General features: G+C 61.2%; 53 protein-coding genes (1 of these 53 running past the window's edge). 32 read left to right on the top strand and 21 right to left on the bottom strand.

Annotation, left to right across the window (positions count from 1 at the left end; all coding sequences use genetic code 11):
• The 4 genes from PH552_RS22550 to PH552_RS22535 form a co-directional block, all read left to right on the top strand.
• Nucleotides 1-437: the 3' portion of a GAF domain-containing protein gene (locus PH552_RS22550; RefSeq protein WP_112340255.1), read on the top strand. It extends 61 nt beyond the left edge of the window; the window shows 437 of its 498 coding nt (coding positions 62-498); its start codon lies beyond the left edge, outside the window; it ends in the stop codon at nt 435-437.
• A 178-nt stretch (nt 438-615) separates the two neighbouring features.
• Nucleotides 616-1065 (top strand): peptide-methionine (R)-S-oxide reductase MsrB, encoded by a 450-nt coding sequence (gene msrB / locus PH552_RS22545; RefSeq protein WP_069613810.1) that lies wholly within the window; start codon nt 616-618, stop codon nt 1063-1065.
• Nucleotides 1062-1589 (top strand): peptide-methionine (S)-S-oxide reductase MsrA, encoded by a 528-nt coding sequence (msrA, locus tag PH552_RS22540; protein WP_112340256.1) that lies wholly within the window; start codon nt 1062-1064, stop codon nt 1587-1589. Before msrB ends, msrA begins: the two co-directional genes overlap by 4 nt.
• Complete coding sequence (locus PH552_RS22535) at nt 1589-2002, top strand: DUF6314 family protein (protein ID WP_112340257.1); 414 nt, start codon at nt 1589-1591, stop codon at nt 2000-2002. The genes msrA and PH552_RS22535 overlap by 1 nt, the downstream gene beginning before the upstream one ends.
• Nucleotides 2003-2008: 6 nt before the next feature.
• On the opposite strand, the gene PH552_RS22530 is transcribed toward PH552_RS22535, so the two are convergent.
• The 4 genes from PH552_RS22530 to PH552_RS22515 all read right to left on the bottom strand — a co-directional run bounded on the left by PH552_RS22530 (nt 2009) and on the right by PH552_RS22515 (nt 7113).
• On the bottom strand, nt 2009-3091 hold the full coding sequence (locus PH552_RS22530) for a 3-deoxy-7-phosphoheptulonate synthase (protein ID WP_181592278.1): 1083 nt from the start codon (nt 3089-3091) through the stop codon (nt 2009-2011).
• 381 nt (nt 3092-3472) lie between these two features.
• Entirely contained in the window at nt 3473-4534 is a 1062-nt protein-coding gene (locus PH552_RS22525) for a porin (protein ID WP_112340259.1), read from the bottom strand.
• A gap of 426 nt (nt 4535-4960) precedes the next feature.
• Nucleotides 4961-5326, bottom strand: a complete 366-nt coding sequence (locus tag PH552_RS22520; protein ID WP_245430240.1) for a hypothetical protein — start codon at nt 5324-5326, stop codon at nt 4961-4963.
• A 224-nt stretch (nt 5327-5550) separates the two neighbouring features.
• Nucleotides 5551-7113 (bottom strand): MFS transporter, encoded by a 1563-nt coding sequence (locus PH552_RS22515; RefSeq protein WP_145646016.1) that lies wholly within the window; start codon nt 7111-7113, stop codon nt 5551-5553.
• Nucleotides 7114-7293: 180 nt separating this feature from the next.
• On the opposite strand from PH552_RS22515, the gene PH552_RS22510 reads away from it, so the two are divergent.
• Together PH552_RS22510 and hisC are read left to right on the top strand one after the other, a co-directional pair.
• Nucleotides 7294-8217 carry a LysR family transcriptional regulator gene (locus tag PH552_RS22510; protein ID WP_112340260.1) on the top strand — a complete coding sequence of 308 codons (924 nt, stop codon included), beginning with the start codon at nt 7294-7296 and terminating at the stop codon, nt 8215-8217.
• Between the two features lie 171 nt (nt 8218-8388).
• Complete coding sequence (hisC, locus tag PH552_RS22505; protein ID WP_112340261.1) at nt 8389-9447, top strand: histidinol-phosphate transaminase; 1059 nt, start codon at nt 8389-8391, stop codon at nt 9445-9447.
• 146 nt (nt 9448-9593) lie between these two features.
• On the opposite strand, the gene cysN is transcribed toward hisC, so the two are convergent.
• The 3 genes from cysN to PH552_RS22490 form a co-directional block, all read right to left on the bottom strand.
• Complete coding sequence (cysN, locus tag PH552_RS22500; protein ID WP_112340262.1) at nt 9594-11096, bottom strand: sulfate adenylyltransferase subunit CysN; 1503 nt, start codon at nt 11094-11096, stop codon at nt 9594-9596.
• 1 nt (nt 11097) lies between these two features.
• Nucleotides 11098-12051 (bottom strand): sulfate adenylyltransferase subunit CysD, encoded by a 954-nt coding sequence (gene cysD, locus PH552_RS22495; protein ID WP_112340263.1) that lies wholly within the window; start codon nt 12049-12051, stop codon nt 11098-11100.
• A 128-nt stretch (nt 12052-12179) separates the two neighbouring features.
• Nucleotides 12180-12917, bottom strand: coding sequence for a phosphoadenylyl-sulfate reductase (locus PH552_RS22490; protein ID WP_112340264.1), 738 nt, complete (start codon nt 12915-12917; stop codon nt 12180-12182).
• A 490-nt stretch (nt 12918-13407) separates the two neighbouring features.
• Between PH552_RS22490 and PH552_RS22485 the strand changes: the two genes are divergently transcribed.
• On the top strand, nt 13408-13854 hold the full coding sequence (locus PH552_RS22485) for an RrF2 family transcriptional regulator (protein ID WP_112340265.1): 447 nt from the start codon (nt 13408-13410) through the stop codon (nt 13852-13854).
• 29 nt (nt 13855-13883) lie between these two features.
• On the opposite strand, the gene PH552_RS22480 is transcribed toward PH552_RS22485, so the two are convergent.
• Nucleotides 13884-15245, bottom strand: coding sequence for a chloride channel protein (locus tag PH552_RS22480; protein ID WP_113250075.1), 1362 nt, complete (start codon nt 15243-15245; stop codon nt 13884-13886).
• Nucleotides 15246-15437: 192 nt separating this feature from the next.
• Here PH552_RS22480 and PH552_RS22475 point away from each other — a divergent pair, with 192 nt between their 5' ends.
• A complete protein-coding gene (locus PH552_RS22475) occupies nt 15438-15710 on the top strand; it encodes a YlcI/YnfO family protein (protein WP_285166306.1) in 273 nt (90 codons plus the stop codon).
• A complete protein-coding gene (locus PH552_RS22470; RefSeq protein WP_113250055.1) occupies nt 15707-16006 on the top strand; it encodes a type II toxin-antitoxin system RelE/ParE family toxin in 300 nt (99 codons plus the stop codon). The genes PH552_RS22475 and PH552_RS22470 overlap by 4 nt, the downstream gene beginning before the upstream one ends.
• A gap of 12 nt (nt 16007-16018) precedes the next feature.
• Here the strand turns inward: PH552_RS22470 and betA are convergent, their stop codons facing one another.
• From betA to betI, 4 genes are all read right to left on the bottom strand, one after another.
• On the bottom strand, nt 16019-17668 hold the full coding sequence (gene betA, locus PH552_RS22465; RefSeq protein ID WP_113250054.1) for a choline dehydrogenase: 1650 nt from the start codon (nt 17666-17668) through the stop codon (nt 16019-16021).
• A gap of 167 nt (nt 17669-17835) precedes the next feature.
• Nucleotides 17836-19299 carry a betaine-aldehyde dehydrogenase gene (gene betB / locus PH552_RS22460; protein ID WP_113251070.1) on the bottom strand — a complete coding sequence of 488 codons (1464 nt, stop codon included), beginning with the start codon at nt 19297-19299 and terminating at the stop codon, nt 17836-17838.
• Entirely contained in the window at nt 19299-19940 is a 642-nt protein-coding gene (locus tag PH552_RS22455) for a glutathione S-transferase family protein (protein ID WP_112340270.1), read from the bottom strand. Before PH552_RS22455 ends, betB begins: the two co-directional genes overlap by 1 nt.
• Before the next feature lie 4 nt (nt 19941-19944).
• Entirely contained in the window at nt 19945-20532 is a 588-nt protein-coding gene (betI, locus tag PH552_RS22450) for a transcriptional regulator BetI (protein ID WP_112340271.1), read from the bottom strand.
• A gap of 154 nt (nt 20533-20686) precedes the next feature.
• On the opposite strand from betI, the gene PH552_RS22445 reads away from it, so the two are divergent.
• The 4 genes from PH552_RS22445 (at nt 20687) to PH552_RS22430 (ending at nt 24806) form a co-directional block, all read left to right on the top strand.
• Nucleotides 20687-21235, top strand: coding sequence for an HdeD family acid-resistance protein (locus PH552_RS22445; protein ID WP_112340272.1), 549 nt, complete (start codon nt 20687-20689; stop codon nt 21233-21235).
• A gap of 225 nt (nt 21236-21460) precedes the next feature.
• The gene (locus PH552_RS22440; RefSeq protein ID WP_112340273.1) at nt 21461-21712 is read left to right on the top strand and encodes a ribbon-helix-helix domain-containing protein; all 252 of its coding nucleotides are present in this window, start codon (nt 21461-21463) and stop codon (nt 21710-21712) included.
• 210 nt (nt 21713-21922) lie between these two features.
• On the top strand, nt 21923-23728 hold the full coding sequence (locus PH552_RS22435; RefSeq protein WP_112340274.1) for a GGDEF domain-containing protein: 1806 nt from the start codon (nt 21923-21925) through the stop codon (nt 23726-23728).
• A 79-nt stretch (nt 23729-23807) separates the two neighbouring features.
• A complete protein-coding gene (locus PH552_RS22430) occupies nt 23808-24806 on the top strand; it encodes an NAD(P)H-quinone oxidoreductase (RefSeq protein ID WP_113251069.1) in 999 nt (332 codons plus the stop codon).
• Here PH552_RS22430 and PH552_RS22425 read toward each other — a convergent pair.
• Entirely contained in the window at nt 24787-26211 is a 1425-nt protein-coding gene (locus tag PH552_RS22425; RefSeq protein WP_112340276.1) for an MFS transporter, read from the bottom strand. The two genes, PH552_RS22430 and PH552_RS22425, sit on opposite strands and share 20 nt — an antisense overlap.
• 99 nt (nt 26212-26310) lie before the next feature.
• Between PH552_RS22425 and PH552_RS22420 the strand changes: the two genes are divergently transcribed.
• Nucleotides 26311-26937: a helix-turn-helix transcriptional regulator gene (locus PH552_RS22420; protein WP_112340277.1), complete on the top strand. Its 627-nt coding sequence runs from the start codon at nt 26311-26313 to the stop codon at nt 26935-26937.
• Between the two features lie 99 nt (nt 26938-27036).
• Nucleotides 27037-28044 carry an asparaginase gene (locus PH552_RS22415; protein ID WP_112340278.1) on the top strand — a complete coding sequence of 336 codons (1008 nt, stop codon included), beginning with the start codon at nt 27037-27039 and terminating at the stop codon, nt 28042-28044.
• A gap of 109 nt (nt 28045-28153) precedes the next feature.
• On the opposite strand, the gene PH552_RS22410 is transcribed toward PH552_RS22415, so the two are convergent.
• A complete protein-coding gene (locus PH552_RS22410; protein WP_112340279.1) occupies nt 28154-28642 on the bottom strand; it encodes a DUF2127 domain-containing protein in 489 nt (162 codons plus the stop codon).
• A 139-nt stretch (nt 28643-28781) separates the two neighbouring features.
• Nucleotides 28782-29537, bottom strand: coding sequence for a DeoR/GlpR family DNA-binding transcription regulator (locus PH552_RS22405; RefSeq protein ID WP_112340356.1), 756 nt, complete (start codon nt 29535-29537; stop codon nt 28782-28784).
• A 126-nt stretch (nt 29538-29663) separates the two neighbouring features.
• On the opposite strand from PH552_RS22405, the gene PH552_RS22400 reads away from it, so the two are divergent.
• Together PH552_RS22400 and PH552_RS22395 are read left to right on the top strand one after the other, a co-directional pair.
• A complete protein-coding gene (locus PH552_RS22400) occupies nt 29664-30020 on the top strand; it encodes a DUF4406 domain-containing protein (protein ID WP_112340280.1) in 357 nt (118 codons plus the stop codon).
• A gap of 154 nt (nt 30021-30174) precedes the next feature.
• Nucleotides 30175-30795, top strand: coding sequence for a glutathione S-transferase family protein (locus PH552_RS22395; RefSeq protein ID WP_112340281.1), 621 nt, complete (start codon nt 30175-30177; stop codon nt 30793-30795).
• Nucleotides 30796-30801: 6 nt separating this feature from the next.
• Here the strand turns inward: PH552_RS22395 and PH552_RS22390 are convergent, their stop codons facing one another.
• Complete coding sequence (locus tag PH552_RS22390; protein WP_112340282.1) at nt 30802-31158, bottom strand: MmcQ/YjbR family DNA-binding protein; 357 nt, start codon at nt 31156-31158, stop codon at nt 30802-30804.
• A 27-nt stretch (nt 31159-31185) separates the two neighbouring features.
• On the bottom strand, nt 31186-31371 hold the full coding sequence (locus PH552_RS22385; RefSeq protein ID WP_112340283.1) for a hypothetical protein: 186 nt from the start codon (nt 31369-31371) through the stop codon (nt 31186-31188).
• Between the two features lie 151 nt (nt 31372-31522).
• On the opposite strand from PH552_RS22385, the gene PH552_RS22380 reads away from it, so the two are divergent.
• Complete coding sequence (locus PH552_RS22380) at nt 31523-32419, top strand: LysR substrate-binding domain-containing protein (RefSeq protein WP_112340284.1); 897 nt, start codon at nt 31523-31525, stop codon at nt 32417-32419.
• A gap of 6 nt (nt 32420-32425) precedes the next feature.
• Here PH552_RS22380 and PH552_RS22375 read toward each other — a convergent pair whose 3' ends face one another.
• Nucleotides 32426-33085: a glutathione S-transferase family protein gene (locus tag PH552_RS22375; RefSeq protein WP_112340285.1), complete on the bottom strand. Its 660-nt coding sequence runs from the start codon at nt 33083-33085 to the stop codon at nt 32426-32428.
• Nucleotides 33086-33425: 340 nt separating this feature from the next.
• Here PH552_RS22375 and PH552_RS22370 point away from each other — a divergent pair, with 340 nt between their 5' ends.
• The 7 genes from PH552_RS22370 to PH552_RS22340 all read left to right on the top strand — a co-directional run bounded on the left by PH552_RS22370 (nt 33426) and on the right by PH552_RS22340 (nt 43844).
• Nucleotides 33426-36908 carry an indolepyruvate ferredoxin oxidoreductase family protein gene (locus tag PH552_RS22370; RefSeq protein ID WP_113251067.1) on the top strand — a complete coding sequence of 1161 codons (3483 nt, stop codon included), beginning with the start codon at nt 33426-33428 and terminating at the stop codon, nt 36906-36908.
• A gap of 86 nt (nt 36909-36994) precedes the next feature.
• Entirely contained in the window at nt 36995-38158 is a 1164-nt protein-coding gene (locus PH552_RS22365) for an isovaleryl-CoA dehydrogenase (RefSeq protein WP_112340287.1), read from the top strand.
• A gap of 35 nt (nt 38159-38193) precedes the next feature.
• The gene (locus PH552_RS22360; RefSeq protein ID WP_112340288.1) at nt 38194-39801 is read left to right on the top strand and encodes a carboxyl transferase domain-containing protein; all 1608 of its coding nucleotides are present in this window, start codon (nt 38194-38196) and stop codon (nt 39799-39801) included.
• A 10-nt stretch (nt 39802-39811) separates the two neighbouring features.
• Nucleotides 39812-40195, top strand: a complete 384-nt coding sequence (locus PH552_RS22355; RefSeq protein WP_112340289.1) for a RidA family protein — start codon at nt 39812-39814, stop codon at nt 40193-40195.
• A 9-nt stretch (nt 40196-40204) separates the two neighbouring features.
• Nucleotides 40205-42193: an acetyl/propionyl/methylcrotonyl-CoA carboxylase subunit alpha gene (locus PH552_RS22350; RefSeq protein ID WP_112340290.1), complete on the top strand. Its 1989-nt coding sequence runs from the start codon at nt 40205-40207 to the stop codon at nt 42191-42193.
• On the top strand, nt 42190-43059 hold the full coding sequence (locus tag PH552_RS22345) for a hydroxymethylglutaryl-CoA lyase (RefSeq protein WP_112340291.1): 870 nt from the start codon (nt 42190-42192) through the stop codon (nt 43057-43059). The genes PH552_RS22350 and PH552_RS22345 overlap by 4 nt, the downstream gene beginning before the upstream one ends.
• Nucleotides 43056-43844: a crotonase/enoyl-CoA hydratase family protein gene (locus PH552_RS22340; protein WP_113251066.1), complete on the top strand. Its 789-nt coding sequence runs from the start codon at nt 43056-43058 to the stop codon at nt 43842-43844. Before PH552_RS22345 ends, PH552_RS22340 begins: the two co-directional genes overlap by 4 nt.
• On the opposite strand, the gene PH552_RS22335 is transcribed toward PH552_RS22340, so the two are convergent.
• Entirely contained in the window at nt 43841-45211 is a 1371-nt protein-coding gene (locus PH552_RS22335; protein WP_113251065.1) for a TIGR03808 family TAT-translocated repetitive protein, read from the bottom strand. The two genes, PH552_RS22340 and PH552_RS22335, sit on opposite strands and share 4 nt — an antisense overlap.
• A 205-nt stretch (nt 45212-45416) precedes the next feature.
• Here PH552_RS22335 and PH552_RS22330 point away from each other — a divergent pair, with 205 nt between their 5' ends.
• The 4 genes from PH552_RS22330 (at nt 45417) to PH552_RS22315 (ending at nt 49938) form a co-directional block, all read left to right on the top strand.
• Nucleotides 45417-46187, top strand: coding sequence for a carbon-nitrogen hydrolase family protein (locus tag PH552_RS22330; protein WP_113251064.1), 771 nt, complete (start codon nt 45417-45419; stop codon nt 46185-46187).
• Between the two features lie 28 nt (nt 46188-46215).
• Entirely contained in the window at nt 46216-47226 is a 1011-nt protein-coding gene (locus PH552_RS22325) for a ligase-associated DNA damage response exonuclease (RefSeq protein WP_183763317.1), read from the top strand.
• A complete protein-coding gene (locus PH552_RS22320; RefSeq protein ID WP_183763319.1) occupies nt 47226-48863 on the top strand; it encodes a cisplatin damage response ATP-dependent DNA ligase in 1638 nt (545 codons plus the stop codon). The genes PH552_RS22325 and PH552_RS22320 overlap by 1 nt, the downstream gene beginning before the upstream one ends.
• Before the next feature lie 88 nt (nt 48864-48951).
• Nucleotides 48952-49938 (top strand): alpha/beta hydrolase family protein, encoded by a 987-nt coding sequence (locus PH552_RS22315; protein WP_113251061.1) that lies wholly within the window; start codon nt 48952-48954, stop codon nt 49936-49938.
• Here PH552_RS22315 and scpA read toward each other — a convergent pair.
• Both scpA and PH552_RS22305 read right to left on the bottom strand, forming a co-directional pair.
• Nucleotides 49935-52079, bottom strand: a complete 2145-nt coding sequence (gene scpA / locus PH552_RS22310; protein WP_113251060.1) for a methylmalonyl-CoA mutase — start codon at nt 52077-52079, stop codon at nt 49935-49937. The two genes, PH552_RS22315 and scpA, sit on opposite strands and share 4 nt — an antisense overlap.
• Before the next feature lie 240 nt (nt 52080-52319).
• Nucleotides 52320-53678: a methylmalonyl-CoA mutase family protein gene (locus PH552_RS22305; protein ID WP_183763321.1), complete on the bottom strand. Its 1359-nt coding sequence runs from the start codon at nt 53676-53678 to the stop codon at nt 52320-52322.
• 170 nt (nt 53679-53848) lie between these two features.
• Between PH552_RS22305 and PH552_RS22300 the strand changes: the two genes are divergently transcribed.
• The 3 genes from PH552_RS22300 to tnpA form a co-directional block, all read left to right on the top strand.
• Nucleotides 53849-54655 (top strand): L,D-transpeptidase, encoded by an 807-nt coding sequence (locus PH552_RS22300; protein ID WP_112340299.1) that lies wholly within the window; start codon nt 53849-53851, stop codon nt 54653-54655.
• A gap of 162 nt (nt 54656-54817) precedes the next feature.
• On the top strand, nt 54818-55549 hold the full coding sequence (locus PH552_RS22295) for a L,D-transpeptidase family protein (protein WP_112340300.1): 732 nt from the start codon (nt 54818-54820) through the stop codon (nt 55547-55549).
• 159 nt (nt 55550-55708) lie between these two features.
• A partial coding sequence (tnpA, locus tag PH552_RS22290) for an IS200/IS605 family transposase (protein WP_285166204.1) occupies nt 55709-55889 on the top strand: 181 nt, incomplete at its 3' end.

The raw sequence follows: 55889 nt of genomic DNA, 5'->3' as shown, positions 1-55889 counted from the left end.
ATCAGCTGAAGGCTTTGCTGGATGGCGAGCAGGATCCGATCGCCAACGCCGCCAATACTTCCGCGCTGATCTTCCAGATGCTGCCGGATCTCAACTGGGCGGGATTTTATTTTCTGCAGCGGGAAGACGAGCTGGTGCTCGGGCCGTTCCAGGGCAAGCCGGCTTGCGTGCGCATTGCGGTCGGCCGCGGCGTCTGCGGGACGGCGCTCGAAAGGGCGCAGTCGATCCTCGTCGAGGATGTGCACGCCTTTCCCGGTCACATCGCCTGCGATGCGGCCTCGCGATCGGAGCTGGTCGTGCCGCTCTTCCGCCATGGAAAAGTCTTCGGCGTCATCGACCTCGACAGCCCGCTTCCAGGCCGTTTCGACAGTGACGATCAGGCTGGCATCGAGGCGCTGGCTGCAATTTATGTCGCTTCATGCAAGGGGAATGGCTGAGGCCGGGAAAGGCCGAACGTCACGCCGTCGTGATCGATATGGCAAATCGCTCATGCGATGCCTATATTGGCTCTGCAAACACTCCCTTAGCGCTGATCGAGCTTCATCCGGCCTTCTCGCGTCCCCTAGAGGACCCGGCCCAGCTCGGAATGCGTGCCGAGGGACATGGAGAACAACAATGGGCAAATACAGCAAGACGGCAGAGGCCATCGCCAAGCTTACCCCTGAACAATATCGCGTGACGCAGCAGAGCGGCACGGAACGTCCCGGCTCCGGTGAATATCTCTATAACAAGCAGCCGGGTATCTATGTCGATATCGTCTCCGGCGAGCCGCTTTTTGCCTCTGCGGACAAGTTCGATTCCGGCTGCGGCTGGCCGAGCTTTACCAAGCCGATCGAACCCGCCAATGTCAGCGAATTGACCGACATGTCGCATGGCATGGTGCGCGTCGAAGTGCGCTCGGCCAATGGTGACAGCCATCTGGGTCATGTTTTCCCGGATGGACCGATCGACCGCGGCGGCCTGCGCTACTGCATCAATTCGGCTTCCCTCCGCTTCGTGCCGCGTGACCGCATGGAGGCAGAGGGCTATGGTGCCTATATCGATCAAGTGGAGGATGTAAGATGACAACGGAACGTGCAGTTCTCGCCGGCGGTTGCTTCTGGGGCATGCAGGATCTTATCCGCCGTTACAATGGCGTCATCTCGACGCGCGTCGGCTATAGCGGCGGCGATGTTCCTAATGCCACCTACCGCAACCACGGCACCCATGCCGAGGCGATCGAGATCATCTTCGATCCGCAGAAGATCAGCTATCGCGATCTGCTGGAATTCTTCTTCCAGATCCACGATCCGTCCACGCGCAACCGCCAGGGCAACGATGTCGGCTTGAGCTATCGCTCGGCGATCTTCTACACCAGCGAAGAACAGAAGCAGGTCGCGCTCGATACGATCGCCGATGTCGACGCTTCCGGCCTGTGGCCTGGCAAGGTCGTCACCGAGGTCGCGCCGGCCGGCGATTTCTGGCAGGCAGAGCCGGAGCACCAGGATTATCTGGAGCGCTATCCGAACGGCTATACGTGCCATTTCGTCCGGCCGGGCTGGAAGTTGCCGCGCCGGCAGGCTGACGCAGCGCAGCGCGCGGCCTCCTGATGGAAGGATCGGCCGGCATCGGCCGGCTGAACCTCTATCTCGGCACATGGGAGGTGAAGCGGCGGATCATCGACCGCTTCAATCGCTCCGTGATTACATTCGAGGGGCAGGCGTTCGTGACGCCTGTCCAGTTCGAGGAACATGGCGATACGCGAAGCGAGCACGCGACGCTGAGAAGCAGCCGCACCTATCGGCTCGATGACGCGCACGACGATCTCGTCGTGCGTTTTCCCAATCTTTCGGAATTCATTCGCCTCGGTGAGGGTGCGTCACAACGCGTCATTCATCTTTGCGGTCCCGATCTTTATCGAGGCCGTTTCTTCTTTCGGACATCCGATGCCTGGGCGGAGATGTGGCATGTGCGCGGGCCCAGAAAAAACTATCTGAGCCTCGCACACTATTGCCGTGTTTGAGCCGAGTTAACGTACCCGTCGCCGTGCCTGAACGGCCTTTGCCAGATCTTCCAGCGTGCGCACCGAACTCGGCCAGTCGATGCAGCCATCGGTGATGCTCTGGCCATAGACCAGGGGCTTGCCCGGCACGAGGTCCTGGCGGCCGGCAACGAGATTGCTCTCCATCATCATGCCTTTGATCCGCCGGTCGCCGGCTGCGACCTGTTCCGCGACTGACGTGACGACGAGCGGCTGGTTTTCCGGGTTCTTGCTGCTGTTGGCATGGCTTGCATCGATGATGATGCGCGGCTCGAGCCCGACCTTGAGGGATTGCTCCGCCGTCGACTGCACGCTGGCTGCGTCATAATTGGGCTCTTTGCCGCCACGCAGGATGATGTGGCAATCCTCATTGCCGCGCGTCGAGGCGATCGCCGCCAGGCCTTCCTTGGTCACCGCCGGGAAGTGATGCGGTTGCGATGCCGCGACGATCGCGTCGAGCGCGATTCGCACATCACCATTCGTGCCGTTCTTGAAGCCGACGGGGCAGGAGAGGCCTGATGCCAGCTGCCGGTGCACCTGGCTTTCCGTCGTCCTTGCGCCGATCGCACCCCAACTCACCAGGTCGGAAATATATTGCGGCGTGATCGTATCGAGATATTCGCAGCCTGCCGGCAGGCCGATCTCATTGACGTCGAACAGCAGCTTGCGGGCGATGCGCAGCCCTTCCTCGATGCGGTAGCTGCCGTCGAGATGCGGGTCGTTGATCAGGCCCTTCCATCCCACTGTGGTGCGCGGCTTCTCGAAATAGACGCGCATGATGATTTCGAGATCATCGGCAAAGCGATCCCGTTGTTCCTTCAGCCGCGCGGCATAATCGAGCGCTGCGACCGGATCATGAATGGAGCAGGGGCCGATGACGACGATCAGCCGGTCGTCTTCGTCGCGCAGGATGTTGTGGACGGCGTTGCGCGCCCCGGTGACGGTCGCCGTCACCGCCTCGTCGCGGGGGATTTCGTCAATGATCCGAGAGGGCGGCGTCAGCGCCGTGATCTCGACAATGCGCAAGTCATCAGTGGAATTCAACACGGTATCGGTTCCTTTAAGGGTCATACCGTAGCGACAAAAAAGCCGCCAGGTAGACTAGCGGCTGTTCGGGTCTTTGCTGTCGTGTCTTTTCTAACTACGCACAGGCCCGCCTCCGCTGAGAGCAGCGGTACGAATAAAATCGCGAGGCATATGCATGGGCGAACGACATGGGATGTCTCTACGACAAAAAATGCTGGATGTCGATGCGTTGATGATAGGGAAATCCGGGCAATTGGCAGCGCGGTTATTCGCTCGGCAATCGATGCGCCCGCGCATGGCGGCCGACGCACGCCATCCGCAAATGAATCGACCCCTTCTCGGGAAGACCGGCCCGACTTCGCTGGAAGTCGGACCGGTCCCCATCCGATCAGGGGTCAAGTCAGATCAGATCTCAGTAAAGTGGTATTAGAAGCTACGCTGGAAGCGCAGGACACCAGCCCACTGGTCCTGATTGATGGAGTCCCAGTTGGTGTAGGAAACTTCCGGGGTGATCTGGAGGTTCTTGACCGGGTTCCAGCGGACGTTTGCGGTTGCCGCGAAGATCTTCGAGTCGGTGTAGGCAACCTGAGCGTTAGCCTGCAGCTTTTCGTTGATCGGAACGGTGACGCCGCCCCAGACAGCCCAGTCGCCCCAGCCGATACCCTTGGCAGCGCCGCCGCCGTTGGCGTTTGCGTACTTGTTCAGCTTGTCGCCGTCGGTGTTCCAGCCGCCCATCACGAAGGCCTTGAGGACGCCGAAGTCGGCATCGACGCGAGCCTTGATGGCGCCTTCTTCGACGATCGAGTCATAACCGCCGACGATCTTGAAGCCGAAGTTGCCAGCCTTGTAACCAGCACCGGCAACGACGTCCGGAGCATAGTGGTCGGAGCTGTCTTCGCCGTTGACGCCCGTAGCGCCCGAACCGGAGTTCGTGTCTTCAACCGAGATCACAGCCGTGAAGCCGTTGCCCGCGTCGTAGTTGTAGGTCAACTGGTTGAGTTCGTACGGACCGTCATTGACCACGTCGTCGTTGATGACGTTGCCGGCGTAACCGATGTACGAGTTGTACTGGGAGTCAGCCTTACCGACGAGGAAGCCGCCGAGGCTGATGTTTGCGAACAGCAGCTTCGTGGTGGTCGCGCCGCCTTCCTGCCAGTCCCAACGGATGACCGTGTTGGTCTTCAGCGGGCCGTATTCGGTGTCGGTCGCAGTGTCGAGGCTCAGATGAGCGCGCGTGTGCCACAGCGTGCCGTTCCGGCTGGTCGGGTTGTAGGCATCGTACCACTTGCCTTCGGTACGGACATAGCCGCCGATCTTGAGGCAGGTTTCCGTGCCCGGAATGAAGAAGTAGCCAGCGCCATATGCGTCGCAGATGCGGACATATTCGAGCGGTTCCGGCTCAGCAGCAACGATAGCGTCAGCCGCGTGAGCGCCAGAAACTGCTGCCAGAGCAGCAGCGGAGCCGAGAAGAAGGCTCTTGATGTTCATAAAAACTCCAATCCAATATAGATTGGGCATAGGCTATCGCGCCGAAAAATCGACGTGCCTTTCCCTATCCCTGTTTAAAAACCCCGACTCGGGAGAAACGGGCCCCACCCGCTTCTGGTCCTTATTAGAGACGAATTCCTATAAAGTTATATGATATATTTTTCTCAAAATGCCTTTTCCGTGGTTTTTAAATTTCAGTTGCAGGAAAGCCACATTTGCAAATGCAGATAGTAAGTAACGCATAATATTGGCTGCGTAATAATCATTTCGAGGTACGAAATGGCCGCCATCGTGATTTCAGTCTTCTTGCGGATACTATGAGATGAGATCGGACGGCAGCGGCTAGTGGCCATTTTGCGTTTTGGCCGCGGCAATTATACTCGACCAGCAGCAGAAAGTGCTCCGTCGAAAGAACCGTTGGTTGTTTCAGGAGGATGCAGGCCGCTTCGAGGCGGAAACGATCAGCCTGCTGAGTGCAGAGCCGATCATGATGCCCCAGAGCCCGCTGGTCATCCCGACGATGATATCGAATGTCGAGCCATAGTTGCCGTCTGCCACGAAATGCGACACGGAAAGCGCAAGCACGCTGCCGATCATCAGAAGGCATGTGAAGGAGGGGGATTGCGGGTAGGCGAGGCGGGCAAGCATGCCCGCTATGCAGAGAGCGCCGGCACGAAAGATATCGAACGGATTGCCAAATGCGGCCTGCCAATTGAAATGCGCAAGCGTTACGCCGATGAGCGCCGCTATGTAGGTCCAGGCAATAGTTTTCAAAAACCGGTCTGATATCATGGGGATATCATATAGCAGCAGCGTATATGAACGCCAGTCTCGTGCCGTTCGGCCGATTGTCCGAGTGCCGATTCGGCGCGCACATTTTATGTGGCGACGAAACATAATGTTGCGTCGCTCCATGGTGTTCGATCCTTGTCGGCCTTTGATTTGCCGCCTTGCTGTGCCGCGATCGCCGGCCGGATCGCCGGGACCGAAGCCCCGGGCCGGTTGCTGATGCTGCCTTACCCTTTCGATGCGCGAAGCATCTCTTCGTCCTCTTGCAATTGATCCGTGTCTTCAGTGCTGACGGCCGATGACGTCCGGCCGAGGAAAGAAAAGACGACGATTGCAGTGATGAGGGTGATGGCCGTCAGCAGCCAGAGCAGTGCGCTGAAGGCGTGGCCATAGTCTTGAATGAGGACGTCATGCCCGATCGCCGGCACATTCGAGGCCGCCGCCGCCAGATTGCCGGTGACGAGCTGTTGCGCCGCGGCCGAAGCATGCTCTGCTGCCGAGGCCCCGAGTTTCGATTGGATAAGAGCGGACAGAACGGCGCTGACGACCGCGAGTGCCACGCCTTCGCCGGCGACGCGGGTGGTGCTGAAGATGCCGGTTGCCATGCCGGCACGCTCCTTGGGAACGACGCTGACGGCAAGTCCATCCATCAGGCCCCAAGGCAGGCTGATGCCGACGCCGATCGCAAGCAGCGGACCGATGAGCGCGGAAGGAGCCGAACCCGCCGTGACATGGCTGAGCCAGAACAGACCTGAGGCCGAGATGACAAGGCCGGTGCCGCAGATCGTTGCCGGGCTGAACCAGCGGGTCAGAAGCCCGGCGACGATCGGCAGGATGAGCAGCGGCGCTGATAGCGCGACCATCATCCGGCCTGCTGCGATCTCGCTCATGCCTTCGATGCCGACGAACCGCACGGGCAAAAGGATCAGCAGCACGACGAAGGCATAGGCGGGTGCCGCCGCCAGCAGCTGCACGCCGACGAAGCGCGGATAGCGAAACAGGCTGAGATCCAGCATGGGCCGCTTCACGATGCGCTCGATGATACCGAAGGCCAGGAAAAGCAACGCCGCACCAATCAGCAGGCCGATGACGAGCGGATCGCTCCAGCCGGTTTCGGGTGCGCGCAGGACACCATAGGTGAACAGCGTCAAGGCAAGGGTGAAGCTCAGCGCACCGGGCCAATCCAGTCCCGCCGCATCCGGATCACGTGATTCGCGCAGAAAATAGGCGCCAAGTCCGAGGGCGAGCAATGCCAGGGCAACCACGAGAACGAAGATCGATGACCAGCCGAAGGCATCGATCATCAAGCCGGAGGCGATCGGCCCGAAAGCCAGCCCGACGCCAAAGCTGGAGCCGACGATGCTGAAGGCCCGCATGCGCGCCGTCCCGTCGAATTCCTGGGCGAGCGAGGCCATGCCGCCGGAAAAAGCGGCGGCGGCACCAAGGCCCTGCAATGCCCGCAATATGTCGAACCAGACGATGTTACCGGCGAGCGCCAGTCCGGCTGAGAACAGCGCGAAGCAGGCGACGCCGGTCAGGAAGATGCGGCGCCGGCCAAAACTGTCCGCCAGCGCGCCTGATGCCATCAGGCAGCTGCCGAAGGTCAGCATGAAGGCATTGGTGACCCAGTTAAGCGCAATCGGGCTGCCGCCGAGCGTTCGGCTGATGGCGGGGAGGGCGACGGCCGGGCCGGTGAATGTGAGCGGCATTGCCGCTGCGGCGCAGCAGACGGCGACGAGCACGAAGAATTTCTCGGTCGCGCTTGCGACCTTTGTCTGAGATGAAATCATCGGATTACCATTGGGTTCGAGCAAGGAGAAGGCCGCGGGCTATGCTGGGAGTGATGCTGGCCGGAAAGGCCGCCCACGAACCTGAAATGACCCAAAGAGGATAGTTTTGCTGCAATCGAATGATAATACCGCTATAGCTCCATATATACCGGAATAAAACTCTCGAATGAGGATATACCTATGGATCGCTTGAGCGGATTGACGGCCTTCGTTCGCACGGCGGATCTCGGCAGCTTCGCGGCCGCCGGGCGTGTGCTCGGCCTTTCTGCATCGGCCGTCGGCAAGGCGGTCAGCAATCTGGAGCGCCAGCTCGGCGTTCGGCTGCTGCAGCGCTCTACCCGCAGCATCCGGCTGACCGAGGAGGGGCGTCTCTTTCATGAGCGCTGCCGGCGCGTGCTCGACGATCTCGACGATGCGCAGGCATCGCTCGCTCAAGCTATTGCCGTTCCGCGCGGACGGCTGCGCGTCAGCGTGCCGATCGTCAGCTATCATTTCCTGCTGCCCGTTGTGCCGGAATTCGTCGCCCGCTACCAGGATGTAGAACTCGACATCGATTTCAACGACCGCATCGTCGACATGATCGAGGAAGGGGTCGATGTCGCGATCCGCAGCGGCCAGCTGCCCGACTCGCGGCTGATCTCGCGGACATTGCGGCCGTTTCAGATGCTGCTCTGTGCCGCGCCCAGCTATCTTGAACGCTTCGGCATTCCCGATTGTCCGCGCGCGCTCAACGAGCATCTGGCCGTCAGGTTTCGCTTCCCCAACAGCGGCAAGCTGCAGGATTGGCCGCTGACCATGCCGGAAGGCGAGCCGGAGTTGCGCATGCGAACGGCCTTTTCCTGCAACAATATGGAGGCTGTGCGCGGCGCGACGATCGCCGGCCTCGGCATCGGCTGCATGCCCGATTTCCTCGTGCGCAGCACGCTTGCGGAAGGAAAGCTCAAAACGGTTCTCGACGATTTCATCGATGAACCCGGCCATTTCCATCTGCTCTGGCCGTCCAATCGCCATATGTCGCCCAAGGTTCGGGTTTTCGTCGATTTCCTGAGCGAGCGGCTTTTCGCGAAAAGCTGCGATGTTTTGCCGGCCACGGCTGCTGTTTGAAAAAGAGGCCCGGCAGCCGGTTTGAAGCCTGCATGCTGGCCAGGCGGTATATTTCCCCGAATTGCCGTCGAAACGGTTGTCGGCGGCATTCGATTTTGCAACGGTAGACATCTACGTTTTAATTTGCCGCGCCGATTTAAGGATTGGCGGCCGCCAAATTTGGAAATCACGATGAGCCGTTTCTGGAGCCCCATTGTTCACACCCTGACCCCCTATGTCGCCGGCGAGCAGCCGACGATGGGCGGCATGATCAAGCTGAACACCAATGAAAGCCCTTACGGGCCTTCTCCGCTTGCGCTGGAGGCAATTTCGAAGGCGACGTCCGACAGGCTTCGGCTCTATCCCGATCCGACGGCGCGGGAGTTGCGCAGCGTGATCGCCGAAAGCTTCGGGATCGACAAGGACGAGGTCTTCGTCGGCAACGGATCGGACGAGGTTCTGGCCCATACGTTCCAGGCACTGCTGAATCATGAGGAGCCACTGCTTTTCCCCGACATCAGCTACAGCTTCTATCCGACCTATTGCCGCCTTTACGGAATCGAGTTCCGGCGGGTTCCGGTCGATGCCGAAATGTGCGTCCGCATTGACGATTATCGCCAGCCCTGCGGCGCAATCATTCTGCCCAATCCCAATGCGCCGACAGGGATTGGCCTGCCTCTAGTCGATATCGAAAATCTTCTTAGGAATCATCCCGATCAGGTCGTCGTCATCGATGAAGCCTATGTCGATTTCGGCGGCGAGAGCGCCGTCCCGCTTGTCCGGACATACCCAAACCTCTTGGTGATCCAGACCCTGTCGAAGTCCCGCGGGCTTGCCGGCTTGCGAGTGGGCTTCGCCGTCGGGCAAAGGCCGCTGATCGAGGCCTTGGAAAGGGTGAAGGACAGCTTCAATTCCTACCCCCTCGATCAGCTTGCGCAGGCAGGTGCTGTAGCCGCCTGGAAAGACCGGGACTGGTTCGAGCGTCATCGCGCCTTGATCATTGCCAGCCGTGAGCGCCTGGCCGTCGGGCTCAAGGAACTCGGCTTCCACGTCCTCCCGTCCTCCACGAATTTTCTGTTCGCACGGCATCCGAGCCGTTCAGGCGCGGAACTGGCGGCAGAGCTGCGGAGCAGGAACATTCTGGTACGACGGTTTTCCGGCGAGCGTATCGACGATTTCCTGCGTATTACCATCGGTACGGATGATGAGTGCGATCGGCTGGTAGCGGTTCTCGGTGAAATATTGCAGTAACACTGGCTGTCTCGGAAGAATTTGCTTCAGGGCCTTAAAAAGACCAGGAGCTGCCTCAACCGCAGTCGTGCTGTCACCGCAAAGCGGCAAATGAAAAAGGCGGCGGAGCCAAGCCCGCCGCCTTCTGTCATCACATGCGATAGCGATCAGATGTCGCTTGCCGCGTTTGCCCAAATTTCCGCTGCCTGTGCGGCGGTGACGCGGCGCACATCCGTTTCATCGCGGCGGTTGGCGAAGAGTTCGCTTGCCATGATCTGCTCGGCAAGATCGGCCGGCAGCGACAGGAGAACGCGCTGGCCATCCTTGTGGATGCCGCCGACATCGGAACGCTTGCCGGTGATCATGCCGCCCGCAACCGTGTTGTTGCTTTCCGGATCGATCAGGATGAAGGAGCCGGTCGAGCGGTTTTGCTCATAGGGATCGAAGATGGCACTCTCGTCGAAGGTCAGGCGAACCTTGCCGATAGCATTCATCCACAGCGCCTGCGCCGGAGCCCAGGCGCCGGTCTTCAGCTCAAGCTGCGCGATCGGCTGTACCTGAACACGCTGGCGGCGGCTGCCGCTCTTCAACCAGTAGCGCTTGCCGGGTTCGATGCCTTCCGGCTGCAGCGCGACGATCTGGGCATCGAAGGAAAGGCCCGTCTGCGGCTGGCTGTCGATGGCGACGATCATGTCGCCGCGCGACACGTCCACCTGGCGGTCGAGGACGAGCGTGATGGCGTCGCCTGCGACCGCGGCATTGCGCACGAGATCGAAGGTGACGATCTTCGAGACATTGGCCACCATGCCCGACGGCAGGATCATGACGCTGTCCCCCGGCTTCACCGAGCCGCCGGCAACCGTACCCTGATAGCCGCGGAAGCTTTCGCCGGGGCGGGAGACGCGTTGCACCGAAAGACGGAAGCCGACCGTCTGCGCGGAGCGAACGGTCGCCAGTTCCAGCGTTTCGACCAGCGTCGGGCCGGTATACCACGGCATGGCAGCCTGGCCGGAATAGACGACGTTTTCACCCTTCAGCGCCGACATCGGGATGGCCGTGATCTGCTTGACGCCGAGCGAAAGGGCGAATTCGCGGAAGTCGTTGGAGATCTTCTCGAAGCCGGCACGGTCGTAGTTCGTCAGGTCGATCTTGTTGACTGCGAGCACGAACTGCTTGATGCCGAGCAGCGACGCGATTGTGGCGTGGCGGCGGGTCTGCTCGAGGATGCCCATGCGCGCATCGACCAGCAACACGGCGAGATCGGCGGTAGAGGCACCGGTTGCCATGTTGCGGGTGTACTGCTCGTGACCGGGCGTGTCGGCGACGATGAACGAGCGCTTGTCCGTCGAGAAATAGCGATAGGCGACATCGATGGTGATGCCCTGTTCGCGCTCGGCCTGCAGACCGTCGAGCAGCAGTGCGAAGTCGGGCAGGCCGAGGTCATTCTGCTTGCCGGTGGAATCGCGCTGCAGCGTGGCGGCTTGGTCTTCCTTGACCGCTTTGGTATCCCAGAGGAGACGGCCGATCAGCGTGGACTTGCCGTCATCGACACTGCCGCAGGTGATCAGGCGAAGCGGGCGCGAATCGCGGAGAGCCTTGGCCGGTTCGGCGGCAGACCCAACAGCGGGCCCCACAACAGGCATCGTGACGACGTTGGCGTTTGCGGTCATCTCAGAAATATCCTTCACGCTTCTTCTTTTCCATGGAGCCGGACTGGTCGCGGTCGATAGCGCGTCCCTGACGTTCGGAAACCGTGGCGATTTCCAGCTCTGCAATGATGTCTTCAAGGGTCGTGGCGGTGGAGCGGATGGCCCCGGTCAACGGGAAGCAGCCGAGGGTGCGGAAGCGGATCACTTCCTCGCGCTTGGTTTCGCCCGGCAGCAATTCCAGCCGCGGGTCCGCGGCCATGATCATCATGCCATCGCGCTCGACAACCGGGCGCTTGGCCGCGAAATAGAGCGGCACGATCGGGATTTCCTCGGCCTGGATGTAGCGCCAGATATCCACTTCGGTCCAGTTGGAAAGCGGAAAGACGCGAACGCTTTCGCCCTTGCGGATCTGGCCGTTATAGATGTTCCAGAGTTCCGGGCGCTGGTTGCGCGGATCCCAGCGATGGTCCGGCGTGCGGAAGGAATAGATGCGCTCCTTGGCACGCGAGGCTTCCTCGTCGCGTCGAGCGCCGCCGAAAGCGGCGTCGAACTGGCCGGCATCGAGCGCATGGCGCAGCGCTTCGGTCTTCATGATGTCGGTATAGCGGGCCGAGCCATAGGTGAAGGGCGTGATATTCTCCGCCTTGCCGCGTGGATTGATGTGCTCGATCAGGTCGAGATCATACTTCTTCACGATCTCGTCGCGGAAGGTGATCATCTCGGCAAATTTCCAGCCGGTGTTCACATGCAGGAGCGGGAAGGGGACGCGGCCGGGATAGAAGGCCTTGCGCGCCAGATGCAGCAGTACCGACGAATCCTTGCCGATCGAATAGAGCATGACAGGACGCTCGAATTCGGCGGCAACTTCGCGGAAGATATGAATCGCCTCGTTTTCGAGTGCCTTCAGATGCGGATCGAGGGGCGGCTTGACGCTTTGCGGATTGGAGATTTCCGTATCCGGACGGCTATCGGGCATTGATGACTCCAGAACTTTCAAATGTGCCGGCCGGAATATGGACCGGAAAGAATGGATGCTTTGGCTCCCTAGATATCGGCGGCGTAGGAAACGCGCCTTGGATCGAAAGCCGGGAGCCGGCGGGTATTTTACTGTGCGGCGGCTGTGATCTCTTCATGAACGTGCAGACCGCATTCGCGCTTTTCGTCGTTTTCCCACCACCAGCGGCCGGCCCGCTCGGGCTCGCCCGGCTTGATCGCCCGCGTGCAGGGCTCACAGCCGATCGAGGGATAGCCGCGGGCATGCAGCGGGTTCACCGGAACGCTGTTATCGGCGACATAGGCGCGGATGGCATCGATGTCCCAGTCTGCGAGCGGGTTGATCTTGATCAGGTTGCGCTCGGGGTCGAATTCGGCGAAGGGCGTATCGGCGCGGTTGGCGGACTGGCCGCGGCGCAGGCCGGTGATCCAGATGGTGGCGCCCGAGAGTGCCCGCGCAAGCGGCTTCAGCTTGCGCACGCCGCAACAGGCGTGCCTGGCTTCGACGCTCTCATAGAAACCGTTCAGACCGTATTTTTCCGCATAGGCATCGATATCGGCCTGTTCCGGCTCGTAACGGACGATGTTGATATCGTATTGGCTTTCGGTCTCGCCGATCAGGGCGAGCGTTTCCGGGAAGAGACGACCTGTCTGCAGGGTCGCCACTTCGATCGGCAGACGGTGATTGCCGATCTCCGCCGTGATCACCTGATCCTCGATCCCGAGCGACGTCGTGAACACGGTGCGACCTCCGAGGCCGGCCACGAGAGACAGACGGCCAGCAAGATCGAGCGATGCGAGTTGGCTGTTGAGCGTCGCGGCGTCTTCAATGGATGTAATGGCAGTCATGGGGGATCCTGTCCTGATATTGGCAGGAGTATCGCAGCTCGTGACGTTTGCGGACAGAAAAATAGATTTCGAAAGGGAGCGGCTGGAGAGTAAATATCTCCATGAAGCAGCACCGATAAGGAAAAGCGACCGCCCCGGCTGTTAACCAAGGCGATTTGCCGCGGGAAGCGGCCCTTCGGAAGCACTTGATATGGCGAGCCATGTTTAAGTGCTTGCTTTAATGTCTATAGAAATAGTAGAGTTACACATAGCTTGTCAAATGGAAATCGGAAGTGATGCCCAAAATGATGCGCTGCGGTGGATTTTGCGCTAAACTATTGGCATAGCGACAAAGAATGACAACAAGTCTGGGTTGCTAACGTTTCCTGGCCGTGCGCCAAGGGTGTGAGTGCTTCGAAATTGCCCCGGGGACGAGGGCTGAGGAGTTCTGTAGCGGACCGGGCGAATCGCTCGACCGGACGTATCGCATGTGTGTGTGAAGCGGTTCGAAATGATTACTCAGAAAGCAAAATATGCGCTGCGGGCGCTGTCTGCCTTGGCCCAATCCGAGGCGGGCGAGCCGATGATGATTTCCGACATCGCCGCCCAGCAGAAGATTCCGAAGAAGTTCCTCGAACAGATCCTTCTCGACCTGAAGCATCAGGGTATCGTCATAAGCCGTCGTGGCAAGCAGGGCGGTTATCTCCTGCGCAAGCCGGCAGACGAAATCACCTTCGGCGAAATCCTGCGGGTCATCGATGGGCCTCTGGCGCCGCTGCCCTGTCTGTCATTGACAGCCTATCGCCGCTGCGACGATTGCGACGGTGAGCAAAACTGCGAAATCCGCCATGTCTTCGCCCGGGTGGCGGATGCGACCCGCAAGGTGTTGTTCTCGACGACGATCGCCGATGCCATTGCTCAGCCCGATGGGGCTGAGGTCACGAGGTTGATGGCCTAATCAAGAATCGGAATGGCAGGCCCTGGGCCTCAACCGGCGGCATGCTCCTCGCTGCCTTCCTTCTCCATGGCCCGCCGGGCGCGGATGGCCGCTGCGATGAAGACGCGCGACAGGCCGTGATAAAGCGGCTCGCGCGAGAGCAGCCGGGACGTCACATAGCCGATCATCGATACCGCCATGATCGGGATGACGGCCTGATGATCGCCCGTCATTTCCAGGATGATGACGAAGGCCGTCATCGGCGCCTGCACCACGCCGGCGAAATAACCGGCCATGCCGAGGATCGCAGCGAGTGCGATGCTGCCGCCGACCAGCGTGCCGACTGTGCTGCCGAAACCAGCGCCGACAGCAAGCGATGGGGCAAAGATGCCGCCGGGAATGCCTGAAATCATAGAAAGGAAGCTTGCCAGTAGCTTCTCGACGAAGAAGAGCAGGGGCAGGGCATGTCCTTCCACCGCTCCGCGGGCTTGCTCGTAACCGGTGCCGAAGGTTTGGCCGCCGGAGAGCACCCCGACGGCGGCAACGACAAGACCGCAGAGACCGGCCAGGATCAGCATGCGTTTCAACGGCTGCGGTTGTGCCCAGCGGCGGATACGGATGCCGGCATAGAGCGCCAACCCGCTGAAAGTGGCGCCAAGCGCGCCGCCGCCGACACCGCAGATCAGCATGACGATCCAGTCCCGAAGCATCGTCGGCGCGGCGTCGGCCGTGCCGAAATAATTGTAGCTGCCGGAAAGGCCGAGTGCGGCAAGGCCGGAGAGGATGACGGCCGTCAATACCAGGCCATTGGCGCGGGACTCGTAGGTGCGGCTCATCTCCTCGATGGCAAAGACGATACCCGCAAGCGGCGTGTTGAAGGCGGCCGCGATGCCCGCAGCAGAGCCGGCGAGGATCAGCCCCTTGGCCTGCGCCATGCCGCCGAAGCGGGCAACGGCCAGCATGAAGGAGGCGCCGACCTGCACCGTCGGCCCCTCGCGGCCGATCGAGGCGCCACTCAAAAGGCCCAATATGGTCAGCACGATCTTGCCGAAGGCGAGCCGCAGCGACAACAGCTTGGTGCGATCCTCTTCATGATGCAGATGTCGCGCGGCAATCGCCTGCGGGATGCCGCTCCCCTGCGAATTGGGAAACAGCGTCGCTGCGAGATAGGCAGATAGCACGAAGCCGAGTGGCGTCAGCAGGAGCGGCAGCAGCCACATCCATTCGCCGGATTGCGTCACGCCGGTAAAAGCCCGCTGCGCCAGATCGGCAAGCTTGGCGAAGCCGACGCTGATGACGCCGATCGCCAGGGCACCTGTCCAGAACACCAAACGCGGTCGCCAGAGATTGAAAGACCCCCAGAAAACACGGGAACGGCGGAGCAGCTTGGACTTGCGGTAGATAGGGGGCATGGGACGTGTGACCGTTATGCTGGCCGGCATGCCCTTTGGAGGCATTTTCCGGGCCGCTCACCTCGTGGGGAGAATTGCGATATCGATCTTTCTTACAGAATTTCCTTTTGCGGCCAAGGCTTAATCCACGTGTTGACCGTTTCGAGCCATCGAATAGAATGTATCGCAATTGCAATGCAAAGGAGCCGATGAATGAAATCCGCTTCCATACCCCCCTTGAGGGTTGATCCCGCCTTGCGCGCCGCTGCTGAAAGCGTGCTGCGAGAGGGTGAGTCATTGTCAGCATTTGTGGAAAGTTCGCTGCGTGCGCAGATTGAACACCGCCGAACGAGGGCCGAATTCATCGCTCGCGGCCTTGCTGCGCGGGAGGATGCGAGGAAAACAGGCGTGTATCATATCGCTGACGACGTGCTGGGAATGCTGAAGCGCAAACTTGAAGCTGCAAAAGCGTCCGGACGAAAATGACCTTTGTAGTGCGTTACACCCAAGGCGCGCTCGATGATCTCGAACGACTCTATGACTATCTCTTGGTAAGAGACATCGAGCTTGCGGAAAAAGCCTATCAGGCGATCGCCAAGGCAACGGAGTTTCTGGAGAATTTTCCGTTCAGTTGCCGCAAAGCGTCGGCGGACGACGCATTTCTCCGCGAACTCGTCATTCCTTTCGGCTCGTCAGGTTATGTCGCTCTATTCGAAATCGAGGATAGCGAGACGGTGACGATACTAGCGATCAGGCATCAGCGAGAGGAGGATTACCACTGATGCGCGCCCATCCTACCGATCGCTCGTCTCCCATCGCGGATTGATCCAGGGCTCTTGGTTCGAGCGTGCCAGCCTCGGCTTGCCAAGGATGTGGTCGGCCGCCTTTTCGCCTGTCATGATCGAAGGACCGTTCAGGTTGCCGTAGGTGACATGCGGGAAGATCGAGCTGTCGGCGACACGCAGGCCGTCGACGCCGATGACGCGCGTGTCGGGATCGACCACCGCCATCGGATCGTCTTTCGAACCCATCTTGCAGGTGCCGCAGGGATGATAGGCGCTTTCCAGATGTTCGCGCAGGAAGGCGTCGATCTCATCATCGGTCTGAACGTTCGGTCCGGGCTGGATTTCCGGTCCCCGATATTCGTCGAAAGCTTTCTGCCCGAAGATTTCGCGGGTAAGGCGCACGCAGTGGCGGAATTTCTCCCAGTCTTCCGGATGGCTCATGTAGTTGAAGCGGATAACGGGATCCGCCTTCGGATCGGGGGAGCGCAGCGTGACGTTGCCGCGCGATTTCGAGAGGTTGTAGCCGACATGCACCTGGAAGCCATGGCTCTTGGCGGCCGCCTTGCCGTCATAGCTGATGGCGACGGGAAGGAAGTGGTACTGGATATCGGGCTGTTTGACGCCGGGTGCGGAGCGCAGGAAGGCGCAGGCTTCGAACTGGTTGGAGGTGCCGAGGCCCTTCTTGAAGAACAGCCATTGCGCGCCGACGATCCCCTGCATGTACCAGGGCAGCCAGGAATAGAGCGATACCGGCTTCAGGCTCGTCTGCTGGAAATAGAACTCCATATGGTCCTGCAGGTTGGCGCCGACGCCCGGCCGGTCGGCCTTCACCTCGATCCCCATGTCGCGCAGATGTTGCCCAGGCCCGATGCCGGACAGCATCAGCAGCTTCGGAGAATTGAACGAGGAGGCGGAGATGATGACCTCGCGGTTTGCCTTAATGATCTCGATCTTGCCGTCCCGCTCGACTTCGACGCCGGTCGCGCGGCCGTTTTCGATAATGACCTTGCGGGCGAAGCAGCGGATGAGGTTTACGTTCGGCCGCTTCAGCGCAGGCTTGAGATAGGCTGTCGCCGCAGACCAGCGTCGGCCCATCCATGTCGTCTGCTCCATCAGGCCGAAGCCTTCCTGCTTGCTGCCGTTATAATCCTCCGTCGCCTCGAAGCCCGCCTGCTTGCCGGCCTCGATGAAGGCGTGGAACAGCGGGTTGCGGGCATCGCCCCGGCGCACATGCAACGGACCATCCTTGCCACGCCAGCCCTCTTCACCGCCATGCGAATGCTCCATCCGCTTGAAGTAGGGCAGTACGTCGGCATAGGCCCAGCCCTGCGCACCGAGCGCCTCCCAGCGGTTGAAGTCTTCCGCATGGCCGCGCACATAGACCATGCCGTTGATCGAGGAGGAACCGCCGATCACCTTGCCGCGCGGCGCGGTGATGCGTCGGTTGTTGAGCTGCGGTTCAGGCTCGGAAAGATAGCCCCAATTGTAACGGTCCATGCTCATCGGCCAGGCAAGGGCCGCCGGCATCTGGATGAATGGGCCGAAATCGCTGCCGCCAAATTCCAGAACGATGACCGAATGCTTGCCGTCCTCCGACAGGCGGTAAGCCATGGCGGAGCCGGCCGAACCCGAGCCAACGACGACGAAATCTGCTTGCATGACGATGTGCTCCAGGTGGAAAGGGGCGTAAATCGAAGGGTCTACACCCTCCCTTGAGGGGGAGGGTCGACCGCAGGCCGGGGTGGGGCGATTGCTGCTATACGCGTTGCGGCTGGTCACCCCCACCCGCCGCTTTGCGGCGACCTCCCCCTCAAAGGGGAGGTGGATCAATAAGGCGCCTGTACCGGCCCCATGCCGACATAGACGGTCTTCAGTTCTGAATAATGCTCCAGCGCCGCCAGCGAGTTCTCGCGGCCGAAGCCGGATTGCTTGGAGCCGCCGAAGGGGATTTCGACCGGGCAGAGATTGTAGGTGTTGATCCAGAGCGTGCCGGCTTCGAGCTGATCGACGACGCGGTGGGCGCGGGTAAGGTCGGCGGTGAAGACGCCGCCGGAAAGGCCGAATTCGGTGGCATTGGCGCGGGTAATCACCTCGGCCTCGTCATCGAAATCGAGAACGCACATGACCGGCCCGAAAATCTCCTCGCGGGCGATCGTCATCTCGTCGGTGACGTCGGCAAACACGGTAGGCTGGATATAGTAGCCTTCGCCGGAGACATTGTTCGGGATGCCGCCGCCAGTTACGAGCGTTGCGCCCTCAGCCTTGCCCTTTTCGATGTAGGACAGTACCTTCTCACGCTGCGCCCAGGAGACCATCGGGCCGATCTGCGTTGCCTCGTCCATCGGGTCGCCGATGAGCATGGCGTCTGTGCGGGCCTTCAGGCGCTTCAGGAATTCGGGCTTGATCTTGCTGTTGACGAAGACGCGCGTGCCGTTCGAGCAGACCTGGCCGGTCGAATAGAAATTGCCGAGCATGGCCCCGCCGACCGCGCTATCGATATCGGCGTCGTCGAAGACGATCAGCGGCGACTTGCCACCGAGTTCCATGGTGACATGCTTGAGGGTGCCGGCCGCCGAAGCCGCCACCTTGCGGCCGGTCGGCACCGAGCCGGTCAGCGATACCTTCGCCACATCCGGATGGTTGATCAGCAGCGGCCCGGTTTCGCGGTCGCCCTGGATGATGTTGTAGAGACCCTTCGGCAGGCCTGCCTCAATAAGGATTTCGGCGATCTTCAGCGCGCCGAGCGGCGTGTTTTCCGAAGGCTTAAACACCATGGCGTTGCCGGCGACGAGGGCCGGTGCACCCTTCCAGCAGGCGATCTGCTGCGGATAGTTCCATGCGCCGATGCCGACGCAGACGCCGAGCGGCACGCGCTTGGTATAGGCGAAATCACCGCCGAGCGGGATGTAGGAGCCGTTGAGACCGGCCGCCGCGATGCCGCCGAAGAATTCGAAGCTGTCGGCCCCGGAGGTCGGGTCGGCCACGATGGTTTCCTGGATCGGCTTGCCTGTATCCAGCGTTTCCAGTTCCGAAAGCTCGCGGTTACGTTCGCGCATGATCTCGGCCGCTCGCTTCAGGATGCGGCCGCGCGCCGTTGGGCTCATGGCCGCCCATTCCGGCTGCGCACGCTTGGCACTGGCGATCGCCTTTTCGACGATGGCAGGCGTTGCCGCGTGCAAACGGGCGATCACCTCGCCGGTCGCCGGATAGATGCTTTCGATAAGAGTGCCGTCGGTGTCCTCGACATATTCCCCGTCGATGAAATGCGAGGCTTTCGGTTGTGCGCGCATTATAGAACCCTCAATTCTTCGTAGGACACCATGACATGCTCTTGAAAAGCAGGCCGCTCGGTGAGGTTTTCGTAATAGCGCTGCAGCCGTGGATGGGCGGGGCGCTGGATGTCTATGTCGAAATAGCGATGGAGCGCATGGCCGAACTGTATGTCGGCCAGCGTCAGATTATCGCCGGCTAGGAAGCGATGCCGTCCGAACTGCGACTCGGCGATGTCAAGCTTCGCACCGAGGGCAGTTATAGCCGTAGCGATCACCTTCTCATCGCGCAGGGCAGGGGCAGTCCGCACCGCACGCCAGAATACCGGGCCGGTGAAATTCAAGGCGATGTTGATCTTGGCCCATTCGGCCCATTTGTCGATCTGGGCGCGATGGCGCGCATTCTTCGGCCAAAAGGCATCCTCGCCATATTGCGTGGCGAGATAGCGCAGGATGGCGCCGGTTTCCCAGAGCGGCTCGTCGTCGCCGTCGCGCAGCACCGGAACGGTGCCGTTCGGGTTCATCGCCAGGAATTCAGGAGTGTCGTTGACGCCATAGGTGAAGCCCGCATCGATGCGCTCATAGGCAAGACCGAGTTCGCCGATGCACCACATCAGCGCCTGCACATTCGATGACGATTTGCGGCCCCAAACGGTCAGCATGGCTTCAGCCTTTCAACGCGTTGAGATGGGTCGTCAGGTAATCTTCCGTCAGCGCGATCGAGGCCTCGGTGCTGATCGGCGCGGAGCGAAGGCCTTGGCGGATATAGAGCCCGTCGATCATGGCAGCCGCGCCCTCGGCGATCCGCCCAGCGTCGCCGGCCGGGCACAGAGCCTTGAGATTGGCGACCAGATTCGAATGCAGGCGGCGTGCGTAGATGACGAGAAAGCGCCGCGTCTCTTCCGAGCGCTGCGCCTCGGCATAGAAGGCGAGCCATGCAGCGATCGTTTCCGGCGCGAACTGGTCGGCCTGGAAGCTGACGCGGATGACGGCCGAGAGCTTTTCGCGCGGCGTTTTCGCGGCTTGCAGCGCCGTCACGACGCCGTCGCGCAGCCGCTGTAGATGCACGCGGACGGTCTCGATCAGCAGCTGTTCCTTGCTGCCGAAATAGTGATGCGCAAGGGCAGGAGAAACGCCGGCCTGCTTGGCGATTTCGGACATGGTGACGGTCAGCGAGCCGTGATCGCCGATCACGCGCATCGCGGCATCCACCAGCGCCTTGCGGCGCACGGGTTCCATTCCGACTTTCGGCATGCGTCAAACTCCAGTCTGGGAACTAGAGTGTATTTTTGATTGACTGATCAATCAATAAAAAAATTACACGAAAAGCGTTCCATGGCAAAAAATCCGCAACCTCTTTCCGCCAAGCATTTCTGTGCCATACTTCCTCTTAGGAGGAGGTGCAGTCATGGTCGATATTCTTGATGAAGTCCCGTCATCCGCAATGCGTAACAAATGGGGCTGGTTTGTCGGGCTCGGCATATTGCTTCTGATCTGTGGCGGCATCGCGCTCGGCAATCTGTTCCTGGCCACCGTCGCCTCGGTCTATTATGTCGGCATGCTGATGCTGATCGGCGGCATTGTGCATCTGGCCCATGCCTTTCAGGTGCGGGGCTGGGAGCACATCCTGTTCTGGGTTCTCAGCGGCCTGCTCTATACGATTGCCGGCGTGCTTGCTTTCGCCAATCCGCTGTTGGCCTCGGAAGCTTTGACGCTGTTCCTCGCCATCGCGCTGCTCATTGCCGGAACGTTTCGTGTCTGGGTCGGCCGCAAGCTGAAGCCGGAGCGCGGCTGGGTCTGGATCGTCATCAGCGGCCTTGCGACCGCCGCCGCCGGCATCGCCATCGCGGTCGGCTGGCCGGTCAACAGCCTCTGGATCCTCGGCCTTTTCCTGGCCCTCGATCTGATCTTCCAAGGCTGGACGCTGGTGGCCTTCGGTCTTGTGCTCAGGCGGTAGGCGATCTTCCAAAAGGGGTAACGAACTGCTACTTTTTGACAAGGAGCGTGAGCGGCGCTACTCTTTGTCCCTCCGCTAATAAGGCGGAGCGGCGTTGAGTTATTGTGACGGCGGTACCTTCATTTGGAAACACGCATGTCCGGGACATGCCCTGAAGGCACTGTCGAGGCCGCGGAACATGCTTTCAGCCAAGTTTCCGCATAACAACGTCAAGGGAGGAATATCATGCCAATGGTAACGGTTTCCATCTCCCCGCTTCAGGCTGCCGGCATCCGTGCAGCGGTCGATACCGGCACCTATGCCTCAAGCAGTGAAGTCGTGCGGGAAGCTTTGCGCATGTGGGATGCAGCCCGCAAACGCGATGACATTTGCGACGTGCCGCATGCGGCCAACGATGGCGGAGACACGGCAAAAGGCAGCCGTTGCGTCGCCGATATGTTTGCCGATTACGACGCGGAACGGCACACGCACAATTAGTTCACAAGCTGCTGGCGATAGCAGCGGCGCGTGCCGGCGCACCGTCTGCCTCCCGTCCTGACGAATGGTTAACATTGCTTTACCATTCATGAAACTTTCACATGCGGGAAAGGTTTCGTTGACGCTTATGGCGCATCTTGGGGCGAAAACGCGGTAAATCCAAAGTTTTACTTAAATAAATTAGAACAGAATCCGCAAGTGGAGATGGGCATGTCACTGACTGCCGCGGTCGAGCCGGGCGTATTGCGCCGATATGCCAGCGACCAGATTGTCACTCTCGCCAAGCTCGTTATCGAGAATGCATTTCAGCCGATCGTCGAGGCGGGCACCGGCGCCGTTTTCGGTTACGAGTCCCTCATGCGCGGACAGGAACGCATCGGTTTTGCGAGCCCGGTCGATATCCTCGACGAGGCCGAGCGCACTGGCCAGCTTCTCGGTTTGGAGCAGATGGTCACCAGCCGGGCGCTGGCGAAGTTCGCCACTTTGCCCAATATCGCTGCCGCTACCCTTTTTCTCAATCTGGATGTCCGGTTGATCCCGCAAGGTGCAGCATTGATGGATGGCCTGCTGCAGCACATGCGGAAGGCCGGGATCGCGCCTTCGTCCGTCTGCTTCGAATTCTCCGAGCGCTTCGACAACACCATCGTACCCGGGTTTCGCGATCTGGTCGCCCGGATGCGAAATGCCGGCTTCAAGCTGGCGATCGACGATTTCGGTGTCGGCCACGGCGAAATGAAGCTCCTATCCGATTACCCGATCGACTATCTGAAGATCGACCGGCACTTCATTGTCGGAATCGACCGCAGCGCCCGCAAGCGCCATATTCTCCGGCATCTCGTCAATATCGCCCATGTGCTCGGCACGCGCGTTATCGCCGAGGGTATCGAGACCGAGGCGGAATTCCTGACCTGCCGCGAATTCGGTGTCGATCTCGTCCAGGGCTGGTTCATTGCCCGCCCGACAGTGCTCGTCAACGAGCTCAAGCCAAGCTTTCCGCATCTGCAGGAGCTCGGTAAGGTCGCCCGCAACAGTCAGTCGCTCGATGAAATCCTCATCCGCAAGCAGATCGAAGTGCTGCCGACCATCCGCGAGAGCGACAGCATCGACAGCGTCTTCGAGCTTTTTCGCCGCAATCCGCGCCGGGCCTATTTTCCGGTCGTGAATGCCAATGACGAGCCGCGCGGCATCATCCATGAATATCAGCTGAAGGAATATATCTATCAGCCCTTCGGCCGCGATCTCTTGAAGAACAAGGTCTATGAGCGTTCGATCTCGCATTTCGTCGAAATGGCGCCGATCGTCGGCCTCGATTCCGATGCCGATACGCTGATGGCGATCTTCGCCAACATGGAAAGCAGCGATTGCCTGATCGTCACCGAAGGCACGCATTATGCCGGTATCGTCTCGGCCGCCTCGCTCATCAAGGTCATCAACGAGAAGCAGCTGAAGATCGCTCAGGATCAGAACCCGCTGACCGGCCTGCCGGGTAACCGGGCGATCCACGATTTCATGCAGAGCGCCGGCCGCGATGGCGATGAGATCAGGCATTTCTGCTATTGCGACTTCGACAATTTCAAGCCGTTCAACGATGCCTACGGCTTCCATCTCGGCGACCATGCCATTTCCTTGTTCGCGGCACTGATGCGCCGCTATTTCTTTGCCGAGCGCCATTTCCTCGGTCATGTCGGCGGCGACGATTTCTTCATCGGCGTCACCGGCTGGAGCATGCAGGAGCTGCGCGAGGTTCTGGATCGGCTTCTTGTCGATTTTCATGCCGACGTCCTCGATCTTTACTCGGCCGAGGATCGGGCGGCCGGCCGCATTCGCGGGCATGACCGCAGCGGCGCCAAGGCGGAATTCCCGCTGATGCGTTGCTCCATCGGTATCCTGCAATTGCCCGAGGGACTGGTGATCGACAATATCAACCGCGTCAGCACCTCCATTGCCGGCATCAAGACGAAGGCAAAGGAAAGCGATATCGGCATCGCATTTCTCGGTCTGGCCGAGACGAATTGACGCCCTCCCATGACAGCTCCTTTTCAAGCGCTCTGCGCTAAACTATCTCCACTGCTTTGCTGGGAGAGGAGATAGCGCCATGCCCTTGCCATCTGAAATGCGTTTCGTGGATTTGCCATCCTTTGGCGGACCGGAGGTCATGACCATCGGCCGCCGGCCTTTGCCGGTCCTGAAACCGGGCGAGATCCTCGTCCGTGTCGAGGCTGCCGGTGTAAACCGCCCGGATGTGGCGCAACGGCAGGGCATTTATCCGCCGCCGAAGGATGCAAGCCCCATCCTGGGTCTCGAAATATCAGGCGAAGTGGTCGACGTCGCGCCGGGCGTGACGGAGTTTGCCATCGGCAACAAGGTCTGCGGCGTCGCCAATGGCGGCGGCTATGCCGAATATTGCGTCCTGCCCGCCGGCCAGGCGCTTCGTTTCCCGAATGGCTATGACGCCGTGCGTGCAGCGGCTTTGCCTGAGACGTTCTTCACGGTCTGGGCCAATCTCTTCCAGATGGCCGGCCTGACGGAAGGTGAAAGCGTGCTGATCCATGGTGGCTCCAGCGGCATCGGCACGACGGCAATCCAGCTTGCCCGCGCCTTCGGCGCGACGGTCTACACCACGGCCGGTTCTAAGGAAAAATGCGAGGCCTGCGAGAAGCTCGGCGCCAAGCTGGCGATCAATTATAGAGAAGAGGATTTCGCCGAGGTCATCAGGGCCGAGACGGAACATGGCGTCGATATCATCCTCGACATGATCGGCGCCGCCTATCTGGAAAAGAACCTCGCTTCGCTTGCCCGTGACGGCTGCCTTTCCATTATTGCCTTCCTTGGCGGTGCGGTGGCGGAGAAGGCCAACCTTGCGCCGATCATGGTCAAGCGGTTGACCGTGACCGGTTCGACCATGCGTCCGCGCACGGCCGAGGAAAAGCGTGCCATCCGCGACGACCTTCTCTCCCAGGTCTGGCCGCTGCTGGACGAAGGCACCGTCGCCCCGGTCATTTATCGGACCTTCTCTTTCGACGACGTGGTCGAGGCGCATCGCTTGATGGAAAGCAGCGACCACATCGGCAAGATCATGCTGAAGCTGGCTTGATCGTCAGCGACAGGGCGATGGCGACGAGGCCAGGTATGGCCATCAGCGTATAGAGCCATGTTGCGGCAGAGAGGCCGCCGGCAATGCCACCCGGATGGGTCAGGCCTGCGCCATTGACAATGACGCCCGCGAGCGCGGCACCGAATGCGCCGCCCAGCGACTGCGTCATCGAGATCGCCGCCGAGGCCTTGTCCTGTTCGGTCCTGCGAGCGATGCCGATGATTCTGGTCACGAGATGCGCCCATCCCAAGCCGACGCCGAAGCCCATCAGGAACATGGCGATCACGGCCGGCGTGAATTCCGTGAGTTCGGAGAAAGGCATTGTGGTCGCCAGGAATGGGATCAGCGATGCCGTGGCTGCGGTTTCCAGAAGGCAGCCGGCAATGATGGCGACCGCCGCTGGCCTCCCCGAGAAGGAGTTGCTGAAGAAGGCCGCAATGGTCCAGCCGAGCGCCACCAGCGCCACGAGATAGCCCGAGACCAGCGGCGTTACGCCATGGAGCGTCTGCAGGAAGTAGGGGATATAGATGTCGCTCGTCAGCACCAGCATCATCGTGAATATCGTCAGATAGAGCCGCGCGATGGGGTTGCTGAGCATGACTGCCCCATAGGGCAGGAGGCGCACCTCGCTCTTGCGCTCGATCAGCACCATCGTTGCAACAAGAGCGACCGAAACCGCAATCAGCGTGGCCTTGTAGGATCCATGTTCGATCGTGCCGGCAATGCTGACGAATAAAACTGCGGCAAGCAGAAGTATGATCTGGATCAGCGGCGTTCTGGTGTCGATCCGATCGTCCGCGACATCGGGCAGCAGCCAGCGCCCCGAGAGCGCCATGAGGACAGCCACCGGCACGAGGATGAGAAAGGCCTCCCGCCAGGCGCTCCCCGCGGCGAAGAGGCCGCCGAGCGTCGGTCCAAGTACCGTCGCTACGCCCCAGATGGCGGCGTAGAGCGTCGAGGCCCTGCGCCACAGGGGTTCCGGATAGATGAAGCGGATGAAAGCATAGGCAAGTCCGGACAACATGCCGGAGCCGTAGCCCTGAACGGCGCGCCCGATCAGCAGCACGGGCATGGTGGGCGCGATAGCGCAAGCGAGGCTGCCGACGCCAAAGGCGAGTGCCGCTGCAACATAGACGGCGCGCAAGCCTATTCCCTTCGGCCTGGTCGCAACCGTGATGGAGCCAAGCACGCCTGCGGCGACGAAAAGCGTCGTCATCCATGAGAATAATTCGAGGCCGCCGATGTCGCGCACGATCGAGGGGGCGATCGTGGCGGTGATGTAGGATTCAACGGCATAAAGCGTGACGCCCCCGCCCAGCATCAGTGTCGCAGGCAGAAGTCTTGGCGAGAACAGCGTGAAGATGGAGGCTGATTTGAGGGGAACAGTGGTTTCGATGCTGGACATCGGGCGATCCTCGGTATTTCCCTAGCGGTTGATTATTTTCCAAGTTATAATTTGGAAATTACATCCTCGCCAGATTAAAACAAGAGAAAACTTGGAAAAATGCGTCAGTCACCCGCCAATCGAATTCTGATCCTGTTGAAAACCGACGGGCCGCAGCTGGCAGCCGCCATCGGCGATGCGCTCGGCATATCGTCGGAGGCGGCCCGTCAGCAGCTAACGAAGATGGCGGAGGAGGGACTGGTCGAGCCGGTGGCGGAGGCGGCAGCCGGCAGGGGCAGACCGCGCCAGCTCTGGCATCTGACGGCTGACGGCAACAAGCGATTTCCCGATGGCCACGCGGATCTGACCGCCACGTTGCTTGCGACCATGGCCAGCCAGTTGGGACAGGGCGCCGTCGACACCGTCATCTCCGCCCGCGAAACGGAAACGCTTCGGCGCTACCGCAGCGAGATCGATATGGCGGCCAATCTGCCGTCGCGCGTCGCAAGCCTCGTAGCTATCCGCACGCGGGAAGGCTATATGGCCGATCACTGGCAGGACGAGGACGGTTCGCTGGTGCTGGTGGAGAACCATTGCCCCATCTGCGCGGCCGCATCTGCCTGTGCCGGCTTCTGCCGATCCGAGCTGGAGACTTTTCGCATGGTGCTCGGCGCTGATGTCGAACGGGAGGAGCATATTCTGCTCGGCGCCCGGCGTTGCGCCTACAGGATCCGCGACGCGGCCTGAGAGATCGCTTTTTGATGCTGGCCGCCGGCATCGGCGATTGGCAATCAATGGTGCAGCGGCTATCACTGCCCGTCTGGCAAATTAAAGGCAGCTTCCATCATGTCCAATCCCGTCTGCGTCGATGTCACCCGTGGCAACCAGGTCGAAAGCCATCACCGTGGCTCGGTCGTTGTCGTCGATGGCGATGGAAAGCTGGTCTTCTCGCTCGGCGATATCGAAAGCGGCGTCTTTCCGCGTTCTGCCTGCAAGGCGATGCAGGCGCTTCCGTTGGTCGAAAGCGGTGCCGCGGATGCCTATGGCTTTGGTGACAAGGAATTGGCACTCGCCTGCTCATCCCACAATGGCGAGGACGAGCATGTGGCGCTCGCCGCCTCGATGCTGGCGCGAGCCGGTCGCGATGTCGGCACGCTCGAATGCGGCGCCCATTGGTCCTTCGACCAGAAGACCCTCATCCATCAGGCCCGCACCATCGACAAGCCGACGGCGCTGCATAACAATTGCTCCGGCAAACACGCCGGCTTCGTCTGCGCCTGCTGCCATCAGGATATCGATCCCAGGGGCTATGTCGGCTACGATCACCCGCTGCAGCAGCAGATCCGCGACACCATGCGGAGCCTGACCGGCACCGTTCTTGCCCATGACAATTGCGGCACGGACGGCTGCTCGATCCCGACCTATGCGGTGCCGCTAAAGGGACTGGCACATGGCTTTGCCAGGATGGCGACGGGCGCCGGCCTGGAGCCGCTGCGCGCCAAGGCGTCCCGCCGGCTGTTGGAGGCCTGCATGGCCGAACCGTTTTACGTCGCCGGCACCGATCGCGCCTGCACCAAACTCATGCAGATCGCTCCCGGCCGTATTTTCGCCAAGACCGGCGCCGAAGGCGTGTTTTGTGCCGCGATCCCCGAGCAGGGTATTGCCATCGCGCTCAAATGCGACGATGGCACGACTCGTGCCGCGGAGGTCATGGTCGCGGCGGTGCTGGCCCGTTTCTTCGAGAAAGACGACGCAGTACATGCCGGCCTCATGGCGATGGCCGACAGGTCTTTCAGGAACTGGAACGGCATCCATGTCGGCAATATCATGCCGGCAGCTGCATTGACTGCCTAGAGCGGTTCACGGAATCCCCGAACCGCTCTATCTCTTTGTTTTCACGCAATTCCGGACGGAAAACCGCTGCGCACTTTTCCTGGAATTGCTCTAGCCTCCGTTCTTCGGTTCAGCCGATCGTCTGCCGGGCGGGCGCATGCTGCCGGACGATCCTGTATTCCTTCCAGATCAGGATCATCACCACCAGGTCGAAGACGGTGAGAATGACAAGCCCGATCCCGTGCGTTTCGGTGAAGCGGTAGAGCTGGTAGACGATGAAAAGCCCCAGGGCGACCAGTGAAGCCGGATAGGCCCACATCTTGCCCTTGAGCAGCCCGATGACGAGCAGCACCTTCACCAGCCCGTGGCTGAGCAGATAATAGGCATAGAAGTCCTTTGTGCCGACCGAGAAATCCTGCGCCCACGCGAGCAAGTGTGTCGCGATAAAGTCCTTGGGATCGTTGAGCAGCTCGGGCTGCGTGATCCTGTTTGCCAGGCGAAGGATGGACTCGGTGCTGACGAGCGCAAGCACGATGCCGCCGATGCATTCGATCAAGGCATGCGCGCCCTTCAGGAGAACACTGATTTCGAAGAGCTGATGAATGCGGCGTTCGTTCACGGGCGATCTCTTGGGCATGGTGATGCAGGCTTGATCGGCAACAACGGCAAGGCAGGCCGATGTGTGAGCGGCATAGGATCAATCTTCGGCCGTATGATGATGATAATGCAAATTGCGTAAAGCGGACTCGCAACCGACGTCAGGCCAGCAAGAGTGCAAGCTCGGTCTCCCGATAGGGTGCCAGGCTTTCTTCCGCAATATCGGACGGCACAACGAGGCCTGACACATCCTTCATCGGCAGGATCTGGTATGGGGAGGCCGCATCAAGCTTTTCGCCCGTCGCCAGTACATAGGTTTCGGCCGAGCAATGGGCGATATGCCGCTTGATAGCCGCCTCCTCGAAATCGCCGGTCGAAAAGCCGCGGGCGGGATGGATAGCTGTGACCCCCAGAAAGAAGATGTCAGCCCTTATGGAGGCGATCATCGCCATGGCGGCCGCACCCGTCGCCACCATCGAATGCTTGTAGAGCTTGCCGCCAATGAGGATCACCTCGGCGGCGGGATGATGCTCCAGTTCGCCAGCGATCGTCGGGCTGTGGGTGACGATGGTGGCGGCAAGATCCTTCGGGAGCTGACGAGCGATCTCGGCATTGGTGGTGCCGCCATCGAGAAACACCGTCTGGCCCGGCTGGATCATCTTGGCCGCATAGGTGCCGAGCCGTCGCTTCGCATCGGAGGAGACTGTCTGCCGAGCGGTGAAATCGGGTAGCTCAGGTGACAGCGGCAGTGCGCCGCCATGCACGCGCTTCAGCAGCTTCTCCGCTGCCATCTCTCGCAGATCCCGGCGGATCGTGTCTTCGGACAGATCGAGTTCATCGGCCAGAACCTTGGCGATCACTTGGCCGTCCCAGCGCAATCTGTCGAGGATGAGGGCTTTGCGTTGGCTGGTCAGCATGTCCATCTCTGCACGATATATCACGAATGATCACGAATTTATCAGAATCGATTCGACATTCAAGGAAATATGCGCATATTCGTGCAAATTCCTGCAGGAAGCAGGTGTTCAGAATGGAGACATGACATGTTGATCCTGATTGCAGGCCCGTATCGCTCCGGCACCGGCGATGATCCGAAAAAGATGGCAGAAAACCTCAAGCGCCTAGAGGAGCCGTCCTATGCTCTGTTCAAGGCAGGCCATCTTCCCATGATCGGCGAGTGGGTTGCGCTGCCGGTCTGGCACGCCGCCGGCGGCAAGCGCGTCGGGGACGATCTCTATGAAGAGATCTTCCACCCGACAGCTGGCCGCCTGCTGCAGCTTTGCGAGGGTGTGCTGAGATTGCCCGGCGACTCCAAGGGCGCCGACAATGATGTCCGTATCGCCCGCGAGCGCGGCATTCCCGTCTGGCACAGGCTGGAAGACGTGCCCGGCTGCGCCTGAACGCGAGCCGCCCATCCCCATTGAGCCAGCCCATGGGGATGGGCGTGCATGGCCGATCGATCAAAACCTTTTGTGGCGCCCATCAGCATCACCCACTTCCGTATCGGCCGGGTTCGCTTTAGCTTCCTCGCGGAATTCAATCGAGGAACGGAACATGCTGACATTCTATTTTGCGCCCGGAAGCTGCGCGCTCGCCAGTCTCATCGCCCTGGAAGAATCTGGTCTCGCATATGAGCACCGTCGCCTCAACCTCGCCAATGGCGATCAGCGCCAGCCGGACTATCTGGCCATCAATCCCAAAGGTCGCGTTCCGGCCCTGGTGACCGACAGAGGCGTCATCACCGAGAATATCGCGATCATGGCCTATATCGCCCAGATCGCACCGGCCGCCAAGCTGGCACCGCTCGACGATCCCTTCGAATTCGCGCAGATGCAATCCTTCAACAGCTATATCGCGACCACCGTTCACGTGAACCATTCACACAAGGGACGCGGCTACCGCTGGACCGACGATCCCGCTGCCATCGAGGCAATGAAGGCCAAGGTGCCGCAGACCATGACCGAAAGCTTCGCCTTGATCGAGGACAAGATGCTGAAAGGCTCTTGGGTAATGGGAGAGCAATATACCGTCGCAGACGGCTATCTCTTCACCATGGAGAAGTGGCTGCCGGGAGACGGTGTCGATATCAAACAGTTCCCCAAGGTCAGCGCGCATTATCAGCGCATGCTCGAGCGCCCGGCCGTTCAGAAGGCGCTTGCCGTCGAACAGGGCTGATGTGGATCAGCCGAACGTTGCCAGAAGTTTTTTCGGGGCGCGGTATCGCCACGCCTCGATCAAGCGTAGCTCTAGTTCCTCGTCATCGATCGCACCAATGCGCAGCGGCAGGGATGGCCAGCCGACATAGTGATCGGTCTGGAAATAGATCTCCGGCGCCATTTCCATCAGCTGCTCCTTGCGGTCGAGCGGCAGCGACAGCACGATGGTCTCGTTATTCTTCACCGTCACGAATGCCTTGCCGCCGACCTTGAAAGCCGGTAGGCCGTAATGCAGGCCGGGTTCAACCGCCGGCAGCCGGGCTTGCGCGATAAGCCGCTGCAATCGTTGGGCGATGACGTCCATATCGATGACCGATGTCATGTTTTACGGATATAGAGCAGGTCTCTGTCAGGCGCATTCTTCCGGCTGAACGCACCGTTTGTCTATAGGCCGCCCGAGATTTTCCGGCATGAGCGGCAGGTCGGCCAGTTCTTCCAGCGACATGCTCGCGAGCATTGGGTGCTGCAGCGGATCGTTTTCCTGTTCGCGATCCTCTTCCTGTAGATGATTGAAGAAAAGCTTCAAGATCGACATGTGATTGCCTCCTTGGATCCCCGCATCGATGCAACCCAAGGAGCATCGGCCGGCGGGGTAGCGGCACTTTTCAATTTCATATTGCAATAATCGCGCGTATTCCCGCTTTGCGCAATTGAGAATGCCGAGATGCTGATATAGATATTCTATAATGAGAAATCTCAACAACGTTCATCTGAATGGCTTGCGCGCTCTTGAGGCGGTCGGGCGGCTCGGTTCGCTGCAGGCGGCCGCCGACGAACTTGGCGTAACGGTCGGCGCGGTTAGTCAGCAGGTCATCAAGGCGGAGGCGCAGCTCGGGCGGCCACTATTCGAGCGAACTCCAAAAGGCATGACGGCCACGGCATCGGGGCTGGCGGTATTGACGAGGCTTGGCGAGGGCTTTCAGGCGCTTGCGGCCGCAGTCGCGCTTGCGCAGCACAAGGATGAAAATATCCTCACGATTTCGGTCGCGCCGGTTTTTGCAGCCCGTTGGTTGGTTTATCGGCTCGACCGCTTCGCCAGCCGCCACCCGGATATCCGCCTGCGCATCGATGCCACCACGCGGCTCATCAATCCGGCGACGTCGGATGTCGATATCGGCATTCGCGTCGGCAGTGGGCAATGGCCCGATGTCAAAGCCGAGCTGCTGCTGGCGCAGGAAGTGTTCCCGGTGGTTACGCCGCAGATCGCCGCCACGCTGCGGGAACCGGCCGATCTCCTGAAAGTCCCCGCCGTGATCGACGGACACGCGATGTTCGGCTGGGAGGTCTGGCTGCGCAAAGCCGGGCTTTCAGGCCATTGCATGGAAGAGCGGCACATCTTCAATGACGCGTCGCTCTGTCTGGATGCGGCTATAGCGGGGCAGGGGGTGATGCTCGCCTGGCAGACGCTGGCTGCCTATGCCCTTCAGCAGAAATGCCTCGTCGATCCCTTCGGCATCCGTGTAAAGACGGGCTTCGGCCATTATTTCGTCACCGCCGAAGGCGTGCGCGAACCTAAGAAGGTGACCGCCTTCAAGGCCTGGATTCGCGAAGAGATGGAAGAGAGCATGCGTCTCTTCCGATAGAAGCTATCAGATCGGCTCCTGAGCGCGCGTCGCCTGCATGGCCTTGTAAGCATCGCGCGACTGGCAACGCTCGATCCAGGCTTTCATCTTCGGACGCGCATCGAACAATTCCTGTTCGGTCTGGGCGTAGCGCAGTACTTCCGCGAGATTGAGATCGGCGGCGGTGAAGCGATTGCCGACGAGATAGTCCTGGTTTTGCAGGTGCTTTTCCAGCACGTCGAGCGGTTTCTTCAGTGAGCGGCAGGCGACTGCGATCCCCGTCTTGCCGGCCTCGCTGTTTTCCTGGGCATTGTCATAGATGCGGACGAGCGCGACGCTGTAGGGCTCGACTTCGGTTGCCGCCCACATGGTCCACATCGACATCTGCCCTTCTTCCTCGATCGTTTTGCCGGCCAGCGGACCGCCATACTTGCGCGCGAGGTAAAGGTTGATGGCGAGCGATTCATGCAGGACGAGATCGCCGTCCTTGATGCAGGGGATCATGCCCATCGGATTGACGGCCAGGAACTCCGGCGACATCGTATTGATCGGCGCATCGGCGGCAAGCGGGTTGGGCAGCCGGCTCGCCTGGATGACAGGCACGGATTTGAACTCGACGCCGAGCTCATTAGCCATCCAATAGTTGCGCGAAGCGCGCGAGCGATAGACACCGTAGATCGTCAGCATATGGGTCTCCCAGATTCGAGTCGGCGCGACATTATTGGTCGCTTGGGAGGAGCGGAAGGCCTTGCCGCTGATATCTCGATGAAAGCTTGTGATGGAATGGTGTATAGATAGCTGGGCCGCCTCGTCCTCCGAGGGCTGATGGCTGGCATAGGACAAGCACGAAAATATCAGACAAGTCCCCCAATTCTTTGCAAATCATGCTGTTGATGCTTCGCCTTCGTTCGGAAATTAGCGTCGGCGCATGCTAGAATTCCAGCATGATTTTCATCGGAAGCGGTAGGAGGCTTCCGGCGAAATTAAACATGCGCATTCGATGACTGCGATCTCGGGAGGAGAGCAGATGCTTGCGACCAGTGTATCGCTAGACGACAAATATACCGCAGAGGAAGGCCGCGTCTTCATGACCGGCCTGCAGACGCTGGTACGCCTGCCCATGACGCAGATGCGGCGCGACCGCGCTGCCGGCCTCAATACGGCAGCCTTCATTTCAGGCTATCGCGGCTCGCCGCTCGGCGGTTACGACCAGCAGCTCTTGAAAGCCAAGACTTATCTCGACGCCCACGACGTCACCTTCCAGCCCGGGATCAACGAGGATCTTGCCGCGACGGCCGTCTGGGGCTCACAGCAGGTCGGCCTTTCGCCCGGCGCCCGCAAGGATGGTGTGCTCGGCATCTGGTATGGTAAAGGCCCCGGCGTCGACCGCTCCGGTGATGTGCTGAAGCACGGCAATGCCGCTGGCACCTCCAAGCATGGCGGCGTCCTCTGTTTCGCCGGCGACGATCATTCCGCCAAATCCTCCACCATGCCGCACCAGACCGACCATGATTTCATGTCTGCGGTCATCCCGGTCATCTATCCATCGTCCATCCACGAATTCCTCGAATACGGCCTGCTCGGCATCGCCATGTCGCGTTATTCCGGCTGCTGGGTCGGCATGAAGTTCATCGCCGACACCATAGAAACGACGGCTGCCATCGATCTCTCGGGGGAAAGGCGGCAATTCGTCCTGCCGACCGATTTCGAAATGCCGCCCGGTGGTTTGAATTTACGCTGGCCCGATCCGCCGCTGGTGCAGGACGATCGGCTGCAGACTTATAAGGCCTATGCGGCCATCGCCTTTGCCCGTGCCAATCGCGTCGATGAAATCACGCATGATGTGCCGAACGCCCGCCTCGGCATCATCTCGTCCGGCAAGGCCTATGAGGATGTGCTGCAGGCGCTGCGCGAGCTGGAGATCGGCCCTCAGGAAATGGCCGCGATCGGCCTGCGTATCTTGAAAGTGCGTATGCCCTGGCCTCTGGAGCCCGAGGCTGTCAGACATTTCTCGGAAGGGCTCGACGAGGTTCTTGTCGTCGAGGAGCGCCGCGAGATCATCGAAAACCAGATCAAGCAGCAACTCTTCAACTGGCGTGCCGATGTCCGTCCGCGCATCGTCGGCAAGTTCGATGAGCACGACAAGCCCTATCTCAGCCTATCGGCGGCATTGACGGTGGGCGCAGTGGCGCGAGCGATCGCAGGGCGCATCGTCAAGCTCGATCTCGATCAGGGCCTGCATGACCGCATCGCCGCCAAGCTTGCCTATCTTGCCGAGCGCGGCCAGATCAGCCGCAGCCATGTCGCGCCGCTGAACCGCACACCCTTCTTCTGCTCCGGCTGTCCGCACAATACGTCGACCCGCGTCCCTGAAGGCAGCCGCGCCATTGCCGGCATCGGCTGCCACTACATGGTCACCTGGATGGACCGCAACACCGAGACCTTCACCCAGATGGGCGGTGAAGGCGTGCCATGGACAGCGATTGCGCGTTACACCGATGAAAAGCACATGTTCGTCAATCTCGGCGACGGCACCTATTTTCACTCCGGCATTCTCGCCATCCGCCAGTCCGTCGCCTCCAAGGTCAACGTCACCTACAAGCTGCTCTACAATGATGCCGTCGCCATGACCGGCGGCCAGCCGATCGACGGCTATCTGACGCCGCAGCTGGTGACGAAGCAGCTGCATGACGAGGGCGTCAAGCCGATCTATCTGCTTTCGGACAATCCCGCCGCCTATCGCGCTTCGGAACTCGCGCCCGGCGTCAAGGTGCTGCATCGCGACCATATCGATCAGGTAATGCTGACGCTGCGCGAGACCGAGGGGTGTTCGGCGATCGTCTATGTCCAGACCTGCGCGGCCGAAAAGCGCCGTCGCCGCAGCCGCGGGCTGATGGAAGACCCGGCGAAGCGCGTCTTCATCAATCCGGCTGTCTGCGAGGGCTGCGGCGATTGCTCTGTGCAGTCCAACTGCATCTCCGTCGAGCCGCTGGAAACCGAATTCGGCCGCAAGCGCCAGATCAACCAGTCGAGCTGCAACAAGGATTTCTCCTGCGTAAAAGGCTTCTGCCCGTCCTTCGTGACGGTTCATGGCGGCAAGCGCCGCAAGCGCAAAGCACTTGATCATGCCGATGTCGATGTGCCGATGCCCGAAATTCCCGTCATTGGCGATCGGCCCTGGAATATTGCGATTGCCGGCGTCGGCGGCACGGGCATCCTGACCATCGGCGCTATCCTCGGCATGGCTGCGCATCTGGACGGCAAGGTGCCGATGATCCTCGACATGGCCGGCCTTGCCCAGAAGGGCGGCGCGGTCATGAGCCATCTGCGCATTGGCCATAATCAGGCCGATGTCACCTCCTCGCGCATCGTCAATGGCGGCGCGGATCTCCTGTTTGCCGCGGACGAGGTGGTGGGTGCCTCCAAGGATGCGATCACGCTCTGCTCGCCGGGGCGCACGACAGCCATCGTCAACACTGGGCTCATGCCGGTCGCCGATTTCGTCCGCAACCGCGATTTCGATTTCAAGACCGGCTCGATACAGCACACCATCGCAAAGACCGTCAGCGAGAAGTCCGTCTTCCTCGATTTCAACCACGTCGCGACCGAGGTGACCGGCGATGCCATATCGACCAATATCCTGCTGACCGGCTTTGCCTGGCAGCGCGGCCTACTGCCGCTGTCGCTCGAGGCGATCGAAAAGGCGATCGAACTGAACGGCGTCGCGGTCAAGGCCAGCCTTTCCGCCTTCCAGTGGGGACGGCTTCTGGCGCACGATCCGCAGGCCGTGCATGCCATGATGGCCGAGCCGGAGAAGGGCAGGACCCTGGCGGAGATGAGCCTCGACGAGCTCATCAAGCATCGCAAGGCTCACCTGACGGCCTATCAGAATGCAGCCCTTGCCGAACGCTATGCCGCTTTTGTCGCCCGCGCCAATGCGCTGGCCGCAAAAGAGCGGCTTTCGGATAAGGTGCCCTTTGCCGTTGCCGTCACCTATGCACGCGTTCTGGCCTACAAGGATGAATACGAGGTCGCCCGCCTGCTGACGGATCCCGCTTTCGAGGCGCATCTGCGCGAGGAGATGGAAGGCGACTTCAAGCTGGCCCTCAATCTCGCGCCGCCCATCCTTGGCGGCAAGGATCCGAACGGCCGGCCGAAGAAGCGGGAGTTCGGCGCATGGATCCTACCGGTGCTGCGGGCGCTTGCGCCGATGAAGCGTCTGCGCGGCACGCCCTTCGATCCCTTCGGCTATATGGCGGAACGCCGGCTGGAGCGTCGCCTGATTGCTGAATATGAAGGGGTTGCCGAGCGGGTGCTCGCCGGTCTGCGCCACGACAACGAGGCCGAGGCCCTTGCCATCCTCTCGCTCTTTGATGAGATAAGGGGCTTCGGACCGGTCAAGGAGGAGGCCGCCCGCAGGATCACCGTGAAAATCGCTGACAAGCTGAAGGCCTATGAGTCGCCGCAGGAGAAGCAGGGCAAACAGCCTATGCCTGCCGATGCTGCATGACGGCGCCGGCCGAAACTTGAAGCGGGTATGAAGAGATATAGGTTCGTAAGGATCGCGCGTTCGGGACGATCGGGAGGAGAAGCCGGATGTTTGCAGGGGGATTGAACTTTGCGCTTGGCGAGGACATCGAGGCGTTGCGCGAACAGGTGCGCCGTTTTGCTGCCAACCGTATCGCACCATTTGCCGATGAGATCGACCGCAACAACAGTTTCCCGATGCATCTGTGGCGGGAGATGGGTGATCTCGGCCTGCTTGGGATCACCGTCGACGAAGCCTTTGGCGGAGCGGGCCTCGGTTATCTCGCCCATACGGTGGCGATGGAGGAAATCAGCCGCGCTTCCGCCTCCGTCGGCCTGAGCTACGGCGCCCATTCCAACCTCTGCGTCAACCAGATCCATCGCAACGGCACGACGGCGCAGAAGGAGCACTACCTGCCGAAGCTGATTTCAGGCGAGCATATCGGTGCATTGGCGATGTCGGAGCCCGACGCCGGCTCCGATGTCGTCTCCATGAAGTTGCGTGCCGAAAGGCGCGGCCGCCGCTATGTGCTGAACGGCAGCAAGATGTGGATCACCAACGGTCCGGATGCGGATGTTCTCGTCGTCTACGCCAAGACCTCGCCGGATGCCGGCCCGCGAGGGATCACCGCCTTCATCGTCGAGAAAGGCTTCCCCGGATTCTCCGTGGGCCAGAAGCTCGACAAGCTCGGCATGCGCGGTTCAAACACCTCGGAGCTGATCTTCCTCGATTGTGAAGTGCCGGAGGAGAATGTTCTAGGTCAGGTGGATGGCGGCGTGCGCGTGCTGATGTCGGGTCTCGATTACGAGCGCGTCGTGCTCTCGGGCGGTCCCATCGGCATCATGGCCGCCTGCATGGATGTGGTGCTGCCCTACATGCATGAGCGCAAGCAGTTCGGCCAATCGATCGGCGAATTCCAGCTGATGCAGGGCAAGCTCGCCGACATGTATGTGACGATGAATGCCGCGCGCGCCTATGTCTATGCGGTGGCCGCCGCCTGCGATCGCGGCGAGACGACCCGCAAGGATGCCGCAGGCTGCATTCTCTACTCCGCTGAAAAGGCGACGGCGCTGGCGCTCGAATGCATCCAGGCGCTCGGCGGCAATGGCTATACCAATGATTATCCCGCCGGACGGCTGCTGCGCGACGCCAAGCTCTATGAGATCGGCGCCGGTACATCCGAAATCCGGCGCATGCTGATCGGCCGCGAGTTGTTCGGCGAAACGGCCTGATTTCGAATTCCATTTTACTCGATCCGCGAGGCCGCATGACCGTCCTGAAGTCAGAGATATCGACGCATACGGATCGCTTCCGCGACAATCGCGCCGCCATGCTGGAGGCGATCGGCGTCGCTGAGGCTGCGGCGTCGCAGGCGGCGGAAGGCGGAGGGGCGCAGGCGCGCGAGCGCCATGTCAGCCGTGGCAAGATGCTGCCGCGCGATCGCGTCGCCGGCCTGATCGATCCCGCCACGCCGTTTCTGGAAATCGGGACGACTGCCGCTCATGGTCTCTATGGCGGCGAGGCGCCGGGTGCCGGCCTGATCGCCGGTATAGGCCGCGTTTCCGGCCGCGATTGCATGATCGTCTGCAACGATGCCACGGTCAAAGGTGGTACCTATTATCCGATCACGGTGAAGAAGCATCTGCGTGCGCAGGAGATCGCGGCCGAGAACAATCTGCCCTGCATCTACCTCGTCGATTCCGGCGGCGCCAACCTGCCGAACCAGGACGAGGTGTTTCCCGATCGCGATCATTTCGGCCGCATCTTCTACAATCAGGCCAATATGTCAGCGGCGGGCATTCCGCAAATCGCCGTCGTCATGGGGTCCTGCACCGCGGGTGGCGCCTATGTACCGGCCATGTCGGATGAAGCCATCATCGTCGAGAAGCAGGGTACGATCTTTCTCGCCGGTCCGCCGCTGGTCAAGGCGGCGACCGGGGAAGTGGTCTCGGCCGAAGATCTCGGTGGCGGCGATGTGCATACGCGCCTTTCCGGGGTTGCCGATTATCTGGCGCGTGACGACGCCCATGCGCTTGCGCTGGCCCGGCAGGCGGTCGCCAATCTCAACCGCCGCAAACCCGAGAGTGTCGAGCTTCGGACGCCCGAGGCACCACTCTACGATCCCGAGGATATTCTCGGCATCGTCCCCTCCGACCTGCGCACGCCATATGACGTACGCGAGGTCATCGCCCGTATGGTGGACGGCTCCTGCCTCGATGAGTTCAAGGCGCGCTACGGTACGACGCTGGTCTGCGGCTTCGCTCACATCCATGGCATCCCAGTCGGCATCATAGCCAACAACGGCGTTCTCTTCTCGGAGTCGGCGCTGAAGGGCGCGCATTTCGTCGAGCTTTGCTCGCAGCGCAAGATCCCGCTGGTCTTCCTGCAGAACATCACCGGGTTCATGGTCGGCCGCAAATACGAAACCGAGGGCATCGCCAAGAACGGCGCCAAGCTGGTGACGGCCGTGGCTACGACCAAGGTTCCGAAGATCACCATGCTGATCGGCGGCTCCTTCGGTGCTGGCAATTACGGCATGGCCGGTCGCGCCTATTCACCGCGCTTCCTCTGGACCTGGCCCAACAGCCGCATATCGGTCATGGGCGGGGAACAGGCGGCGGGCGTGCTCTCCACCGTACGCGGCGAGGCGCTGGCCCGTGCCGGCAAGCCCTGGACGAAAGAGGAAGAGGCCGCCTTCAAGGCGCCGACACTCAGGATGTTCGAGACCCAGAGCCACCCGCTCTATGCATCGGCCCGCCTCTGGGACGATGGCATTATCGATCCGCGCAAGAGCCGCGATGTGCTGGCTCTTTCGCTTTCAGCAGCACTTAACGCGCCGATCGAAGACACACGCTTCGGTCTGTTCAGGATGTGAGGAGATGGAGATGAAACGCGATGCCATCAATGCCAAGAATGCGCCGCAGCCCCGCGGCGGCTACGCACAGGCCGTGAAGCTGGAGAATTTCGAGCGATTGCTTTTCATCAGCGGCCAGATTCCGACCGATGTCGACGACACCCTGCCGGAAGGCTTTCAGGCGCAGGCCCGCCAGGTCTGGCACAATATCGACGCTCAATTGAAGGCGGCCGGCATGACGAAGGACGACATCGTCAAGGTCACGACTTTTCTCGCCGACCGTCATCACACGATGGAGAACCGCGAGATCCGCAGCGAATATCTCGGCTCGCTCGCGCCGGCGATGACTGTCGTGATTGCCGGCATTTTCGACAAGGCCTGGCTGCTTGAAGTCGAAGTCATTGCCGCGCAATAGGGTCAGCCGATGTTTTCGAAGATACTGATCGCCAATCGCGGGGAAATCGCCTGTCGGGTCATCCACACCGCAAGGCGCCTGGGCATCCGCACGGTCGCCGTCTTTTCCGACGCCGATCGGGATGCGCTGCACGTGGCGCTGGCCGACGAGGGCGTTCATATCGGCCCGGCGGCTGCGAGCGAAAGCTATCTTTCGAAAGAGAAGATCATTGCCGCCTCAAAGCGGGCCGGCGCAGAGGCCATCCATCCTGGTTACGGCTTTCTCTCGGAAAATGCCGATTTCGCCGGGGCGGTCGAGGCCGCTGGTCTCGTCTTCATCGGTCCGTCGCCGGCCTCGATCCGAGCCATGGGGCTCAAGGATGCGGCCAAGGCGCTGATGGAGCGGGCCGGCGTGCCCGTCGTTCCCGGCTATCATGGCGATAGGCAGGATCCCGGCTTTCTTACCGAGCAAGCTGATAACATCCGCTTTCCCATTCTCATCAAGGCGCGGGCGGGCGGCGGCGGCAAGGGCATGCGCCGCGTCGACCGGCTGGAGGATTTCGACGCCTCGCTGCAGGCGGCAAAGCGCGAGGCGAAATCCGCTTTCGGCGACGATGCCGTGCTCATCGAAAAATATCTCGTCAAGCCGCGCCATATCGAGATCCAGGTGTTCGGCGACAGCCAGGGCAATGTCGTGCACCTCTTCGAGCGCGATTGTTCGCTGCAGCGCCGGCACCAGAAGGTGATCGAGGAGGCGCCGGCGCCCGGCATGACAGAGGAGATGCGTAGCGCCATGGGCGAAGCGGCGGTTCGCGCCGCCCGCGCCATCGATTATCGCGGCGCCGGTACCGTCGAATTCATCGCCGATGTTTCCGACGGTCTGTCGCCGGATCGCTTCTTCTTTATGGAAATGAATACCCGCCTGCAGGTCGAACACCCCGTCACCGAGGCGATCGCCGGCGTCGATCTGGTGGAGTGGCAATTGCGCGTGGCGAGCGGCGAGCCGCTGCCGAAAACGCAAGGTGAGCTCACCATAAACGGTTGGGCTGTCGAAGCCCGTATCTATGCCGAAGACCCCTCGCGCGGCTTCCTGCCGGCAACCGGCACGCTTTCCCGCCTTCGCTTTCCCGAAGGCGATGTCCGCATCGACGCGGGCGTGCGCGAGGGCGACAGCATCACTCCGCACTACGATCCGCTGATCGCAAAGCTGACGGTGCACGCCCCGGATCGCGCCGCTGCTTTGGCGAAGCTCACGCGCGGATTGGAGCAGGCGCAGGTCGCCGGGACCACGACCAATCTGGATTTTCTCATACGGCTCAGCCGCCAGTCGGATTTCGCCGCCGGCCGTCCGGATACCGGACTGATCGACCGAAACGCGGAAGCGCTGACCGCGACGCAGCAGCCCGATGACGCAGCCCTTGCCATCGCCGCCGTTGTCGAGGCGGGCGGCTTTGCTGAAACCGCTGGCAACGATCCCTGGCATTCGCTCGGCGCCTGGCAGCTTTGGGGCGAAGCAAGCCGTCCAGTTACGCTGCACTTTGCCGGCAGCCATAAGAATTGCCGGGTGACTGCAAAGGGTCGGATGTTTTTCAGTGTCGCCTTCGAAGATCGCTCCATTCTCGTCCGTCTCTTCGAAGACGATGATGTTGCCCGGCGTGTCGAAATCGACGGCCGGCAGACCCATGTCGATATCTTCGCAACATCGGCGGGCCTGACATTGTTCCTCGACGGGCACACCCATCATTTCCACCGGCTCGATCCGCTTGACGGCGCGGAGGAGGCTGCTAGCGGCGATGATCGCGTCATTGCGCCGATGCCCGGTCTCGTCAAGATCGTCCGCGTGCGCGAGGGCGACGCGGTGGCGAAGGGGCAGGCGCTGATCATCATGGAAGCCATGAAGATGGAGCTGACGCTTTCGGCGGCGCGCGACGGCATTGTCGAAAGCCTGCATGTCGGCGAGGGGGATCAGACCAGCGAAAGCGCCGTGCTTCTCTCGCTTCGACCGGAGGACGCGGCATGACCGAGAAGCTTTCCAATCAGGTCACCATCGTCGAAATGGCGCCGCGCGACGGCCTGCAGAATGAGAAAAAGCCGGTCGATACCGCGCGCAAGATCGAGCTGGTGGATCTGCTCTCCGATTGCGGTTTCGAGCGCATCGAGGTCACCAGCTTCGTCAGTCCGAAATGGGTGCCGCAGCTTGCCGATGCCGCCGCGGTCATGGCCGGGATAAAGCGGCATTCCGGTGTCCGCTACGCAGCGCTGGCACCCAACATGCAGGGTTTTGAGGCAGCACTTGCCGCCGGTGCCGATGAGGTGGCGATCTTCGCCTCAGCATCCGAAGCCTTCTCCATGCGCAATATCAATTGCTCGATCGCCGAAAGCATCGAACGCTTCCGGCCGGTCGCGGCAGCCAGCAGGGATCGCGGCATTCCGTTGCGGGGCTATGTCAGTTGCGTCGCCGAATGCCCCTATGAGGGCGCCGTGCCGCCGCAAAACGTCGTGAGCGTTGCCCGGCAATTGCAGGCGCTCGGCTGCCATGAGATCAGCCTTGGCGACACGATCGGCAGAGGCGAACCGGAGGCCGTGGACAGAATGCTGGAGGCCGTTCTTGCCGAACTCCCCGCCGCCATGCTGGCCGGCCATTTTCACGATACGTCAGGCCGGGCATTGGACAATATCGGTGTCGCTCTCGACCGGGGTCTGCGGGTGTTCGACGCTGCCGCCGGCGGTCTTGGCGGCTGCCCCTTCGCCCCCGGCGCGAAGGGCAATGTCGATACCGTGGCGGTTCACCACTATCTGGCGCTGCACGGCTTCGAGACCGGCCTCGACGATGAAAAACTTGCCCGCGCCGCCGCCTTTGCCCGCAGCCTCAGGAGCACCTCATGACATCGCAAACGATCCGCATCACTACCGATGACCGCGGTGTTGCCCATCTCACGTTGGCGCGCGCCGAAAAGCACAACGCCCTGTCGGCTGAAATGATCGATGCCTTGACGGCGGCAACGCACGATCTCGCCCGCGACAAGGCGGTGAGGGTCGTCGTGCTCACCGGCGAGGGTGCGAGCTTCTGCGCAGGCGGCGACCTCGGCTGGATGCGCGACCAATTCGACACAACGCGCGCCGGACGCATGGTCGAGGCGCGGCGGCTTGCCACGTTGTTCAAGGCACTGAACGAGCTGCCCAAGCCACTGGTCGCCCGTGTCCATGGCAATGCCTTCGGTGGCGGCATCGGCATCCTCAGTGTCTGCGACATGGTGATATCGGCATCGACCGCCCGCTTCGGCCTGACTGAGGTGCGCCTTGGCATCATTCCCGCCACCATCAGCCCTTATATCATCGCCCGGATCGGCGAGACGAATGCCCGTCCGCTCTTCCTCTCCGGCAAGATCATCGATGCCTGGCAGGCGCATGCCGCCGGCCTCTTGTCGCGGGTCGTGGCGGAAGAGGCGCTGGATGAAGCCGTGGAAGCGGAGGTCCGCCATTTCCTGGCGGCGTCGCCGCAGGCGGCCGCCCGCGCCAAGGCCCTGGCTCGCTCCGTCGGCAGGCCGATCACCGACGGCATGATCGATCACGTCGTCGAGCAATTGGCCGATGCCTGGGAGACCGAGGAGGCGAAGGAGGGCGTCACCGCCTTCTTCGAAAAGCGGCAGCCGAACTGGCGGTCGGCCTAAACGAGTTTGTTGTTTTCGATGGTCAGCTGCGGAAACTGCATGCTTCCCTTGATCAGCTCGCTCGATGCCGGCTTGTCCCAGCGGAAGCCCATGATCGCGGCGTGCTGCATCTCCTGAAAGAGATTGCCAGCAATCACCGCGGAGCCGGCGCCGTCGGCGACCGAGACCACGCAGCCGATGCCGGCATGTCGGACGATATTGCCTGTCGCGACGACGTCGCGGAGATATTGACCCCAGCCGAGCCTCAAGCCCCAGAGCGGTGCATTCTCGATGACATTATCGGCAACAAGCGTATCGGCTTCGGCCGAGATGCCGATGCCAAAGCCGCCATCTTGCGCGTAGGGTGCGGTGAGCGAGAGGTTGCGGATGACATTGCCCGTCACCGAGGCGAGCCTGCCGCCCCTATCGAAATTGGTGACCGAAATGCCGTTGGCGGCGCCATCGATCAGGTTGTTGTCGATCGTGGCGCCAATGAACTCGAATTCGCAGTAGATGGCCGTCTCGCCTGAGCGCAGGCACTGATTGTTCGAGATCTGCACATTCGATGCCGAGTTGGCGCGGACGGCGGTGAAGGCGCAATCCGCGATCTGGTTACCCGAAACCGTCACGCCATCGGCGCGGAAAACATTGATGCCGTTGCCGTTCTGGCCGGTGCCGCCGCCATTGGCGCGAATGCGGGCAATGCGGTTGCCGGTGACGCTGCTGCCATCCTCGGCCTTTTCCCAGCGATGGATCAGGATGCCGCCATTGCCGCAATCCTCGACGCGATTGCCTGTCACCGTCAAACCGGCCGACTGGACGGAATAGATCCCGGCTTCCGCCGCTCCGGAGATGCGGCTGCGCTCGATCCGGCCGCCGCAGCGTTCGAGCTGCAGCGCATGCTTGCGGCTGCCGGTAACTTCGCAATTGTCGATCAGCACCTCGTCGACACCGGTAAATTGCAGGAGGCCGCCTGCATAATCGGCAAGCCAGCGATTGCCGCCATCGAGCACAAGGCCGGAAAGCTCGATGCGTCTGGCCTTGTCCGCATTCATCAAATGGCCGTCGCCGCTATAGACCAGCCGCGAAGCGCCGGGAACACCTCTGATGCACGTATTATTAGGGAGTGTCAGGTTGGAGATGTTGTAGGTGCCTGGTGGCAGGAAAAGCGGCATGTTGTTGCGCGCCGCATTGTCGATCATCGCCTGCAGCTTGCCGCTCATGACGTCGCTGGTTCCCGGCGTCGTCTTCAGCGCAATGGCATCGATCGGCCCCCGCAGCTCGGCACCCGTCATCTTGGCCAGCGACGCGGCAACAACGCGGGGCGCAAGCAGGCCAGCCGCTGCCGAAGCGGCGAGGGAAGCGATGAAGGCGCGGCGTTGGATCATTGTGAGCTCCGGGAATTATGCCGATGAAGCAGAAATCATGCCAGGCCTGTCTGTGTCGTTTTGATACAGAGGCCGCTCTTCAAATGTTTTCGGCCGGCTAGGCCCCGTCGTTTTTCTATTTTATTTACCGGTCCGGCACGGACGATGCCCTGCGTCCGATCCATTCGCGCTAGGGGCGACTCGCCGCGCATGTTACCCCTGCGGCATGCGGATCGCGGCCTTTCAACGTCTGGCACTCTTCGACGCCGTCGAGCAGGCGGCCGAGGTTTTGGCGCGCGATCTGGCCTGGGCGGAAGAGCAGGGCATCGATCTCGCCCTTTTTCCCGAATGTTATCTGCAGGGGCATAGCTATGATAAATCCGTTGCCAAACGCCGCGCGCTTTCTCTGGATGATCCGTATCTGAACGCTCTTGTCGCCCGCTTCGCTGCCGGGGGGACGACGGCGATTGTTGGCCTTTTCGAGAGGAGAGGCGATGCGATCTACAATAGCGCCATCGTCGCCAAGTCGGGCCGGACGATCGGGGTCTATGCCAAGGCGCATCCGCTTGAAAAGGGCTGCACCCCCGGAAAGGATTTCCCCGTGTGGGAGGAAGGGCATTGGCGCTTCGGCATCAATATCTGCGCCGATCTCAGATATCCCTATACCGCGGCGCGACTGGCCAGAAAGGGAGCGGGGATCATCTGCAACCCCATCAATCTCATGCTCCGACCTCACAAAGCCGAGCTGTGGCACAAGCCGGGCATTTCGGGCCTGCAGATATGTGCCAGGCATACGGGCTGCTGGGTGATGGCGTCGGATGTGGTCGGCAGCAACGACGACGGCTGGGTGAGCTATGGCAGCAGCGCCATCGTCGATCCGAACGGTGTCGTCGTGGCGAAGGCGAAGCCCTATTGCGAGGATGTCCTGGTTTTCGACCTTCCGGATCGGCAACCGACACGCGGATTCGATCAAAAAGCTGCCGTCGTCGCTACCTAATCGTGCAAATCGCGCTATCCTCATAGTCATGAGACCCGATCAACTGCTTTATCCGGCGCCAGAGGGCCTGTTCTGTCCGATTGGCGGCTTCTATATCGATCCCGTGCAGCCGGTCGGTCGCGCACTCGTCACGCATGGCCATTCGGATCACGCCCGCTCCGGCCACGCGCATGTGCTCGCCACTCGGCAGACGCTCGATATCATGCGTATTCGCTATGGCGACGGTTTTGCCGGCTCGGAACAGGCGATCGGCTTCGGCGAGGAGGTGACGATCAACGGCGTCAAGGTGCAGTTCCATCCTGCCGGCCATGTGCTCGGCTCCGCGCAGATCGCGGTGGAGAAGGATGGGCTGCGCATCGTCGTTTCGGGGGATTACAAGCGCCGGCCGGATCCGACCTGTGCAGCCTATGTGCCGGTTCCCTGTGACGTCTTCATCACCGAGGCGACATTCGGGCTGCCGGTCTTCCACCATCCCGATCCCATGGCCGAGACGCGGAAGTTTCTGGCCTCGCTTTGCCAATTCCCCGAACGAACGCATCTGATCGGTGCCTATGCGCTCGGCAAGGCACAGCGCGTCACCCGTCTGCTGCGCGATGCCGGCTATGACAAGCCGATCTATATTCACGGTGCGCTCGAAACGCTGTGCGACTACTATGTCAGCCAGGGCATCGAACTCGGCGAACTCAAACCGGCCACCATAGAAAGCCGGGATCAGTCGATCTTCCATGGCGCCGTCGTCGTCGGCCCACCCTCCGCTTTCCAGGATCGCTGGGCGAGGCGGCTCCATGACCCGCTGCCGGCATTCGCCTCCGGCTGGATGATGGTGCGCCAGCGCGCCAAGCAGCTCGGCGTCGAGCTGCCGCTTGTGATCTCCGATCATTGCGACTGGCCCGAACTGACCGAGACGATCTCCGACTTGAAGCCGAGCGAGGTCTGGGTCACCCACGGCCGCGAAGAGGCGCTCGTGCGCTGGTGCGAGCTGCAGGGCATCGCCGCCAAGCCGCTGCATCTCATCGGCTATGAAGACGAGGGCGATTGATGAAAGCCTTTGCCGACCTTCTCGACCGCCTGGTGCTGACGCCGAGCCGCAACGGCAAGCTGAAGCTGTTGACCGATTATTTTCGCGACACGCCCGATCCGGACCGCGGCTATGGTCTGGCCGCCATCGCCGGCACGCTCGAAGTGCGCAATGTCAAGCCCGCAATGCTGCGCGAGCTCGTTCTCGAGCGCATGGACGAGGTGCTGTTCCGCTATTCCTACGATTATGTCGGCGATCTTGCCGAGACGATCTCGCTGGTCTGGGATAGGGAGAGCGATATAGAGCGCCCTGCCGGCGAGCAGCCGAAGCTCGGCGACGTCGTTCGCAGCATGAACGCGCTGGGGCGGACCGAGGTGCGCAGTTTCGTCCGCGATCTACTGGACCGGCTGGATACGTCGGGCCGTTTCGCCTTCCTGAAGCTCGCGACCGGTGCGCTGCGCATCGGCGTTTCGGCACGCCTCGCCAAGCAGGCGCTCGCCGAGCTTGGCAGCAAGGACGTCACCGAGATCGAAACGCTGTGGCACGGCCTGCAGCCGCCCTATGAAAACCTGTTTCGCTGGCTTGCGGGGGAGGCTGAGAAGCCGATCCTGGCGACGCCGGCGATCTTCCATTCCGTCATGCTGGCCAACCCGGTGGAACCTGGCGATCTCGATGGGCTCGACTCGCGGGATTTCGCCGCCGAATGGAAATGGGATGGCATCCGCGTCCAGCTTTCACGCTCCGGGGAGACGAGCAAGCTCTATTCGCGCTCCGGCGACGACATATCCGGCGCCTTTCCCGACGTTGTGGACGCCATGAATTTCGAGGGCGTCATGGATGGCGAGCTGCTGGTCGGCGGCACCGTTCGCTCCAATAGCCCGACACGCAGCTTTTCCGACTTGCAGCAGCGCCTCAACCGCAAGACCGTCACCGCAAAGATGCTGGAGGAGTTTCCGGCCTTCATCCGTGCTTACGATCTTCTGTTCGATGGCGCCGAGGATGTGCGTGCCCGCGGCTTCCTCGATCGGCGCGAGCGGCTGACTGACATCATCGACGCGGCACCGCATGATCGTTTCGATCTGTCGCCGCTCGTCGATTTCTCCTCCTGGGAGGAGCTCGACCGATTGCGCACCGCGCCGCCCGATCCGGTGATCGAGGGCGTAATGATCAAGCGCAAGGACAGTTCCTATCTCGCCGGCCGGGCCAAGGGGCCTTGGTTCAAGTGGAAGCGGGATCCTTATAATGTCGATGCCGTTTTGATGTACGCGCAGCGCGGCCATGGCAAGCGCTCCAGTTACTACTCCGATTTCACCTTCGGCGTCTGGGCGACGACGTCGGAGGGCGAGCAGCTCGTGCCTGTCGGCAAGGCCTATTTCGGCTTCACCGATGCCGAGCTGGAGGTGCTCGATAAGTTCGTGCGCAACAATACTGTCGATCGTTTCGGCCCGGTGCGGGCCGTGCGCGCCGATCGCGATTTCGGCTTCGTGCTCGAAGTGGCCTTTGAAGGCATCAACCGCTCCAGCCGGCACAAATCGGGCGTCGCCATGCGTTTTCCCCGCATTGCAAGGCTACGGCCCGACAAGCCGCCCTACGAGGCGGACAGGCTGGAAACTTTGATCGCGATGATTGACGCCAAGGCTCCTGTTGTCGATGAATAGGGCAGGGCGATTCCTCACCACAATGTGAGTTGGCCTTGCCTTTCGACCCGTGCAGATTTGGGCTGCGCCGGGATATTTGGACAGAGCTATGACCACGTCTGACGACCACCTATTCCGTCTCAATCGCCGTGCGGTTCTGGCCGGCATCGCTTCCACCCTTTTCGCACCCCCTATCGTCAGAGCGGCCGATGACAGCACGACCGGAAGCAAGCCGGCCGAGACCAAGGGCGAGATTGCCCGCAGCGATGAAAAGGCGTCCGATGCGCCGCCGCAGCTTGCCGGCGATTATGCCAAGGAGCGCCATCTGTTCCGGACCGACCTGTTAAGCAAGGGGCCGGCTCCCGATATCTACGAGCCGCTGGCCACGCCATCGACCGCCGATCGGCTTTTCTATCGCAGCGGCGTTGGTGACGAGCTGGAACTCGTCGCCTGGGTCTCCCGCTACACGCGCTCGGCAAAGCCGAAGCCGGCCGTGCTTTTCCTGCATGGCGGTAACGCCATCGGCCAAGGGCACTGGCAGCTGATGAAGCCGTATATCGATGCCGGCTATGTCGTCATGATCCCGTCCATGCGCGGGGAGAACGGGCAGAGGGGCAATTTCTCGGGCTTTTACGACGAAGTTGCCGATGTGCTGGCGGCCTCCAACCGGCTGCGGCACCTGCCGGGCGTCGATCCACATCGCCTGTTCCTGGCCGGACACAGTATCGGCGGCACGCTGGCCATGCTGACCGCCATGTCGACAAAGCGCTTTCGCGCGGTCGCGCCGATATCAGGCAACCCGGATGCCTATGCCTTCTTCGGCCGCTATCCGCAGGATATCCGCTTCAACACCAAGAACCCGCGCGAATTCCAGATGCGCTCGCCACTCTGCTATGCGCACAGCTTCAAGAGCCCGATCAAGCTGTTCCATGGCACCGAGGAAGCCCATTTCGACTCACGTCTGGCGCTGCTTTCGAAGCGGGCGACGGCCGCCGGCGTAAAGATGGAGATGGCAACGGTGCCGGGCAGCCATAATTCGGCTCTGCCGGGCGAAATCGAGCAGAGCATCGAATTCTTCAGGAGTGTCGCTGTCTAAATAACCGCTGACGCCATCAGTTTCTCTATCAGCGCCGCTGCCGCCTCCGCGATCACGGTTCCGGGCGGAAAGATCGCGTCTGCGCCGGCCGCTTCGAGGGCTGCGAAATCCTGTGGCGGAATGACGCCGCCGACGGCGATGAGCACCTTGCCCGCATGGCGGCGCGCGAGCGCAGTTTTCAATTCCGGCACCAGCGTCAGATGACCGGCGGCAAGCGACGATGCGCCGACGATGTCGACCCCCTCGCGCACGGCGACGTCGGCCACTTCCTCCGGAGTCTGGAACATCGCGCCGACGACGACATCGAAGCCGAGATCGGCAAAGGCCGTGGCAATGACCTTCTGGCCGCGATCGTGCCCATCCTGGCCCATCTTGGCGATCAGGATGCGCGGCTTCTCGCCCCGCGCCCTACGGAACGCCTCGACTTTGGCCACGGCCGCATTGAAGACGGGATCTTCGGAGCCGACCTCCTTGCGGTAAACGCCGGAAATGGTCCTGATCTCTGCGACATGACGGCCATAGGCTTTTTCAAGCGCCAGCGAGATTTCACCGACGGTGGCTCTCGCTCTTGCCGCCTTGACGGCAAAATCGAGCAGATTGCCAGTGCCGTTTCGCGCGGCATCCGTTAAGGCATCCAGGGCTGTTTCGACGGCAGCCGTCTCGCGGGTGCCCTTCAGCTGCTGCAGCTTGGAAAGCTGGCGTGCCCGCACCTCGGAATTCTCGACCTTCAGCACATCGACTTCGATATCCTGCTCCGGCTTGGAAAAATTGACGCCGACGACGGTCTGATGACCGCTGTCGATGCGTGCCTGCGTGCGGGCGGCCGCTTCCTCGATCCTGAGCTTCGGAATGCCCTTCTCGATCGCCTTCGCCATGCCGCCGAGCGCCTCCACCTCCTCGATATGGGCAAGGGCGCGCGCGGCAAGATCATGAGTCAGCCTTTCGACATAGGCCGAGCCGCCCCAGGGGTCGATGATCCCTGTCGTGCCCGATTCCTTCTGCAGCAGGATCTGCGTGTTACGGGCGATGCGGGCGGAATGGTCGGTCGGCAGGGCCAGCGCCTCGTCGAAGGAATTGGTATGGAGCGATTGCGTATGCCCCTGCGTTGCTGCCATCGCCTCGACCATGGTGCGGATGATATTGTTCATCGGGTCCTGTGCCGTCAGCGACCAGCCGGAGGTCTGGCTGTGGGTCCTGAGCGCCAGGGATTTCTGGTCCTTCGGCGCAAAATTCTTCTGCATCAGCGCCGCCCAGATCAGCCGTCCCGCGCGCATCTTGGCGACTTCCATGAAGAAATTCATGCCGACGGCCCAGAAGAAGGAGAGGCGAGGGGCGAAACTGTCGATATCGAGCCCGGCTGCGACGCCGGCCCGCGCATATTCGATGCCGTCGGCGATCGTGTAGGCGAGCTCCAGATCCGCCGTCGCGCCTGCCTCCTGCATATGGTAGCCGGAGATCGAGATCGAGTTGAACTTCGGCATTCGCTGGCTGGTATAGCTGAAAATGTCCGAAACGATCCGCATGGAGGGCTGTGGCGGATAGATATAGGTGTTGCGGACCATGAATTCCTTGAGGATATCGTTCTGGATCGTGCCTGATAGCTTGTCCTCGGAGACGCCCTGTTCCTCGGCCGCGACGATATAGAGCGCCATGATCGGCAGCACTGCGCCGTTCATGGTCATCGACACGCTCATTTCATCGAGGGGAATGCCGTCGAAGAGCTGGCGCATGTCGAGGATGGAATCGATTGCGACGCCCGCCATGCCGACATCGCCTGATACCCTCGGGTGATCGCTGTCATAGCCGCGATGAGTAGCAAGATCGAAGGCGACGGAGAGGCCCTTCTGGCCGGCGGCGAGATTGCGGCGATAGAAGGCATTGGATTCCTCGGCCGTCGAGAAGCCGGCATATTGCCGGATGGTCCAGGGCTGCTGGACATACATCGTCGGGTAGGGGCCGCGCACGAAGGGTGCCGCGCCGGGATAGGTCTCAAGGAAGTTCAGGCCGGTGAGGTCGCTTTCACCGTAGGCGCGTTTGACGGCGATGCCTTCAGGGGTTTCCCAGGCTGGGGCGTTGGTTGTCGGCGCGGTTGCCTGCGGTTTGATCCAGGGGATGGTGGCGAAGTCGGGAATCTTGGTCATGGGTTCGAAGCCTCCGTGGACGTCGAAAGTCTGATACCCCCCTCTGTCGCTTTCGCGACATCTCCCCCACAAGGGGGGAGATTAGAAACTTGCGGGGCCTTTCTGCCCCAAACAGATACCGCACCTGCGGCAGCGCGGGTTGGCATTCCCGCTGGGGTCAAATGCTGGCACGAAACGATCTCCCCCCTTGTGGGGGAGATGTCACGAAGTGACAGAGAGGGGTGGGCATTCTCCGCGAATTCAGCAGTCGCCATATGACACCCCCTCATCCAGCCGTACCGGCATCAACCCCATCCCGCCAGCAACCGGCCCCGACGCCCCCAAAACAACCACCGGCCGCTCCGTTTTCATCGCAAACAGCGTCGTTCCCACGATCGGCTTGGCGATGCGATCGGCTCGCGCCTCGGTAATCATCGCCGCAAGCTCGCCGCTGGTGATCACCTTCGCCAATCCACCTTTGCTTTCGATATCGGTGAAAATATCCCATGCCCGCTCGGCCAGTGCATCGGTCAATGCCTCGATGCCGCCGGCTCCGACGGCAGGATCGACGACATGATCGAGATGGCTCTCGGCCATGAGGATCGTCTGCGTGTTGCGCGCCAGGCGCCGCGCCAGCGGATCGGGAATGCCGTGCGTCAGGCTGTGCGGCAGGACGGAGATTTCGTCAGCACCGCCGACGCCGGCTGAAAAGACCGCAATCGTATTGCGCAGGATATTCGTCTCGGGATCGCGGTGGGTGAGCATGCGATAGCTCGTCTCGGCGAAGAGATGCGCCGGCTGCGGATTGGGGACGCCACAGGCCTTGGCGATCCGGGTGAAGATCAGCCGCGCCGCGCGTGTCTTTGCCATCGTCGTGAACTGGTTCTGATCGGCGGAAAGGCAGAGGCTGGTTGCCGCAAGCGCTGCCTCCAGCGAAAGGCCCGCCTCCTCTAGCAGTCGCAAATGGCCGACGAGGCTTGCAGCCATGACAGCCAGTTCCTGTGCTTCGGTGCCGCCGGCATTGTGAACCACGCGACCGTCGGCGTTGACTATCGTGCCACGGAGGCCGCGCTCGGCGAAGCGCTTGATATCCTTTGCAAAGGAAGCCTGTCCTCCATCGTAGGAAAAGGCATCGAAACCGAGATGCAATGTTCTGGCAGCCGGATTTGCAGTCGCTGAAACCAGGGCGTCGAGTGCGCCGGAGGAGAAGCCGTCGAAGCGCAGGACAGCGGCTTTGTCCCATATCGCCGCTGGTGAGCGGGAAAAGCCTGGGCCTTGCACGTCGATGCCGGTGCCGAAGGCGGAAGCGGATGTTTTGGAGACGAGACAGATGCCGGTTGCGCCATTGGCGAGATCGTCATCAAGCTGCGCCAGCGCCCGCTCGGTGCCTGGATCATCCATGCGCTGGATCACCGTCCAGGGCATATCGGCCTGCTGGCGGGAAAGCGGCGTGCCATCGGTCCGCCGCTGATAAAGCGGCTCGATGGCAATGCCGTCATCGGTCCGCGACACCAGCGTCTCTTCGAAATCCTGGCCTTTCAGCGCCCGTTCCACCAGCTTCAGCCAACCCTTGCGGTCGGTCTGATCGAAAATGGCCGGGTCGAGACTGTCGATATTCATGCGATCCTCCGTCCTGCAATGGTCTAACCCATGACGGCGCAAGGGAAAACAGAAGTTTGGCCGATCCGGACAATATCTCGCCCCGGATAATATCTCGACGATGACGCCAGCTTCGCTCCAGCCGCAACAGTCATCATGCGGCCGACCCAATATGTCCCAACTGGTTTCCGATGATGGCCGATCTGCTGCCCGCCTCCCGTCACCTGCTCGCCTCTGCCGCTCTGGCGGCATTGTCCGCCTGCAGCATCATTCCCGATACCGGTGCGACAGATCCGGACCGGTTCGCACAGGAGACAGCGCCGATCTTCTATCGCCCCGAAGGCATCGACCCGCAGAAGGTGCAGCGTCTGCCGGTGCAACCCGTGCCGCAGGCGCGTGATCTCTTCCGCACCCAGTTCCATCAGACCTACGGCCTGCCGACTTTCAATCCGGTGCATCAGGCCATGTATGCCCAGCGAAACGAAGATGATTTCATGCTGCCGGCCGTGCCCTACAAGCGCATCGATCCGCGCTTCCTGCGGCAGGAGGTCGACTACCAGACCAATGAGCGGCCCGGCACCATCGTCGTCGATACGCGAAACCACTTCCTCTATTTCGTCGAGCCGGGCGGCAGGGCCATGCGCTATGGTGTTGGCCTCGGCGCTGCGGGATATGCCTGGCATGGCAGGGGCATGATCCAGTGGAAGCAGAAGTGGCCACGCTGGACGCCGCCGGCCGAGATGGTTGCGCGCGACCCGCAGATGAAGTCGCTGGCGGCGGAGCGCGGCGGCATGAATCCCGGGCCGACCAACCCGCTCGGCGCGCGGGCGCTTTATATCTATCAGAATGGGCGGGACACGCTTTATCGCGTTCACGGCACGCCGGATTGGCAATCGATCGGCAAGGCAGCGTCCTCGGGTTGTGTCCGCATGCTCAATCAGGACGTGATTGATCTCTACAACCGGGTGCCTGATAAGACGGAAATCGTCGTTCTGTAGGGATAATTTACCACAAATTTTCGTGATGTTGCATAAGTGCGATAGCGGGCTCCGGCTACGCTCTTTAGTTTTGCTCCTGTCTCTGCGAACCTCTCGGGAAGCCGAATCAGCTCGCGTGCTGCGGATTCTTGGCTCCCCTTCAATAGGAACGATGCTGTCGACATGAGTCTGCCTTCATCACTATCCCGACGTAATTTTCTCGCCCTTGCTGGCATCGGCGCCGTTTCGACGCTCGCCGGCTGCGCCTCCACCATCGATAACGGCCCGGTCGTCAGCCCGGTGCAATATACCGGCTCGCCAAGGCCGTTCCGCACCTGGTTCTCCAGCTATGATGGCGAGCAGCCCGATCCGGCCGTCATCTATGCAGCCATGGATGATGGCGGTTTCCATATCCCCGCGGTTCCCTACGAGCAGATCGACCGGCGATTTTATCGTCAGCGCGTCGTGGATCCGACCGGGGAAGCGCCGGGTAGCGTAGTCGTCAATACGACGGAGCGTATGCTTTACGTCACCGAACAGGGCGGCACGGCAATGCGCTATGGCATCGGCGTCGGCCGCGAGGGCTTTGCCTGGCAGGGCCGAGGCGTCATTCAGTGGCGCAAGAAGTGGCCGCGCTGGAACCCGCCGGACGAAATGGTCGCCCGTCAGCCGGAGCTTGTGAAGTATTCCATCGCCAATGGCGGCATGGATCCGGGTCTGAAGAATCCGCTCGGCGCGCGTGCGCTTTACATTTTCGAAGACAAGCAGGATTCGCTTTACCGCCTGCACGGCAATCCCGACTGGCGCTCCATAGGCAAGGCCGTATCCTCCGGCTGTGTCCGCTTGCTGAACCAGGATGTCATCGATCTATACGATCGTGTGCCGGAGCGCGCGCCGATCCTCGTGACGGCCTGATTGAATATCATTGAAACGGGCGCCTATTCGGCGCCCCTTTGATTATATCGATAAATAAACCTCCACCTACGGTGGAGGACTGGACGAGTTCTACACGGTAGTTGAGAGACCTCCTGCTTGAACCGCTGGGGTGGCCCAGACTTCGAACAAGGAGGTTTTATGGATGAGCAAACGCTCTCGCATGCGACGTGGGACTGCAAGTATCACATTGTTTTTGGCAGCAAATACCGCACGAAAAGACTTTACGGGGACGTGCGGCGTGAGTTGGGAGAACTCTTGCGTCGGCTGGCACAGCAGAAAGGCTGCCAGATCGAGGAGGGTCATCTGATGCCCGACCATG

The organism is Rhizobium aureum, assembly GCF_030182495.1.
Taxonomy (GTDB): domain Bacteria; phylum Pseudomonadota; class Alphaproteobacteria; order Rhizobiales; family Rhizobiaceae; genus Rhizobium; species Rhizobium tropici_C.
This window is presented reverse-complemented; position numbering and strand designations above follow the sequence as displayed.

Bases quoted from the DNA above. Each gene is read 5' to 3' on its own strand.
- msrB (WP_069613810.1), top strand. From the start codon at position 616: ATGGGCAAATACAGCAAGACGGCAGAGGCCATCGCCAAGCTTACCCCT.
- msrA (WP_112340256.1), top strand. From the start codon at position 1,062: ATGACAACGGAACGTGCAGTTCTCGCCGGCGGTTGCTTCTGGGGCATG.
- PH552_RS22535 (WP_112340257.1), top strand. From the start codon at position 1,589: ATGGAAGGATCGGCCGGCATCGGCCGGCTGAACCTCTATCTCGGCACA.
- PH552_RS22530 (WP_181592278.1), bottom strand. From the start codon at position 3,091: ATGACCCTTAAAGGAACCGATACCGTGTTGAATTCCACTGATGACTTG.
- PH552_RS22525 (WP_112340259.1), bottom strand. From the start codon at position 4,534: ATGAACATCAAGAGCCTTCTTCTCGGCTCCGCTGCTGCTCTGGCAGCA.
- PH552_RS22520 (WP_245430240.1), bottom strand. From the start codon at position 5,326: ATGATATCAGACCGGTTTTTGAAAACTATTGCCTGGACCTACATAGCG.
- PH552_RS22515 (WP_145646016.1), bottom strand. From the start codon at position 7,113: ATGATTTCATCTCAGACAAAGGTCGCAAGCGCGACCGAGAAATTCTTC.
- PH552_RS22510 (WP_112340260.1), top strand. From the start codon at position 7,294: ATGGATCGCTTGAGCGGATTGACGGCCTTCGTTCGCACGGCGGATCTC.
- hisC (WP_112340261.1), top strand. From the start codon at position 8,389: ATGAGCCGTTTCTGGAGCCCCATTGTTCACACCCTGACCCCCTATGTC.
- cysN (WP_112340262.1), bottom strand. From the start codon at position 11,096: ATGACCGCAAACGCCAACGTCGTCACGATGCCTGTTGTGGGGCCCGCT.
- cysD (WP_112340263.1), bottom strand. From the start codon at position 12,051: ATGCCCGATAGCCGTCCGGATACGGAAATCTCCAATCCGCAAAGCGTC.
- PH552_RS22490 (WP_112340264.1), bottom strand. From the start codon at position 12,917: ATGACTGCCATTACATCCATTGAAGACGCCGCGACGCTCAACAGCCAA.
- PH552_RS22485 (WP_112340265.1), top strand. From the start codon at position 13,408: ATGATTACTCAGAAAGCAAAATATGCGCTGCGGGCGCTGTCTGCCTTG.
- PH552_RS22480 (WP_113250075.1), bottom strand. From the start codon at position 15,245: ATGCCCCCTATCTACCGCAAGTCCAAGCTGCTCCGCCGTTCCCGTGTT.
- PH552_RS22475 (WP_285166306.1), top strand. From the start codon at position 15,438: ATGAAATCCGCTTCCATACCCCCCTTGAGGGTTGATCCCGCCTTGCGC.
- PH552_RS22470 (WP_113250055.1), top strand. From the start codon at position 15,707: ATGACCTTTGTAGTGCGTTACACCCAAGGCGCGCTCGATGATCTCGAA.
- betA (WP_113250054.1), bottom strand. From the start codon at position 17,668: ATGCAAGCAGATTTCGTCGTCGTTGGCTCGGGTTCGGCCGGCTCCGCC.
- betB (WP_113251070.1), bottom strand. From the start codon at position 19,299: ATGCGCGCACAACCGAAAGCCTCGCATTTCATCGACGGGGAATATGTC.
- PH552_RS22455 (WP_112340270.1), bottom strand. From the start codon at position 19,940: ATGCTGACCGTTTGGGGCCGCAAATCGTCATCGAATGTGCAGGCGCTG.
- betI (WP_112340271.1), bottom strand. From the start codon at position 20,532: ATGCCGAAAGTCGGAATGGAACCCGTGCGCCGCAAGGCGCTGGTGGAT.
- PH552_RS22445 (WP_112340272.1), top strand. From the start codon at position 20,687: ATGGTCGATATTCTTGATGAAGTCCCGTCATCCGCAATGCGTAACAAA.
- PH552_RS22440 (WP_112340273.1), top strand. From the start codon at position 21,461: ATGCCAATGGTAACGGTTTCCATCTCCCCGCTTCAGGCTGCCGGCATC.
- PH552_RS22435 (WP_112340274.1), top strand. From the start codon at position 21,923: ATGTCACTGACTGCCGCGGTCGAGCCGGGCGTATTGCGCCGATATGCC.
- PH552_RS22430 (WP_113251069.1), top strand. From the start codon at position 23,808: ATGCCCTTGCCATCTGAAATGCGTTTCGTGGATTTGCCATCCTTTGGC.
- PH552_RS22425 (WP_112340276.1), bottom strand. From the start codon at position 26,211: ATGTCCAGCATCGAAACCACTGTTCCCCTCAAATCAGCCTCCATCTTC.
- PH552_RS22420 (WP_112340277.1), top strand. From the start codon at position 26,311: ATGCGTCAGTCACCCGCCAATCGAATTCTGATCCTGTTGAAAACCGAC.
- PH552_RS22415 (WP_112340278.1), top strand. From the start codon at position 27,037: ATGTCCAATCCCGTCTGCGTCGATGTCACCCGTGGCAACCAGGTCGAA.
- PH552_RS22405 (WP_112340356.1), bottom strand. From the start codon at position 29,537: ATGCTGACCAGCCAACGCAAAGCCCTCATCCTCGACAGATTGCGCTGG.
- PH552_RS22400 (WP_112340280.1), top strand. From the start codon at position 29,664: ATGTTGATCCTGATTGCAGGCCCGTATCGCTCCGGCACCGGCGATGAT.
- PH552_RS22395 (WP_112340281.1), top strand. From the start codon at position 30,175: ATGCTGACATTCTATTTTGCGCCCGGAAGCTGCGCGCTCGCCAGTCTC.
- PH552_RS22390 (WP_112340282.1), bottom strand. From the start codon at position 31,158: ATGACATCGGTCATCGATATGGACGTCATCGCCCAACGATTGCAGCGG.
- PH552_RS22385 (WP_112340283.1), bottom strand. From the start codon at position 31,371: ATGTCGATCTTGAAGCTTTTCTTCAATCATCTACAGGAAGAGGATCGC.
- PH552_RS22380 (WP_112340284.1), top strand. From the start codon at position 31,523: ATGAGAAATCTCAACAACGTTCATCTGAATGGCTTGCGCGCTCTTGAG.
- PH552_RS22375 (WP_112340285.1), bottom strand. From the start codon at position 33,085: ATGCTGACGATCTACGGTGTCTATCGCTCGCGCGCTTCGCGCAACTAT.
- PH552_RS22370 (WP_113251067.1), top strand. From the start codon at position 33,426: ATGCTTGCGACCAGTGTATCGCTAGACGACAAATATACCGCAGAGGAA.
- PH552_RS22365 (WP_112340287.1), top strand. From the start codon at position 36,995: ATGTTTGCAGGGGGATTGAACTTTGCGCTTGGCGAGGACATCGAGGCG.
- PH552_RS22360 (WP_112340288.1), top strand. From the start codon at position 38,194: ATGACCGTCCTGAAGTCAGAGATATCGACGCATACGGATCGCTTCCGC.
- PH552_RS22355 (WP_112340289.1), top strand. From the start codon at position 39,812: ATGAAACGCGATGCCATCAATGCCAAGAATGCGCCGCAGCCCCGCGGC.
- PH552_RS22350 (WP_112340290.1), top strand. From the start codon at position 40,205: ATGTTTTCGAAGATACTGATCGCCAATCGCGGGGAAATCGCCTGTCGG.
- PH552_RS22345 (WP_112340291.1), top strand. From the start codon at position 42,190: ATGACCGAGAAGCTTTCCAATCAGGTCACCATCGTCGAAATGGCGCCG.
- PH552_RS22340 (WP_113251066.1), top strand. From the start codon at position 43,056: ATGACATCGCAAACGATCCGCATCACTACCGATGACCGCGGTGTTGCC.
- PH552_RS22335 (WP_113251065.1), bottom strand. From the start codon at position 45,211: ATGATCCAACGCCGCGCCTTCATCGCTTCCCTCGCCGCTTCGGCAGCG.
- PH552_RS22330 (WP_113251064.1), top strand. From the start codon at position 45,417: ATGCGGATCGCGGCCTTTCAACGTCTGGCACTCTTCGACGCCGTCGAG.
- PH552_RS22325 (WP_183763317.1), top strand. From the start codon at position 46,216: ATGAGACCCGATCAACTGCTTTATCCGGCGCCAGAGGGCCTGTTCTGT.
- PH552_RS22320 (WP_183763319.1), top strand. From the start codon at position 47,226: ATGAAAGCCTTTGCCGACCTTCTCGACCGCCTGGTGCTGACGCCGAGC.
- PH552_RS22315 (WP_113251061.1), top strand. From the start codon at position 48,952: ATGACCACGTCTGACGACCACCTATTCCGTCTCAATCGCCGTGCGGTT.
- scpA (WP_113251060.1), bottom strand. From the start codon at position 52,079: ATGACCAAGATTCCCGACTTCGCCACCATCCCCTGGATCAAACCGCAG.
- PH552_RS22305 (WP_183763321.1), bottom strand. From the start codon at position 53,678: ATGAATATCGACAGTCTCGACCCGGCCATTTTCGATCAGACCGACCGC.
- PH552_RS22300 (WP_112340299.1), top strand. From the start codon at position 53,849: ATGATGGCCGATCTGCTGCCCGCCTCCCGTCACCTGCTCGCCTCTGCC.
- PH552_RS22295 (WP_112340300.1), top strand. From the start codon at position 54,818: ATGAGTCTGCCTTCATCACTATCCCGACGTAATTTTCTCGCCCTTGCT.